Here is a 57,671-nt window from a genome sequence, read left to right as displayed (position 1 = left end):
TGCATTGAAGCGGTGCGCACAGGTGACGCGGATGTTGCAGTTTCATGCGGCAATACCGGCGCGCTTATGGCGATTTCCATGATCCGTCTGCGCAAAGTCGATGGGGTGAACCGCCCCGCGATTGCGTGTTTGTGGCCCTCACGGAACCCCTCCGGCTTTAACGTAATGCTGGATGTAGGTGCAGATATTCGCGCCGACGAACATGATCTTTTGCAATACGCCATGATGGGCGCGTCCTATGCCCGTAACGGTCTGGACCTTGAAACCCCGCGTGTGGGGCTTTTGAACGTCGGCACCGAAGAACATAAGGGCCGCGCCGAACTAAAAGTCGCCCATGAATTGCTGCGCCGTGCTGCGAAAAAGTCAAAACTTGATTACGTGGGTTTTGTGGAGGGCGGCGATATTCCGTCTGACAAAGTGGACGTGATTGTGACCGATGGTTTTACGGGCAATGTTGCGCTGAAAACCGGTGAAGGGACCGCCAGCCTGATCCGCGACTTTTTGGGCAAGGCCTTCCGGCACACGCCTCTTTCGCGCCTTGCAGCCCTTTTGGCCCTGCCCTCGCTGCGCCGATTGGCGCGCCGGATTGACCCGCGCCGCGTGAACGGTGGTGTGTTTTTGGGGCTTAACGGCACAGTTGTGAAATCCCACGGCTCGTCCGACGTCCTTGGCATGGCCAGCGCAATTCATCTTGCATCGCGCTTGTCACAATCGGATTTCAACCGCAAACTTGCCAAACGCATCGCCACTGCAAATGAGCTTGCGGCTGATCTGGATAAAGAAGAAAGCTGACGCATGACCCAAGACACTGTCCGTGCTGTTGTTCGAGGGGTTGGTCATTACCTGCCGACCCGCGTTGTTCCAAACTCTGAGTTCGAGAAAACGCTAGACACCACAGACGAGTGGATCAAAGCACGCTCCGGCATTGAGCGCCGTCATTTTGCCGCTGAGGGTGAGACGACCTCGCAAATGGCTGCTGCTGCTGCGCAGAATGCCCTTAAAATGGCAGGCCTTGAAGCAAGCGACATTGACGCGCTGATCGTCGCCACATCTACGCCTGACCTGACTTTCCCGTCTGCCGCCACCATGGTTCAGGCCGAACTGGGCATGAAAAGCGGCTTTGCGTTTGACATCCAAGCGGTCTGTGCGGGTTTTGTCTTTGCACTGGCCAATGCCAACGCGCTGGTGATTTCTGGGCAAGCGGAACGTGTATTGGTGATCGGCGCGGAAACATTCAGTCGCATTATGGATTGGACCGACCGTGGCACCTGTGTGCTGTTCGGCGACGGCGCAGGTGCGCTGATCATTGAGCGCAGCACAGGGGATGGCACCAAAGCCGACCGCGGTATTCTGGCCACGGACCTGAACAGCGACGGCAGCTACCGCGACATCCTTTACGTAGACGGCGGTGTTAATGCGCCCGACGCGGGCAAGCTGCGCATGGAAGGCAAGGAAGTCTTCCGCCACGCCGTTGAAAAACTGGCCGCCACCGCACACACCGCTATGGCGAAATGCGACGTAACCGCAGATGACGTCGCGTGGGTTGTGCCCCACCAAGCCAATTTACGCATCATCAAAGCCACCGCCACCAAGATGGGCCTCCCCATGGAGCGTGTTGTGGTAACAGTGCCTGATCACGGCAACACATCAGCCGCATCTATCCCGCTGGCGCTATCTGTGGGCGTTGAGCGCGGTCAGATCAAAGCGGGTGATTTGCTGGTCACAGAGGCCATTGGCGGTGGTTTGGCGTGGGGGTCAGTTGTATTGCGCTGGTAAAGCGCCTCAGCTGCCTGTTCTAAGCTGTTGTTATTGACTCACAAATTACCATGGGTCAAAGTCGCTCTCATAAGTCTGGGGGACGTATAAATGGTCGATAAAACACTTACGCGCATGGATCTATCTGAGGCTGTGTTCCGCGAGGTTGGTCTTTCACGTAACGAAAGCGCAGGCCTTGTCGAAACCGTACTCGATGAAATGTCCGACGCATTAGTGCGTGGCGAGCAAGTGAAAATCAGCTCGTTTGGTACATTTTCCGTCCGCGAAAAAGCCGCCCGTGAAGGCCGTAATCCCAAAACAGGCGAGGCTGCCGCTATTCCGCCCCGCCGTGTTTTGACGTTCCGCCCCTCGCATCTGATGAAAGCGCGTGTCGCAGACGGCAACAAATCCTAAGGGGTCGGCCCGATGGCCAAAACCAAAGACGCATTTCGCACAATCTCGGAAGTGGCTGAGTGGCTTGACGTGGCCCCTCACGTGCTGCGCTATTGGGAGAGTAAATTTGCGGCCGTAAAGCCCGTAAAGCGCGCAGGCGGACGCCGGTATTATCGCCCCGCAGATATGCGTGTGTTGGGCGGCGTACGTAAATTGCTGCATGATGACGGGATGACCATCAAGGGCGTTCAAAAGATGATGTCCGAGAGCGGCGCCAATACCATTTCCGAACACTCCCGCCCGCTCCCATTTGAGCAAGGCGAGGCGATTGCCGCCCCCCAAGCAAGCACATCTACACCCCCGCACGCACCAGACCCCACACCCGCTGAGGCACCCCAAGAAATAGAGCCCGCGGCAGAGCAACCGAATGATTTCCGCGTGGAAGACACCCCTGCTGGACTACAAGCGTCGTTCTTCCCCGATGAGCCAACCGATAATCAGGTTGGGCCTAATGACGCAGCGGACGCTCCGCCTCAGGCTGAACCAAAGCCAGCCCCCACGACCGAGGCGCCCGCTGCGATTGATGTGCCTGTTATCGACGAAACCCCTACCCCCGAGGCTGACATCGTCAGCTTTCCTGCGGCCGCTTCGCTTGATGCGCAAACACCAAACGAGCCTGCAAAAGCACAAATCACGCCAGTTCAGACGCCTGCGGATCCAACGGACACCGAGCTTGCGCAAGGACCAACAATTGGCGGGCTCATTGCCCAAACATCACCTAACGCTTTGCGTGGCAAAGCCCAATCCATACGCCCCCTTCATGACCGTCTCGCCGCCCTTGCCGCGAAAATGGATGCGGCCAAGTAGGTTCATGACCAGTCACATGCCCCTGACGAACCCGTGCCCGTGCTTTGCCAATATTCGTGCAAATGACGCTTGTGTCCGCCCCATTCTTGACGCTATAGACCCTGTGAGCGGGCTATGGCGCAGCCTGGTAGCGCGTCCGTCTGGGGGACGGAAGGTCGCAGGTTCGAGTCCTGCTAGCCCGACCAAAACAACCCACATTAAAACGCCTGTGCGATCCGTCGCGCGGGCGTTTTGTGTATAAGGATCAATACTATGGGCGTTCTAGCCAGCCAAAACATCGAACAGCTGATCAAAGACAAAGCGCTTATCGGATCGCCCGAGATTCTGCCCGCCCAACTGCAACCAGCCAGCCTTGATTTGCGTCTTGGTACTGTTGCCTACCGTGTTCGCGCCTCGTTTTTGGCCGGTGAAGGCAACACAGTTGCTGACCGGCTGGCCGAGTTTGAGATGCACCGCATTGATCTGACCGACGGTGCTGTTCTTGAAAAAGGCGCGGTATATGTGGTCCCCTTGATGGAGGCGCTTGATCTGCCCGCGGGCATCACCGCTGTGGCCAACGCCAAATCATCCACGGGCCGCCTTGATCTTCTGACGCGCACAATCACAGATGGCGGTGTTGAGTTCGACCGCATTGCGGCGGGCTACTCAGGACCGCTTTATGCAGAAATCTGTCCACGTTCCTTCAGCGTTTTGGTGCGCCCGGGACAGCGGCTTAACCAAATCCGTTTCCGCGATGCAATGCCCTCGGTCCTATCTGATATTGAGCTGAAACAGCTGCACGCAGAAGATCCCATTGTGGACGGCCCTGCCCATATCGACAACGGTCTGGGCTTTTCGGTTGATCTGAAACCAACTGCAACAGGTCTGGTTGGCTACCGTGCAAAACCTCATACGGGTGTCATTGATCTTGATAAAATCGCGCACTATCCGCCCGCCGATTATTGGGAGCCGATCTACACCACGGACGAACGGATTATCCTTGATCCCGGTGCTTTCTACATTCTGGTAAGCCGTGAGGCCGTCACCATTCCGCCTGATTGCGCTGCCGAAATGGCACCCTATCTGGCCATGGTCGGCGAATTCCGCGTACACTACGCAGGCTTTTTCGATCCCGGGTTTGGCCATGCAAACGCAGGTGGACAAGGCTCGCGCGGCGTTCTTGAAGTGCGCTGCCATGAGGCACCATTTGTGCTGGAACACGGTCAAGTTGTGGGGCGTTTGGTCTATGAACGCATGGCAGATGTCCCAGATCAGCTTTACGGCACTGGGATCGCCAGCAACTATCAGGGCCAAGGGTTGAAGCTGTCAAAGCACTTCAAAACGCCTTGAACTTGGCGCGGCACAGCACTTCTTTTGTTCAAAAATATCCAAGTCCCACAGGGTAAATCCGCAAACCGGCCCTAGTATTTCTCGCGGTCTTTGGATGTGGGCGGCGGCGCAGAACGGCCTGCCCCGCGCGGTGCGCTTTTGCCTTTGCTCAGCGCGTTCATACCCGCACTTATACCTTTGCCGATCACGCGCCGCATCACCATGCGCATTACCATGTTCACAATCTGGTTCATGCCATCACTCCAAACTCGTTACGTAAAATCGATATAGGAGCAATACGGCGAAATTTCGACCCTAATGACATGGACCTATTCCTCAAACAGCTCCGTTTGCTCTTCGTCGTCTTGGCTTTCGTCTTCGGCCTCACCGGGCCCCGGCATATCCGTGGGCGGTGGGCGATTGTCCAACAACCCAGCCGAACGAAGCTCTTTCAGGCCCGGCAAATCACGGGCGGTTTCCAAGCCGAAGTGGTCCAGAAACTCCTGCGTGACCACAAATGTTACAGGTCTGCCTGGCGTCATACGGCGGCGGCCAAAGCGGATCCAATCCATCTCAAGCAACTGATCCACCGTGCCGCGGCTTACGGCGACACCGCGAATTTCTTCAATCTCGGCGCGCGTAATTGGTTGATGATATGCAATGATCGCAAGGGTCTCGATAGCCGCGCGTGACAGTTTGCGGTGCTCAATGGTTTCGCGTTGCATCAAGAACCCAAGGTCTGGCGCCGTGCGCAGCGCCCATGCCTCGCCCACGCGCACAAGGTTCACGCCCCGCCCGTCGTAGCGTTTGCCCAAATGCACCAGTGCCGTTTGCGGCTCACATCCCATCGGCAGGCGCGAGGCGATATCTTTCAGGCTCAACGGCTCGGCAGTCGCAAATAAAATCGCCTCAACCATCCGTTCCTGTTCTGCCATTGGCGGGGCATCAAACAGGCTTTCGTCCTGCGTCTCAGTTGGCGCATCGACCTGATCTTTTTCAGGCTGGTCAGCGGCGTTCACATCATCCGTCATGGTCACGTTTCCTGATCTGAATGGCAGAGAAAATCTCGCCCTGTCGTATCTCAATCTTACCCGCTTTGGCCAACTCAAGGGTTGCTGCAAAATTGGCCGCCGTGGCAGAGCGGCGCTTTTTGGGATCCATTTCCCACCCTTCGGGCAGGTAACTTGTCAAATCCGTCCACTCGCCTGCGTACCCAATCAGCCCGCGCATCCGCTCCAGAGCTTGCTCAAGGGTCATAGTGGCTTCACGGTCCATCACAAAGGGGCGGAATTCATCTTTGGTGCGGGTGCGCGCGTAGCCCTGCATCAGGTCCATCAATGTGGCGGAATAAATCACTTTGCGCACGCGGGTGACATCTTCGGGAATGCCGCGCACAAAGAAATCACGGCCCTTTTGGTCGCGCGCCATCAGTTTTGCCGCAGCGTCCCGCATGGCGGCCAAACGCTCAAGCTGAAACGCCAAATGCGCGGCAAGCTCCTCGCCTGAAGGGCCCTCTTGCGCGGGATCAGGCGGAAGCAACAAGCGTGATTTCAAAAACGCCAACCACGCCGCCATCACAAGATAATCCGCCGCCAGTTCAAGACGCAGTTCCTTGGCTTTGTCGATGAACGCCAGATATTGGCGGGCCAGTTCCAGCACCGAAATTTTACGCAGGTCAACTTTTTGGGTGCGCGACAAGGTCAGCAACAAATCAAGCGGCCCTTCAAAGCCGTCCACATCAACAATAAGCGCCTCGGCCGCAACGCGGTCGGCCACGCGCTCGGCGTCAAATTCAAAATCGTTTTGGGCGGGGTTTTCGGCAGACACGCAAGAGGCCTTTTTGGTCGGGCACTGCCCTCAGGCAGCTTAGGACGTTAACAGTGCGTTAAATTCGGCCTCAAGGGCCGCGATGTCAACCTCATCAGGCGTGCGGCGGCTTTCAACGACATTTGTGGCGCGAAGCGCTGCTTTGTCGGTCATTAAACCGCTTGCCGCGGCTACATCTGTCATTTCGGCCAGATCACCGTTGCAATGCAAAACAACATCGCAGCCCGCATCAAGCGAGGCCCGCGCGCGCGCGGCCACCGTGCCACTAAGCGCCTGCATGCTGATATCATCGGTCATGAGCAGACCGCCAAACCCGATTTCATCGCGAATGATCTTTTGCATCACAGGACTGGTCGTGGCTGGTGCCTCGTCAAACGCCTCAAACACGATATGTGCGGTCATCGCCATGGGCAAATCCCCCACGGCGGCAAAAGCGGCGAAATCTTCGCGCCGCAGCACCTGTGCTGTTTCAGTTACCCGCGGCAGCGCCTTGTGGCTGTCGACAGTTGCGCGGCCGTGGCCCGGCATGTGCTTGGCCACAGGAACAACCCCACCGTCCGACAGCCCCGCAGCTGCCGCTTGGGCCAAGGCGACCACAGTTTGCAAGTTTTCGCCGTAGCAACGATTGCGCAAAAACGGATGGGTCTGGGCCGTTGCGATATCGACCATGGGCGCGCAATTGCTATCAAGGCCTGAGGCACGCAATTCAGCAGCAATGATGCGGTAGCGCAGATACATCGCGCGGGCTGCGTCTTTGCCATTTTCCGCAACTTGCGCAGATTGATCCAACGGGGGCAGCCACTGTCGCCACTGGGGCGCCGTTAACCGCTGAACGCGGCCACCTTCTTGATCAACAGTGATGATCGCGTCGCGCCCGACCGCCTCGCGCAGCTCCGCGGTTAGGCGTTGCAACTGCTGCGGCGTTTCAACATTGCGCGCAAATAGGATAAAGCCCCAAGGGTCCGCTTCACGAAAAAACCGCGCCTCAGCCTGAGTAAGCTCAGTGCCTGAGCAACCAAGGGTAAACGCGCCATGCGATATTAAGCCCTGTGACATCAAACAGCCCCCACACCGTGAAACGGCACAGGATTAACGGCCTTGCTATCAGCGCTTAACAATCGACAAACACCGCGCGTTTTCAGCTTCAAGTGCGGAACAAAAACGCTGTGCGTCTGCCAATTGATCAAACCCCAACGCGCGCAAGCGGTAGAAGGTTTTTCCGTTCTTCTCAGCCCGCTCAATGACGCGTTTTTTCGTGGCCAGATAGCCGTCAAAAGTTTTCGCCAAGCGGTTCCACTCGCCCCGCGCCACTTCTGCGCTGTCGAATGCGCCAAGTTGGACCAAAGGCGTGCCCAACGGCACAGACGCAGGGTCAACCTCAACACCTGTTGATGTGATATTTGCAGGGGCCGAGGCCTGAATGACGTTGCCGCGCATTACGCGGGCTTTTGGGCGCAAAGAGGTGCCAATGCCGCCCTTTACGACAGTCACTTTGGGCGCTGGTGCCACGGGTGTCAGGCTGGGTGTGTTTGCAGCGATTGAGGCAACCAGCTCATCCAGAGCGGCTTTGGTTGCTGGCGTATTTCGGGCCACCGCACTGACTTGCTGAACATTACTGAGGGACAAACTGCTGTCCGTCTCATTGTTCGCAGTCACATCGTTTGTTTCAGGCGCTGCCGTCACAGGCGCTTTTGCAGCAGCACCGTTGGACGTAGGCACGAAAACGCCCGCAACATCATCAGCCGTAATTTCTACAGGCGCAGGCGCAAGCATCAACTGGTCAGGGGCCGCAGGAGCCGATCCCAATGCAGCGATCTCATTCACGGCCAACCCTTGGTGTGCCGCAGGGGTGCCGCCGGGTTTTTCAGGCTGGATGCGCATCGGACCTTCGAGGGCTTTGACCACGGGAACACCGCTGACGTCGCGCGAAATCAGATTATAGCTCCAGACTGCGACGCCAATCACCAAGGCGATCGAAGTCAGCGCACCTGCCGCGTTTACGATCAAATGGGGTTTTGAGGAGGCGCTTCCCGCGCCAGAACCGGTCTCACCGTAGCCAGTTTCACCATAATAGTGCTGCTGCCCAGCATAAGCATCACGCCCACGCAAAGCCGGCCCAGCACCCACGGAATGGGATTGTTCAAACATGTTGCCTCACTGCCCGTCGCCCTTGTTTTATGGGTCATTCGGGTCTCTAAACTTGCCTCAAACCCCCTCACCCAAATGGGCAATTAGCGGACGGTGCGGCTTGTTAGATCAGCGCATCTCGGTCGCAGGAGTTACGCCTAGAATACCTAAACCGTGAGAAATAACAACACAAACAGCCCTAATCAGCGCAATTTTCGCCTGTGACACTGCAGCATCGTCTTGGATAAAGCGCAATGAGTGGTCATCATTGCCACGGTTGTAGAGGCTGTGCATCTCGCTGGCCAAGTCATACAGATAGAACGCGACGCGGTGCGGCTCATGGGTGCGCGCGGCCACTTCGACCAAACGGGGCCACTCTGCAAGCTTTTGAGCCATGGCGATTTCTGCCGCGTGATCCAACAGGCTCAGGTCCGCGCCAGCAAGGGTGGCGTCATCCACCGCGATGCCCGCCTCGGCGGCTTTGCGCATCACCTGATGCACCCGCGCGCTGGCGTATTGGACATACCAAACGGGGTTGTCTTTGGATTGCTCGGTCACTTTGTCGATGTCAAAATCAAGCGGCGCATCGTTTTTGCGCGTCAGCATCACAAAGCGCGTCACGTCCGGGCCGACCATTTCAACAACATCCGCAAGGGTCACGAAAGTCCCTGCCCGTTTGGACATTTTGAACGGCTCACCGTTTTTCATCAGCTTCACCAATTGGCACAGCTTGATATCAAGGGCGACTTGCGTGTCAGACAACGCTGAAACCGCCGCTTTCATCCGTTTGACGTAACCGCCGTGATCCGCGCCAAGCACGTCGATCAGGCCATCAAAGCCGCGGGTAATCTTGTCATAGTGATAAGCGATGTCAGGGGCGAAATAAGTCCATGCCCCATCAGATTTTTGCACCGGACGGTCCACATCATCACCGTAGTCGGTGGATTTGAACAAGGTCTGCTCGCGCGGTTCCCAATCTTCTGGCAGCTTGCCTTTGGGCGGCTCAAGGGTGCCTGTGTAGATCAACCCTTTGCTGCGCAGATCCTCAATCGCGTCTTCAATGCGACCCGTGCCATAAAGCGACTTTTCGCTAAAAAAGACATCCATGGAGACACCCAAAGCGGCCAGATCATCACGGATCATCGCCATCATCGCATCCGTTGCAAAAAGTCGTAGCTCAGCCAGCCAGACCTCTTCGGGCTGATCTACATAGGCGTCACCCACTTTGTCTTTGAGCGCGATGCCCACTTCAATCAGGTAATCACCGGGGTACGTGCCGTCCTCAAAGGCGACCTGCTGTCCATGCGCCTCAAGGTAGCGCAAATAGACCGAACGCGCCAAAACATCGACCTGCCCGCCCCCATCATTGATGTAGTATTCGCGGGTCACGTCATAGCCTGCGTACGCCAGAAGTGAGGCAAGCGCGTCACCAAAAACCGCCCCGCGGGTGTGGCCCACGTGAAGCGGGCCCGTTGGGTTTGCGCTGACGTATTCTACGTTGATCTTTTTGCCGCCGCCAAGATTGCTTTGACCAAACTGCGCATCAACAAGGGCGGACTTTACCACGCCCTGCCACAGAGATTTGGACAAACGCAGGTTCAAAAACCCGGGGCCCGCCACGTCGGCGGCCTCTATCCGTGGATCGTTCAGCAACGCTGCTGCAAGTGCATCAGCAATATCACGCGGCTTCATCTTAGACGGTTTGGCCAGCACCATGGCGGCATTCGTGGCCATATCACCGTGGCTTGCGTCACGGGGCGGCTCTACGGTGACATTGTCGAAACTCAGGCCCTCGGCCAGAACACCTGCCTGCACCATCCCCTCAAGTGACGTCACAACAAGGGCGCGAATATCAGCAAACAAATTCATAGGGCAGTTCCTTCGGGTATCTTCCGGTGTCTTCACTCGGGCGCGCCCACCAATGGCGAGCGGCGCAAATTAGGCGGCACGGCGCGTTAGCATTCCCTTACCACGCTGCACGCTAGGGTCAACAAATCGCGCGCTACGCCGCGTATACAGCTTTGTTAAAGTTCCAAATGCGCCTCGGCTTGGGCCAGGGCAAAACGGTCTGTCATACCCGCGATATAATCGGCCACCAATCTGGCGCGCTCCACATCTTGGGTCGCGGCGGCCACGTCCTCGGCCCACTCTTTGGGCAACAACTCGGGGCGGGCCATATAGAGCGGGAATAGCCCCTCAACCACGCGCGTCACACGTTTGCGCATTTCAACCACTTCGGGCGCGCGGTACATCTGTTTAAACAAAAACGCGCGGATAACTTTCAAATCCGCCCACAAACCGGCAGAAAACTGCACCACAGGGGCGCCGTTGCTGCGTACTTGATCGGCAGATGTTATCCCCTCCAACAACCCGCGTGAGGTTTTGATCACATCAGCGACCATCACGCCAAAAACGCGGCGCAGCGCCTCGTGACGACGCCGTTTAGGCGCAAGCCCCGGATAGGCAGCATCCACCTGAGCGTAAGCATCCCCCACAATCGGCAACGCACAAATATCGTCATCGGTGAAAAGCCCCGCGCGCAGACCATCGTGCAGATCATGATTGTTGTAGGCAATATCATCCGACAGGGCCGCAACCTGTGCTTCGGCGCTGGCGTGGGTGTGCAGCTCAAGATCGTGACGCGCGGTGTAATCCGACAGCGCAAATGGCCACGGCTGCGGCACGGGGCCGTTGTGCTTTGCAATCCCTTCAAGACACTCCCACGTCAGGTTTAGCCCGTCAAATTCAGCATAGTGCCGCTCAAGCGAGGTCACGATTTTAAGCGCCTGCGCGTTGTGATCGAACCCGCCGTAAGGTTGCATCAAAGCGTCCAGCGCGTCTTCGCCTGTGTGCCCAAACGGTGTGTGCCCCAGATCATGGGCCAGCGCGATCGCCTCGGTCAGATCAAGATCAAGGCCCAGTGCCCCCGCCATCGTGCGCGCCACCTGTGCCACCTCAATCGTGTGGGTCAGCCGCGTGCGATACGCATCTCCTTCGTGTTCTACAAAAACTTGGGTTTTGTGTTTGAGGCGGCGGAATGCGCTGGCGTGAATGATGCGGTCGCGGTCGCGCTGAAAAGGAGACCGGAAGTCGTATTCCTGTTCAAAGACCAACCTGCCGCGGCTATCGCCGGGGGTGGACGCGTAAAGTGCCGTCATGTGTCTGCCGTCTCTTGTGATGCCTGCCTGCGGTCTTATATGGTGAGGTGTCTGATGTCACAACAGGTGCCTTTGCCATGCTCACACTGCCCCCCACCGTCACGCCCCGCGCGTTTGAACGCCTTGCTGAAATTGGCGCTGCCGCAAACGGTAAAGTGCTGCGCATCGCGGTTGAGGGCGGCGGATGCTCTGGGTTTCAATACGAGATCGACCTCGACACCCCCAAAGACGATGATCTGGTGCTCAGCGGCGCGGGCGAAAGCGTGGTGCTTGATCCGGTATCTTTGCCGTTTTTGGCCGATGCGGTAATTGATTTCGAAGAAGAATTGATTGGCGCGCGGTTCGTCATCAACAACCCCAACGCGACCAGCTCATGCGGCTGTGGCACCAGCTTTTCAATGTAGCGATCAATCCGCGCTATATGGCCCGTCAGATGCGCAAAAAGCGCTTTCCGCCCGCCGTGGCCCGTGGCACAAGTGCCTCATGAAAATCGCAAGCTTCAACATCAACGGGATCAAAGCCCGACTGCCCGCCCTTCTTGATTGGCTATCCGAGGCACAGCCCGATGTGGCCGTGTTGCAAGAGATCAAATCCGTGGATGAGGCATTCCCCCGCGAGCCAATCGAAGACCTTGGCTACATCGTGGAAACCCACGGTCAAAAGTCGTTCAACGGCGTGGCGATCTTGTCAAAACTACCGCTTGAGGACATCCAACGCGGCCTACCCGGAGACGAGACCGACGAGCAAGCAAGGTGGATTGAAGCGACTGTTGTTGGCAAGCAGGCGATCCGTATCTGCGGGCTGTACCTGCCCAATGGCAATCCGGTGCCTGGGCCGAAATACGACTACAAACTTGCGTGGATGGACCGTCAGATTGCCCATGCAAAGAATATGTTACGCCAAGATATGCCGTTTTTGATGGCCGGTGATTACAACATTATCCCGCAACCCGAAGACTGCGCTAACCCTGCGGCGTGGGCGGATGATGCGCTTTACCGTCTTGAAAGCCGTACCAAATTTCGCGAACTGTGCGCCCTTGGCCTGACAGATGCGTTTCGTGCGCGCAACGCGGCCCCCGAACAATACACGTTTTGGGATTACCAAGCGGGCGCCTACAACCGCAATGACGGCATCCGGATTGACCACTTTTTGCTGTCGCCCCAAGCCGCTGACCTGCTGACAGATTGTCAGGTAGACGCCCATGTACGCGGCCGCGAAAAGCCCTCAGACCACGTGCCGATTTGGGTCGAGCTGGACATCTAGGCAAGTCATTATCTGGCAGAGCGGCTAAAATGCCGCTGTCACGTCATAGCCATAGAGCCAATTGAACTTTCGGGCGGCCGCAGATGGCGCAATGACGGAACCACCTCGTAAAACTGCATGAGCTACGGCCTGTAGCGCTTTGTTTTCTATGTGATAGTTTCGCGCATTAGCATTTGCCACCTCAATTGCGCGCATAACACGGGCACGGCGGGTGTCTTGGAACAATTGCAAACCGCACTGCACCCCTGCGCCAGATTGATCCACCGATAGAGATTGTGCCAACGCCGCCGGCAAACACCACGCATCTTCCAGCGCAAGGTTCGCGCCTTGGGCCAAAAACGGTAGCGTTGGATGGGCCGCGTCCCCGACCAGAACCGCAGATGCACCATTGACAGAACCATACCATTTCCGCGCAACAGGCCGCCGAAACAACCCCCAGATATGCACCTTCTCAACTTGCGACAGCCATTCTGGCACGGGGCCGCCGAAGTCTGCAAACGCCGCACGAAGCGCCTCTGGGTCATCAGGCGTGCTCCAACTATCTGCGGCCCACGTGCTGCGCTCTTGCACGGCCACGATATTGCGCCGCCCCCCTTTCAGCGGGTAGCTCACCAAATGCCTACCAGCGCCCATGAAAACCTGCGCCTCGGCGGGCTCATCAGGATGTGCATCAATGATCGCGCGCCACGCAACTTGCCCCGTGAAAAACGGCGCGGCATCACCGCCAAGAGCCGCCCGCAGACCCGAACGCGCGCCGTCAGCCGCAACTGTGAGTGCCCGCTCTGTGCGACGCGCACTGCCCGCCTCAATTCGTGCATTCAGATTAAGCTCAATCCCTAAGTCCGCCAAATCATGTGATAAAGCCGCGATCAGGTCCGCGCGATGGGCCATCAAAAACGTGCCATCGACGCCGGTCAAATCCATGCGCAGCACTTGTTTGCCGCGCTGGTTGCGCAAAACAACCCCGCGCCCCTCAAGGGATGTGTCGCGAAGTGCCACGCCAAGCCCAAGCGCATCAATCACGCGCATGCCGTTCGGGCTTAGCTGCAAACCCGCACCCACTTCGCGGATCTCGGGTGCTTGCTCAAACACGCGCACGTTTGCCCCGCACATCGCTGCGGCGCGCGCTGTGGCAAGCCCCGCTACGCCGCCGCCAACGACATCGATCTGCATGTGCTGAAGTTCACTTTTCATCACCCCGTCATAGCCTGCGCTTCGTGCAGGTGCAAAGCGGCAAAAGAAAAAGGCACCACCGAACTACCGGTGATGCCTTTTCATTATAAATTACCGATCAGGCGGCGCTTTGCCTTAATCGTCGCGGTGTACTTTTTCGCGACGCTCGTGACGCTCCTGCGCCTCAAGGCTCATGGTTGCGATCGGGCGCGCATCAAGGCGCTTAAGGCTGATCGGCTCACCAGTAACAGAGCAATACCCGAACTCATCCTCATCGATACGGCGCAAAGCAGCGTCAATTTTGGAGACCAATTTGCGCTGACGGTCACGTGTCCGCAGTTCAAGCGCGCGGTCTGTTTCCTCGGACGCACGGTCGGCTACATCGGGAATATTGCGCGTGCCATCTTGCAAACCTTCGATGGTGTCGCGTGTGTCAGATTGCAGATCGTGCTTCCACGCAAGCAACTTGCGGCGGAAATACTCAAGCTGACGGTCATTCATGAAAGGCTCGTCCTCGGCGGGACGATAGTCGTCTGGCAGAAAGGTCTCTGCTTTCATAGTAAAGCTTCCCTCAGTAATCATGCCGCGACCCTGATACATGTAAAGGCCAGCGGTTCACGTGCCCATCTAGCGCAAACGCCCCCGCCTGCCAAGGTCGAATTCGGGCAAAAACTGCATCACAGCCCTTGATAACAAGTTAATATCTGAATGTTTGCGCAACCTTTTTGTTGCCTGAATGGACTAAACTGATAAGTTATCCACAACGACGCGAAAATCGCGCGATACATGAGGCAGATATGAAATTTACAGGCACCGATGGCTATGTTGCCACGGACGACCTGACTGTTGCGGTAAATGCGGCGGTCACATTGCAGCGTCCCCTTTTGGTTAAAGGCGAACCAGGCACCGGTAAAACGGAGCTGGCCCTTCAAGTTGCGCGCGCGCTGAAAACACCGATCATCGAGTGGAACATCAAATCCACCACCCGTGCCCAACAAGGGCTTTACGAATACGATGCAGTTAGCCGCCTGCGCGATAGCCAGTTGGGTGATCCGAAAGTAAATGACGTCAGCAATTACATCCGCAAAGGCAAGCTTTGGGAGGCCTTTGACGCCCCCGAACGGGTGGTGCTGTTGATTGACGAAATCGACAAAGCAGACATCGAATTCCCCAATGATCTGCTGCAAGAACTCGATAAAATGGCGTTCCACGTCTATGAGACCGGCCAAACCGTTCAGGCCACGCACCGGCCCATCGTCATCATCACATCAAACAACGAAAAACAGCTGCCAGACGCGTTTTTGCGCCGCTGTTTTTTCCACTACATTAGCTTTCCAGACCCCGAGACGCTGAAACAGATCATTGCGGTGCACCATCCTACGATCAAAGGTGATTTGCTGAACGCGGCTCTTACGCAGTTCTATGAAATCCGCGAAACGGACGGGCTGAAGAAAAAGCCATCAACCTCGGAAGTGCTGGATTGGCTAAAACTGCTCTTAGCCGAAGATCTGACGGCACAGGACCTGAAACGCGACGGTGCCAATGCGCTGCCAAAAATTCACGGCGCGCTTTTGAAAAACGAACAAGACGTGCATTTGTTCGAACGGCTCGCGTTTATGGCTCGCAGCCAAACAGGGCGGCGGTAAGCATCGTGCGCGGCGCGGACCTTCATTTAACACGGCGCAGAGCGTCACACGCGGGCCCACCCCAAAAAGCCGACAGCTTTGTCCAAATGCCGCGTCATGATCGCGCGGGCACCCCAGAATTGCCTCAATCCAAGACCATTTCGCCCATCGTAGTTGTTATGTTGCGGGGCGTTACCTGAATGCGGTCAATTGTGTTTGCGGGCTTGTTTGCCCTTAGTTCTTGTGCCCCGACCAATACAAATTCAGTCACCAGCCGTGCGGCAGTCGATATGCCTGCGGTTAAGGTCTTTGCCACGCCGCGCCCGCGCCGCCCAGTTCGGTCAAACCGCGAGATTGCGCGTGATTTCATGGACCTGACGTTCCGGCTTGAAAGTGGCCGCACGGTGCCGGTTTTCACGCGGTTTGAGGGCCCTATTGAGGTACGCCTGTCCGGCGACGATCTGCCCGCCACCATCACCCGTGATCTTGAGACATTGCTGCGCCGCCTGCGTAATGAGGCTGGCATCCCGATCAGCCGCACTGACACAGACAACGCGCAGATCAACATCGAAATCATCCCTGCCCGCCAACTGAAAAGCCTTGTGCCGAATGCTGCGTGTTTTGTGGTGCCGGGCGTTGCGACGTGGGACGCCTATAAAAAGGCGCGCCGCAGTGACGCCCTTGATTGGACGCAACTACAGACCCGTTCGCGCATTGCGGTCTTTTTGCCATCAGGCACCAGTCCCCAAGAAATACGCGACTGTTTGCATGAAGAAGTGGCCCAAGGCCTTGGCCCGCTGAACGACCTTTACCGCCTTTCAGACAGCACTTTTAACGATGACAACTTTCATACGGTTTTGACCGGTTTTGACATGCTGATCCTGCGTGCGACCTACGCGCCCGAATTGCGCAGCGGCATGAGCCCCGCCCAAGTACGCGCAAGACTGCCCGCTATTCTGGCCCGCCTCAACCCGCGCGGGCAAGGCATTGGCAACCGCCAACGCACATCAACGCCGCGCACATGGAGCGACGCTGTCACCACGGCGCTGTCGCGGCGCAGCAGCGTGCCTGCGCGTATCAAGTCCATCAATGAGGCCATGCGCATTGCACAAGCAGAAGGCTGGACCGATGCCCGCAGTGCCTTGGGCCATTTCATCAAAGGCAGGCTGCACATGGGAAGCGACAATGCTCGTGCATTCAGCCACTTCCGCCAAGCGGATGCGATCTATGCCACCCTTCCTGATGCGGCACTACAACGCGCCCATGTTGGCGTCCACATGGCCGCGTTTTCGCTCACCCAAGGGGACGGCGAAGCTGCCGTGGCGTGGGTTGATCGTCACTTAAACGCCGCACAAACCTCTGAAAATGCGGCGCTTTTGGCGACGCTCATGATGCTAAAGGCTGAAGGTCTTAGCCAGCAGGGCCGCGCATCGGCAGCACAGCTTGTCAGGGTGGACAGTTTGGGGTGGGCGCGCTACGGGTTTGGCACAGAGAAAGAAGTGAGCGCGCGCCTCAAAGAGATCGCCTCGCTCTCTCCACAGATTTGGCGCAGCGGAGGATAATTCCCGATGATCTCATTCCCCCTTCTTATGCTTTTGGCATTCATCGTTGGCGGCATATTTGGCGCGATCATTGCCAAACTGCGCGGCGGTGCGCGCAAAGACATGGTGCACTACTTTTTCGTGTGGGGCGTCATTGCATTTATCATCATGACTGTGGGCGGAACGCTCGCCGCGCGCTGATGTTTCTGCCGTTTTTCGAAAACCTAAGACGCCACGGGGTCCCTGCGACCCTGCGCGAGTTTTTGGCGTTTCTAGACGGTATGGCAGCGGGTCTTGCCACATATGACGCAGACGGGTTTTACTATCTGGCGCGGCTTACCTTGGTCAAAGACGAACGGCATCTGGACAAGTTCGACCGTGCCTTTGCCGCCAGCTTTTCCGGCCTTGATGAGATCAGTGCCCAAGACGTCCTAAACGCAGTTGATATCCCTGACGAATGGCTGCGCAAGATGGCCGAAAAGCACCTTAGCCCCGAAGAGCGCGCAGAGATTGATGCGCTTGGCGGATTTGAGGCGTTGATGGACACACTGAAAAAGCGCCTTGAAGAACAAAAAGGCCGCCACCAAGGGGGCAGCAAGTGGATCGGCACTGCGGGCACCTCGCCTTTTGGTGCGCATGGCTACAACCCCGAAGGTGTGCGCATCGGGCAAAACGAAAGCCGCCACCAACGTGCAGTCAAAGTTTGGGATAAGCGCACGTTTCGCAACCTCGACGACAGTGTCGAATTGGGCACCCGCAACATCAAAGTCGCCCTCAAACGGCTAAGACGGTGGGCGCGTGATGGCGCCAGTGAAGAGTTTGATCTGGACGGTACCGTCAACGCCACGGCCACCGCAGGCTACCTTGATGTCAAAACCCGCCCCGAACGGCGCAATGCCGTAAAAGTATTGCTGTTCTTTGATGTTGGTGGATCAATGGACGCCCATATCAAAGTGGTCGAAGAGCTGTTCAGTGCCGCAAAATCCGAATTCAAACAGCTTGAACATTTTTACTTCCACAACTGTCTTTACGAAAGCGTGTGGCGCGACAACGCGCGTCGGTGGGACGATAAAATTCCAACGGCTGAAATACTGCGCACATATGGCCCCGACTACAAATGCATCTTCGTCGGCGATGCCAGCATGTCCCCCTATGAAATCGCCTATATCGGCGGCGCGAACGAATATTGGAACGATGAGGCCGGTCACACATGGCTCAACCGCGCGCGCGCGCAATGGGCCGATCACCTCTGGATCAACCCTGTGCCCGAGGCCTACTGGGATTATACCCAATCCATCGGAATGATCCGCGAGATATTCGAAAACCAAATGGTGCCAATGACCCCCGAGGGGCTAACACGCGGTATGAAGCTGCTTGGCTAAGCTGTCACAGGCTTTTTTCGTCACAATCAACGCGCCTTAACGCCATTTCCCACACAAAACTGTGATGTGCAGCCCTGCACGGATCACAAGGCCGTGGCGCAGGTTGACAGGGCGCATTTTGCAGCCCATATGCTGATGCAGGTTCACACGTAAGACCACCCCGCCTGTCACCTGACAGTGCCGGAGTTGGCCCAACAAATGTACAACGAGGACCTCACGATGACACGTTCACAGACCCTTCTTAATGGTCACTCATTCAAAAACGCAGCCCTTGCACTGGTGCTTGGATTGGGCGCATCCCTTGGCGCGACAACCGTCGTCAGCGCAGATCAGCTTGCGCGTTCCGCAGGTGTTGAGCCAGGCGTCTATCCAAAAGCTGTTTTGATGCAAATCGTGCAAGCCAAAGCCGATAACAACACAGCGCAGCTGACGCATATTTTGCGTGAAGCAAACGCCAAGAAAGCCGACCCTGCCCAAGCATTTGTGCTGACAGTCTCGGCCCGTGAAGCAAAAGTAGGTGAGCACCTGTTTGATCAACGGCGGTTCTAACGTCCCCCCGGACGGCGCGTGCGGTTAAAGCTGCTGCGCCGTCGCAAAAAGTATCGCCGTTACCGCGCCCTTGTTGAAAGGCCAGCCTTTGGGTTCGCCATCTTCAGCGAGGGCGCTTTTTATTGACGCACAGAAGTTTGCACCAAACACTGGCAAGCCCGCCCACACTGCCCCATATAAAGAGCATGTTGAAATTTGCACCCATCCTTTTGGCGCTTGCCTATGGCTATGTCATGGTGCGCTTTTCTGCGTGGCGCACGGCCCGCGAGCTTGATCGTAACAGCACCGAGCTTGCTGATCCCATTTTGACAACCCACACAGCGGCAATGGCCAAGGCGCTCGATATCCCGCGCATCCGCGTGCACATCTACGAGATTGAGCCAGTCAATGGGTTGGCCGCACCTGACGGGCGTATTTTCATCACACGCGGATTTTATCAAAAATTTCAGGCCGGTGAGGTCACAGGCGCCGAAATGGCATCGGTCATCGCACATGAATTGGGACACGTCGCGTTGGGTCACTCGCGCCGCCGAATGATTGACTTTTCGGGCCAAAATGCGCTGCGCACAGCATTGGCCATGGTTTTGGGGCGCTTTATTCCGGGTGTCGGCCCGTGGATTGCGGGGATGCTGACATCGCTGATCGCAGCACGGCTTTCACGCACCGATGAATATGAGGCGGACGCATATGCCTCAGCGTTGTTGCATAAATCCGGCATCGGGGTTGAACCGCAAAAGACGCTTTTCACCAAGCTTGAAAAACTAACGGGTGCGCGCGGCGGCAGCCCTGCGTGGTTGCTCAGCCACCCTAAAACCGAAGAACGGATCAAGGCGATTGAGGCCAATGTCGCCAAATGGGATGCGGTGCAAAAGTAACACCTAATAAGGCGGAAGCCCCCTTAAGACTGAAGCGCTTTGCCCAATCGCGGAAGACGCGCTTTTTTCAACAGCCCCCGCGTGGTCCATGTACTGCCTGACAGCTTGTCTGCTTGGGCGCGCACCCCTTCAACGACGTCGGCCATGACCTCAGTGTTGGCATGCCAAAGCCCCAACAAGAATTGATCAGGATCTGCGCGCGAAACGCCTTCTTCGGCCAGAATATTGCGCGGGAAATCTTTTGCGTTGTTGGTAATGATCACATCAGACGAGCCTGCGATAGCCGCTGCCAACACATGAATATCGTTCTGGTCAGGCAGCCAAAGCCGTGCCAAATCACCGTCTTTGGGCCGTATCTGGGCGCGTGCGAAATGCGCATTCAGCATCACCGCCTCAGACCGCGCAGCGACCTCGTCACTTGCCCCATGGCGCGCCGCAGCGCGGGCCCATTCTTCCAACAGCCGTTCAGACCACTGCGGCTCAAACAGCCCCGCGCGGGCGGCACCAATGACCACCTCGCGCATCACGGTTGGATAAAGAACGCAGGCGTCGATTAGCGCTTTCACGGCAGCAACCGATAAAACAGCGCCTTCAAGTATCCACTTTCCGAAAGCTGTGGCATCAACGGATGATCTGGTCCTGCAAACCCTGTGTGAATGTGCTGGGCACGGCGTCCTGCCCGCCCGATACCTCGCGCCGATGAGCGCGCAAATTTATGCACATCCGCTGCGTGCGAGCATGAGCACAGCACAAGATATCCGCCCTCGGCCACAAGTGGTGCCGCCAGTTTTGCCACCCGCTCATAGGCGCGCAACCCACGATCGAGCGATTTTTTCGACGGCGCAAACGCGGGCGGATCACAGACCACCACGTCGAACTTCGCGCCTTCTTCGTTTAGCGCCTCAAGAACGGCAAATGCATCCCCTTTGCGCGTTCTGAGCTTGTCGCCCATACCCATTGCATCCGCCCCGCCTTGGGCCAGGTCAAGCGCGGGCTGTGCACCGTCAACGCACGTGGCGCTTTGCGCACCCGCCGCCAACGCCGCAAGCCCAAAACCGCCAACATGGGAAAATACGTCCAACACCCGTGCGCCTTTCGACAGCCGCGCCGCTACCGCGTGGTTTGGGCGTTGGTCAAAGAACAGACCAGTTTTTTGACCGCCCATAACGTCCGCCAGATAAATGGCGCCGTTCATCGGCACTTCCAATGGCGCGTCCGGCGCAGTGCCTGCAAGGACCTCGGACACATCATCAAGCCCTTCCAGCCCGCGCGCACGGCCCGAGGCGTTTTTGATCACGCAGTTCACGCCCGTCACCGACTGCAGTGCGGCTGACAGCTGCGAAATCCGCGCATCGGCCCAAGCGGCGTTAGGTTGCACCACTGCAATATCGCCAAACCGGTCAATGATAACACCGGGCAGCCCATCGGCCTCTGCGTGGATCAGCCTGTAGAATGGCGCATCGAACATCCGCTCGCGGTGCTCGAACGCCGTCTGCAGGCGCGCCTCAAACCACGCCTGATCAATCGTGGCAGTTACATCGCGATCAAGCATGCGCGCGATGATCTGGCTGTCTGGTGTGACCCCCACAAGGCCCAATGGCTTGCGGTCTGCGTCTTCCAAAATGGCCAAGCTGCCCGCGCCTAAGGCTTTGGTGCGCCGATCCGTCACCAAATCCTCTGCATAGACCCACGGCGCGCCAAACCTGATGGCACGGGCGTCGGATTTTGGTTTCAGTCGAACTACGGGAAGATCGCTGGGTGAAGCGGGCACATCTGTGGTGGTTTGTGTCATGATGCCTCCCTTAAAGCACACGATTGAATTGGCCAAGCATCATAGCAAACTGCGGCAAACTGTGTCCCACATACTGAAACTGCTGGACTTGTTAGCGCAAACATCGCTAGAACGCGGGTGAATAATAGACGTCTAAGCCGATGGAGCCTGCCACATGTCGCTAAACCCAACCCTCAAAGCCGTGACAGACCGCATCATTGCCCGATCAGAAAAGCGGCGCGGGACATATCTTGAGCGTATGCGCAAAGCCGCAGACATTGGCCCCAAACGCGGCCACCTGAGCTGCGGCAACCAAGCCCACGCCTATGCGGCGATGGGCGACGCAAAGGACCGCCTACTTGATGAGCAGTCCCCCAACATTGGCATCATTACCGCCTACAATGACATGCTTTCGGCCCACCAGCCGTTCAAAGAATTTCCTGATCTGATCAAAGCGGCCGCAGCCACCCACGGCGGCACTGCCCAAGTTGCGGGGGGCGTTCCGGCCATGTGTGATGGCGTAACCCAAGGCCAAGTGGGCATGGAGTTGTCGCTGTTTTCGCGCGATGTGATCGCATTAGCCGCAGGCGTTGGTCTGTCACACAACACTTATGACGCGGCGATGTATTTGGGTGTGTGTGATAAAATCGTGCCGGGTCTTATTATTGCTGCCGGTACATTCGGCTATATCCCGTCAGTCTTTGTGCCAGCAGGCCCGATGACCAGTGGCTTGCCCAACGACGAAAAAGCCCGTGTGCGCCAACAGTTCGCAACCGGCGACATTGACCGCAGCCAGTTGATGGCCGCCGAAATGGCAAGCTACCACGGCCCGGGCACCTGTACGTTTTATGGAACGGCGAATTCCAACCAAATGTTGATGGAATTCATGGGGCTGCACCTGCCTGGCGCATCTTTCGTGAACCCCAACACCTCACTTCGCGCAGCCCTTACCGAACATGCTACGAAAACGGCCCTGGGCATCACAGGACTGGGCGATAATTACACCCCCGCCTGCGATGTGCTCTCAGAAAAGGCGTTTGTGAATGGCATCGTCGGGCTGATGGCGACGGGGGGCTCAACAAACCTTGTGCTGCACCTGCCTGCAATGGCACGCGCGGCAGGCGTTGAACTTACGCTTGAGGACTTTGCGGATATCTCGGCGTTGGTGCCATTGATGGCAAAAGTATACCCCAACGGCCTCGCAGACGTGAACCATTTCCACGCAGCAGGTGGGCTCGGCTACATGATCGGTGAGTTGTTGAACGCTGGCCTGCTGCACGACGATGTAGATACAATCGTCGGCAAAGGATTGTCACACTACACACAAGAGCCTGTTTTGCAGGACGGCAAACTTGAGTACCGCGAAGGCTCTGCAAAAAGTGAGAATGAGAAGATTCTCCGCCCTGTCTCAAATCCATTCCAGCCTGAAGGCGGCGTAAAGCAGCTGCGCGGAAACCTTGGGCACGGCATGATGAAAGTCAGCGCCGTCGCACCCGAACGTCAGATTGTCGAAGCCCCCATCCGTGTTTTCGAAGATCAGCATGACGTAAAAACGGCCTTCCAAAAGGGCGAGTTCACATCAGACACCATTGTCGTAGTGCGCTTCCAAGGCCCTGCGGCAAACGGCATGCCCGAGTTGCACTCGCTCACCCCGACGTTGGCAGTGTTGCAAGACCGTGGCCTTAAAGTGGCGCTTGTTACAGATGGCCGGATGTCCGGCGCATCAGGCAAAGTTCCATCAGCGATCCACGTAGCGCCCGAAGCGCTTCACGGCGGTCTTTTGTCGAAACTGCAAGACGGCGATATCGTTCGGGTCGATGCGCAAAACGGCACTTTGGATGTGCTGACCGAAGGCGTTGACGCACGAGCCGCAGCCACACCAAACCTTGAAGGCAACACATTCGGCGTTGGCCGCGAGATGTTTGAGGTATTTCGCGCCAACGTTGGCCCTGCCAGCTCTGGCGCCGGTGTTGTTGTGTAAACGCGGGATTTGGATATTTATGAACAAAAGAAGATCAGCCCCCGAGACAATACGCATGCGCGCAAAAGTCCCGTGGGGCCTTCTCTTGTTACAGCCATCGGCGTCCCCGCCTGTACTGCCGCTCCCGAATACAAAGCTTAAGTTAATTTACTGTTTCAATTCTTTTGTTTAGAAATATCCCCGCCGGAGGCATCCACGTCACTTTCCGGCACCTAATACCCCGAAGAGGATACCATCATGATGAGCCCACTCGACGCCAGCCACCACACCCGCGCAATTTGTGAACTGGCACCGGTTGTGCCCGTGCTCGTCATCCACGACGCCGCAATCGCGCGTCCTTTGGCCGAAGCACTTGTGGCCGGCGGATTGCCCGCCCTTGAAGTGACGTTGCGAACCCCCGCAGCCCTCGATGCGATCCGCGAGATGGCCAAAGTTGAAGGCGGCACCGTTGGCGCCGGAACCCTTTTGACGCCCACAGACGTAGAAGCCGCAAAAGAAGCCGGCGCGCAGTTCGGTGTCTCACCTGGTGCCACGCCAAAATTGCTTGAGGCCTGCGCAATCTCAGCGCTGCCGCTGTTGCCCGGTGCATCCACCGCGTCCGAGGCCATGGCGCTGCTCGAAATTGGCTATTCGGTGCAGAAATTCTTCCCGGCCGAGGCAAATGGCGGCGCTCCCGCACTCAAAGCAATTGGCGCGCCTTTGCCACAGGTCTCATTTTGCCCAACGGGTGGTGTCACACCCGAAAACGCACCTACATACCTTGGGCTGTCCAACACGCTTTGCGTTGGCGGAAGCTGGGTCTGCCCTGCCAATCTGATCGCCGCAAAGGACTGGGCCGCGATTGAAGAGCTGGCGCGCGAAGCCGCAGCACTTAAGCGGTAATCACTTAGCTGTTTATTCAGCTACACGCGCGGCACGCCCGCCGCGCCGTCCTGTGGCGGGGGCCGTTTCAAGGCCTTCGCGCAGCGTCTGTGTCATCGGATGATCCCCGTTTGATTGCCCGTAGTGGTCAATAAGCGGCTTGATATAATCTTGCATCGCAACACCCGCGGGCAGCCCAAGCGCCCAGTCCAGAAAGATCGAGCGGCACTCAGGCGCGCTGATCCCGTCGATTTTATAGCTTTCTTGGATCAATCCGCGTGGGTCCAAAAACTTGAAGTCAATCATTGCCGCCTGCCCCATCTTTTGCGCCCCCAAGGGGCATAATCCGTTCAATACATGCACGCGCCGTTTGCCGCGCCTCAGCCACTTTTGCCAGCGCCTCGTCCTCGGAGCCAGCAGCCAAAATACCATTTAGAACGCCAACCGCGCCCGTCCCGACTTTTGCTGCATCAAACGGCCCAAGGCTCAACTCAGCCTGCATCGCTTTCACGGCCCATAGGGTCTTATAAGCTGCGGTGATGGCGCGCGCGTCCGCGTCATTCAGCCATCCGTTTGCGACTGTTGTCGCCAATTGCGTCGACGTATCGCGAGGTACCTCATCAAGCCCCGCTTTCAGCGCACTGGCTTGGGCGAACAGCTCAATATCTTGCACGCCGCCCGCACCGTTTTTGACGTCCCACGGATCACTCGCAGGTTTCGCGCCGGCCAAACGCACCCGCATATCGCTTGTATCACTCAGCACGTCTTTTTGCGTGTGCCGCAAAATATCATCGCGCAAAGCGTTCCAGTCCTCTGCCAGCGCCCCATCACCAAGTGCTTGCGCGCGCGTCAGGGCAAGATGCTCCCACGTCCATGCTTCTTCTTTCTGATAGCTCGCATAAGACGCCCAACCACTGGCCACAGGCCCTTGCCGCCCCGAAGGACGCAGGCGCATATCAACTTCATACAGCCGCCCTTCCGGCAATTGCGCCGTCAACGCCGTGATCAACGCTTGGGTAAGGCGGGCAAAATATGTTCGCGTCTGCAACGGCCTTGGACCATCAGACATCGCATCAGCGTCCGCATCATAAATCAAAATCAAATCCAGATCCGAGCCCGCGTTTAACTGACCTGCGGCCAGAGACCCCATCGCAATTGGAACCGCTCCGCGCCCCATCGGCGCGCCATGCTTTGACGCAAACTCAGCCGTGACCCGCGGCCAGAGGGCGCCAACCAACGCCTTGGCAAGGGACGCGTATTGCGCACCTGCAATTTGCGCATCAATCACACCGCGCAGATGATGCACGCCGATCCGGAAGTGCCATTCTTTCTTAATCCGTCGCGCCGTATCCAGCACCGCCTCATAATCCCCACAGGCCGCTAGAGCATCGGAAATTAAGTCACTTAGCTGCGCATCACTTGGGAACGGCGCAAAGAAATCACCCGCAATGACCGCGTCCAGCACGTTGGAATTACGACCAAGATACGCCGCAAGCGCAGGTGACGTCGCGCAAATCTCAAGAAGCAAATCCACCAGCGGGGCGTTGGCCTCAAAAAGAGAAAATACCTGCACACCTGCCGGCAAGCCGCGCAAGAACCCATCGAAATGCGCAAGCGCTTCTTCGGGGCGTGCGGCTTGAGCCAATTTAGCCACGATAGACGGGCGCAGGCGGTTGAAAATTTCCGTGGCGCGGGCAGATCGCATTGCGGGGTAGCTGGGCCAACGGGCAATTATTTCTTGGCCAAAATCGTTCGGAACTGTAGCTGTGTCGCTTCTGTTCTCTGTCATGTTGAGACTGGCGATAGCACCATCTTCGGCAGGCGCTTCTGGCGCAAAGAACGCCTCTGTACGGCTGTGAACGCTCTCAAATAGGTCCTGCAATCGTTGCTTTAGCGGTGCCACGTCCTCGCCCATCATGGCGGCAAGCCGGCAGAAGCCTTCTTCATCGCGGGGCAACACGTGGGTTTGCGCATCAGCAATCATTTGCAAGCGGTGCTCAACATCACGAAGGCCGCGGTATTTTACTTTAAGATCGCCTGCCAACTCATTGCTAATCCAACCTTTTGCGGAAATAGCGTCTAGCCCTGCACAGGTACCACGCACACGCAAATCAGGATCGCGCCCGCCTGCAATCAACTGCTGCGTTTGGGTGAAAAACTCAATCTCGCGAATACCGCCACGGCCCAGTTTCACGTTATGCTCGGGCAATGAAATAGCCCCTGCCAGCCCTTTATGTGCCCAAATCTTGAGGCGCATGTCATGGGCGTCTTGGATCGCTGCAAAATCCAGATGCTTGCGCCAGACGAAAGGTCGAAGACGCTCAAGATAAGCCTCTCCGGCTTTATGATCGCCTGCGCACACCCGCGCCTTGATATGGGCCGCTCGCTCCCATGTGCGCCCCTCAGCCTCGTAATAAAGCTCTGCTGCGGACATCGACATGCACACGGGCGTCACCGCCGCATCAGGGCGCAACCGCAGGTCTGTTCGAAAGACATAACCATCGCGGGTTTGGGCGCTGATCGTTTTGGTCACTGCACGGATAATCTGCACAAATGCGTGGCGCACATCGGCCACATCATCGCGGGCATAGCGGCTGTCATCAAAGAGGCAAATCAGATCAATGTCGCTTGAGTAATTCAATTCAAACGCGCCCATCTTACCCATGGCGAGCACAACCAAGCCACCGTTTGTGGCCAGATCATCCTCGGTCAACCATGGCAGATGCCCCCTTTTGAAACGGGCTGCAAACTCTGCATCAAGGGCCGTTTGAAGTGCTGCGTCCGCAAGGTGGGTCAACGCCGTTGTGACACTTTCCAGCGGCCAGACACCGGCCAGATCCGCAAGTGCCGTAAGTAAGGCAATCCGTCCTTTTGACCGGCGCAAAGACGGGCTTAGCTCACTCAATGGTATGTTTGAGGCATAGCCCGCCACTGCCGCCAATTCGGCGCGCAGGGCCGCTTCAGGGTCTGCAAAAGCGCCCTGTAGCCACTCATTATGCTTACTGATCAGCCCGCTAAGGTACGGGCTACATCCTGCGGCACCGGCAACCACATCCGCCAACTGGCCATCGAACAAAACAGCGCGTTCGGCCCCGCGATCAGGGTCAAAGGCGCGTGGCATGCGGGTGATGGCATCTGTAAACTTCATATAAAACAACGTGATACGCGCGCCGTGATTGGTCAAGGACAACAATTGGTCAAAAAGAGCGGATGCCCTTGATCGAAAGGCCCCAAACAATCACATAAATGCCCATAACAAGTGAAACCACACGGATATCCGCCTATGTACATCGCCCTTCCCGATCCCGTCGATCAAGCAGAGTTCTACGCCGATGTACCGCTGAAACGCTTACTGGCGTGGGGGATTGATACGCTGATCATCGCGGCCATATCGATCGCGCTTTGTCTGCTTACGCTTGGGGTCGGCTTTTTCATCTTCTTTGCAGTCTTCTTTTCCGTCAGCTTCATCTACCGCGTTGTCACGTTGACGCGCCGCTCAGCCACGGTGGGCATGGGGGTGGTGGCAATTGAATTTCGCACCGCCAAGGGCACCAAGTTTGATGCGGGAACCGCGTTTTTACACACATTGGGATATGTCATCTCATTTGCAGTGCCGGTGTTACAGTTGATCTCGATCATCTTGATGTTGATCAGCGAAAAGCGCCAAGGAGCGACTGACCATCTGCTGGGGACCGTGGCCATTAACCACGCTGCACATTCGCGTTAACGCACCACGCAGACAGGGGTTGGCGAGACTGTTTTCGCTTGCTAGGGTTTGCGTATTCAAGAATTGGATTATTAATGCGCCACACCCTGCCAATTGCACCACAGTTTTATGTGACCGCACCGCAGCCCTGCCCTTATCTTGAGGGTCGGATGGAGCGTAAACTGTTTACCGCATTGCAGGGTGAAAGCGCAGAAAAGCTGAATGACGGGCTGTCCAAGCAAGGCTTTCGCCGCTCACAAAATGTGCTTTACCGGCCGTCGTGTGCTGATTGTACCGCGTGTTTGTCCGCCCGCATCAAAGTGGCTGATTTCAAGCCGAGCAAAAGCCAGAAACGCGTGATGAGCCGCAACAAAGATATGCGCCGCCGCGTGACAAGCCCTTGGGCCACCGAAGAGCAATTTTCCCTGTTTCGCGCGTATCTGGATACGCGACATGCAGATGGCGGCATGGCTGATATGGACATATTCGAGTTCGCCGCCATGGTCGAAGAAACACCCGTGCGCAGCCGCGTGATTGAATACACCCGCGACGAGGTTTTGACCGCTGTTTGCCTGACCGATCTGCTCGATGACGGGCTGAGCATGGTCTATTCGTTTTTTGCGCCTGATGCGGCGCCAAGCTCGCCCGGGATGCACATCATCCTTGATCATATCGAGATCGCGCGGGAAACAGGCCTGCCATATGTTTACCTTGGGTATTGGGTGCCTGGATCGCCCAAAATGGATTACAAGGCGAAATTCTCGGGCCTTGAGGTCTACCGTGGTGGCGCGTGGGAAACCATGAACAACGTGGCCGATTTTGAGCAAGAGACGCACCCGCTGTCCATTGATCCTATTGCCGAACAAGTCGCAAATATCTCGCTGCCTGATACGCTGTCTTCAAAAGTATAGTTTGCGGTATGAAGGCGGCTGACTAAGGCTGCCTGATCGCCCCCCATCCTCTCAACCAAAAGAAAACGGCCCCACAGTTTCCTGCAGGGCCGTTGTCTTTTTCAGGTCTGATTTAATCAGTTACCAATCAGGTTCGGCACAATTGTCACCACGCTTGGGAACGCCGCCAACAGCGCCAGCCCTGCCACTTGGATCAACACGAAGGGCAATACACCTTGGTAGATGTGGCCAGTGGTGACTTCCTTCGGGGCCACGCCGCGCAGATAAAACAGCGCAAAGCCAAACGGGGGTGTCAGGAACGAGGTCTGCAAGTTCACAGCGATCATGATTGTTACCCATTTCGGATCCATCGTACCGCCGTAGATGACCGGCCCCACAATCGGGATGACGATGTAGATGATCTCTAGGAAATCCAGAACAAAGCCCAAAATGAACAACACCAACATAACCAACAAGAACACCGTCCATTCGTTGTCGAACGAGCGCAAGAACTGTTGGATATAGTGCTCGCCGCCAAATGAAATCACCACAAGGTTAAGCAGCTGTGAGCCGATCAAAATGGTGAACACCATCGAGGTGACTTTGGCGGTTTCGCGCACCACGGGGCTAAGGACCCCGCCCGTAAACAGCACCCAACAGGCAAACAGGATACCGAACATCGCGAATAGATACGCAGCCTTAGCCACGATGAACGCCAAAACGGTTTCGACACTGGTGTCGCCTGTGCCCAAGCGCAGATCAAAGTTCACGCCCACAAGGATCAACACGATGATCGCAAAAGTGGTCATCAAGATCATCTTGCCCGAACGCCCCTCATCCGCGAGGCGGCGATACGCGGCCAGCATGATCGCCCCACCCGCACCAAGTGCCGCAGCAGGTGTCGGGTTGGTGATGCCGCCCAAGATTGAGCCAAGCACCGCAATGATCAACACCAACGGCGGGAAGACAACGCGCAGCAACTCATTTTTAGCCAGCATCTTCATCGCTCCCGCACATCCCCAAAGGGCAAGGCCCAGAGGCAATGCGATCAGCAACAGCCGCGCACCGGCGGATGTGGTGGGCCCCAAAAGAGCGACGTCAACAAAAAGCACACCCAATGCGCCAAGTGTTCCTGCGATCAGCGGCAAGCGTCCTGCTGATGGTGCAACACCGCGTGCAGTGGTCAGAACCAGACCCAGCAACATCATTGAAACAGCCAAACCTGTGCCGATTGGCGCAGCAGCTTCGATCTTTTCAAGGATCAGCGTCTCACGCTCTTCCGATGTCAGCTGACGGCTTTCTTGCACTCCGCCCGCATCGTCGATGGCTTGCTGTTGTGCGACCGCTTCGTCCCATTCGGCTTGACCGTGCAGATCAATCATGGCCGCGGCACATTCAGGGCCAACAGACGTACGAAGGTCTGCGGTAGTGCCCGCGTCGGTGTAGCTGTCAACGATTGTGGACTGGCTGCCGACAAGGCCGATGTTCACGAACAAGATCAAACCACCGATCAACATGATCGGCGCACCCAAGAACCATGTCAGCCCGTCAGAGCGGGTGATCGGCTCACTGTTGCTGCTGCCCATCTGGACCGCTGGCGCTTTGGACGGGTTGAAAAGCGCGTAGACAAACGCATAGCCCGCATAGAGCATCGCCAGCAAAATACCTGGCAACAGCGCCGCTTGGAACAACGTGCCCACGGATACAACCGCAGGCTCACCCAGATATGTCAGCGCATCAGAACATCCCACCAATTGGGCACGCTCTTCTTGGGCTGCCGAATACAAGTCCCCCGCCAATGTCCCAAGCAACACAATCACGATGGACGGCGGAATGATCTGACCCAATGTGCCAGAGGCGGCAATCACACCTGTTGAAAGCTGCGGCGAATATCCGTTCTTGAGCATTGTGGGCAAAGACAAAAGCCCCATGGTCACAACGGTTGCCCCCACAATACCTGTGGACGCCGCAAGGAAAGCACCAACCACAACCACGGACACCGCCAAACCACCGGGCAGCGGGCCAAAAACCCGTGCCATGGTTTTCAGCAAATCATCCGCAATTTTAGACCGCTCAAGGGTGATGCCCATCAGAACAAACATCAAAACAGCCAACAGTGTTTCAATGGATTGGCCCGCCAAAACGCGTTCGTTGATGCGGTTCACAATGAACGACACATTACGATCAAGGGCGACTTCCCACCCTTGCAAGAACACAGGCTCACCGATGCGCGGCAACTCAGGGTAGCGGAAAATCGAGACCGCCTCAGGGCGTATCCCTTCGGCCAAAAGGGCCGCGTATTGCGCGCTGTCTTTGTCGATTGCTTGGTGAATAAGCAGGCCGTTGCTATCGAGTGCCGCGATGATCCCGAATGAGATCACGGCCGAGCCACCGATTGCAAAAGCCACGGGAAAGCCTGACAAAATGCCCGCAAAGAGCGTCAGGAATACGATGATCAGGCCGACTTCTACGCCATCAAGTCCGAATAACATGTCTCTAGATCTTTCTTAACTTAATGGATGTTCGCGGCGAGCTCTGCGTCAGCATCGCCAAGTTTATCACGGTCAAGGTTTTTGCCTTCGGCCTCGGGGCCTTCGCGCAACTCAAGGTAGCTGCGGTAAAAGAAGGTAATCGCCTGCAAGAAGACCATCGCCGTGAAGACGATCAGCAAAATCTTGAACATGAAATATGCGTTGAACCCGTTGGGCGAGAAACCGATGGTCTCAACATTCCAGCGCAGCGCGCGAGCTTTGTTTACCAAACGGTCAAGGCTGTCGGAGGCGGATGGGTTCGGCACCACAAGGTGACGCCACAGGAAATACCAACCATACATCCACGTCAGCACCGCCGCTGGCATCATAAAGATGATGCTGCCCACCATATCAATGATGCGCTTGGTGCGGAAGGAAACGGCTGAGTAGACCAAATCAACACGCACGTGGCCGCCCTGCACAAATGTATAGGTCGCACACAGGCACACCACGATGGCGTTGTAGAATTTCAACTCTTCGGACCACCAGCTGATGTCAAAGGCAAAGCTTTTGCCAAACCCGAATGACAACTCAGAAGCTGCAAAAATACGCTGCATAAATACAATGACGATCTGTTGCAGCACCATCAAAAGGCCGGCCCATGCAAAGAAACGGCCCACGGCGTTGGCGAACCCTTCAAATACCCGCACGCAGCCCCACATGAATGGGCGGTACAGCAAGCCCGCGATGGTCACACAGATGAACAGGGTGAAGATCGCGAAGAACAACTCAACAGAGCCGCCATAATAGATGAACCGCATCAGGGATTGTTTGTCCTCGGTGGTGTTGTCCCACGTCAGCCAGTCAAGCCAGCTTGAAGTGTTCAACAGCGCGTAGCCGATGTTGTAAAACGCCAAAGCGATGTTTTGAAAAAACCAGATGATCCCGTCGAGCATGATATTCCCCTAAGCCTTCAAGTCGTGGAGCGGCGGCTCGTAATAATTTCGGCGCAGTTATGATGTGCCACGCAACCCCAATGCCCATCGGCCATGGTTGCGGATGCAGTCAGATCATAATGCGGTAAAAGTTGGAGCGGCCAACGCATGCTGGCCGACCCAAAGATGCGAACGCTTGGGAGAGGACGCGCGCGCCCTCCCCCCTGCAATCGAGCGATTAGCCCAGAACGCGGTCGCGCTGTGTGCGGTATGCACTTTCAGACTGCTTGATCCAGCCAGATGACGCTTTGAGCGACGCCTGGTAATCATCGTGGACCTTTTTGTAGAGGTCATCACCGAGGTTTTCGGCGTGGACTTCTTCACTTGCTTTACCGAATGCATCCCAAACGTCATCTGGGAATTCGAGAACTTTAACACCGCCGGATTGCAGACGCTGAAGCGCTGAACCGTTGTTGTTAAGGAACTGTGCAAGGTTCCACTGGTGTGTTTCAGCAGATGCGATTTCGATGATCTTCTGGTGCGCTGGTGACAGGCTGTCGAATACGTCGCGGTTTGTTGCAACTGACAGACCTGCGCCTGGCTCGTGGAAGCCCGCAGCGTAGTAGAATTTTGTGATCTCCTGGAAACCGGCTTTTTCGTCTGCCCATGGGCCGATCCACTCGGTGCCGTCAAGCGCGCCAGATGCCAAAGCTTGGTACACTTCTGCGCCTGGAAGGTTCTGAACAGATGCGCCCAGTTTACCCAGTGCTTTACCGCCAAGGCCTGGCATACGGAATTTCAGACCGTTGAAATCAGCAGCTGAGGTGATTTCTTTACGGAACCAACCACCTGCTTGTGCGCCTGTGTTGCCGCCCAAGAATGATTTCAGGCCAAAGATTTCGCCCAACTCGTCGTGCAGAGCCGCGCCGTTGCCGTGGTAAAGCAGCGCCTTGCAGCGATGGTCTACGGCCAAGACGGCTATTTCTTTGTGTTTGATTACGACGGCACAAATCTTGTGGCGCCGCGTCAGACTGTTCTGATCAACAAAGACTGGAGCGGACTGACCGATCCCGAAGACGTGCCCGTTACCGACAAGCTGATTGATATTGCGCGCACGGGTGGTGGGTATCATTCGTTTTTATGGACCAAGCCAAGCACCGGCACCAAAGAACCCGCGATCAGCTATGTGCTGGGTCTGCAAGATTGGCAGTGGGCCATCGGCACCGCCATTTTTGTCGATGACATCCAAAGCACGGTGGCCGCAGCGCGCGCAGATGTAGAGAACCGCATCGATCGGACGTTCCAGTATATTGTGTTCATCACGCTTGGTGCGCTTTTGGCGGTTTTTGCCTCTGGCATGGTGCTAAACATCCGAGAGCGGCGCTTGGCCGATACCAAGCTAAAGGCACTGACGGAACGAATTTTTGATACCCAAGAAGAAGAACGTGGCCGCGTCGCCCGTGAGTTGCATGACGGCATCAGCCAGATCTTGGTAGGCGTACGCTATTCACTTGAGCTTGCGCGCAGACGTTTCAACAAAGGCGATGCCGCCGCCGGTGACAGCCTTGGTGCAGGGATCGACGGGCTGAACACCGCCATTGGTGAGGTCCGCCGTATCAGCCGTGACTTGCGGCCGGGCATCTTGGACGACTTGGGGCTTGGCCCTGCCCTGCAATCGCTGACCGATGACTTTGAGGCGCGCACGGGCATCGAATGCACGTTTGAAACTGTCGTCTTTCGCAACCGTCTTGATCCCGACAGCAAGATTGCGCTTTACCGCATTGCCCAAGAAGCTCTGACCAACATTGAGCGGCACGCCGATGCCTCGAAAATGGTGATGAGCCTGGCCGGTCACCGCCAAGGGGCGACGTTGATGGTAAAGGACAACGGTATTGGCCTGAAATCAGGACGCGGTCGCAACAGCTTGGGGCTTGGTCTGCGCAATATGGCCGAGCGGATCGAGCAACTTGACGGCACGCTGAACATCGCGTCCACCGCCTCTGGCACCACCATCGAGGCGACTGTGCCGCTTACCCACCTTCTCAGTCCCGAAGCACCAGCGAAGATTACCCAATGACCCAAACACCGCCGCTCACCCGCGTTATGATTGTCGATGATCACCCGATGGTTGCCCAAGGGGTGCAATCGATCCTTGAGACGTATGACGATCTTGAAGTGGTCGCGACGCTATCATCCGGACAAGAGGCCATCGCGCAAGTAGGCACGTTGCAGCCGGACGTGGTGTTGATGGACCTGAACATGCCCAACATGGGCGGGCTTTCCGCGACCGAGATTATCCTTGAGCAACACCCCGACACCCACATCCTGATCCTGTCGATGCACGACACGCCCGAATATATTTCAACGGCGCTGAGTTATGGCGCGCATGGCTATTTACTGAAGGATGTCCCCACCGAAGAAATCAAAACTGCCATCGATGTGGTGTTGTCTGGTGGACGGTATTTGTGCACAGGCGCGAAAGGCTCGCTTGAACCGGCGGTTGCGGGCAGGCGCGAAATCCTGACCGAGCGCGAGCAGACCATTTTGCTGCAACTTGCCAGTGGGAAATCCAACAAAGACGTCGCAGCCGTGTTGGATATTTCTGTGCGCACAGTTGAGACCCACCGCAAGAATATCAAACGTAAACTGGGTATTTCATCTACCGCAGGGCTGACCCGCTACGCGCTTGAGCACGGGGTTCTGCAGGGCACAGGGGCTAATTTGTAGGCCAGCATCCAATAAAATGCCAAAAAAATACCCCCATACTTTCCGATAGTTTCAAAATTCATCACTCAAATCGCTATTTAATTATCCAAAACAGCCAAAAAACTGCTGTGCGGCTGTTGACGCCCCTGAATGCCCGCCATAATGTCCGTGGCAATTGTGAAGAAAGGGCGGGCTATGAAAGACGTCGTCGTGATTTGCCGAAAGATGCGCATGGGATCGTAAGATCATCCAGTTTTGAAACCATGCGCCCCCGACACAATCGGGGGTTTTTTTATGTCACCTTTTCTTTTCTGAACCTGAAACGAGCTAGCTATTGATTTGACGCGAAACCAGCCGCGCAAACGTTGAAAACCGGAGAGACCAAGATGCCCGCACCCATGACAGGCGCCCAAATTGTTATCCAAGCCCTTAAAGAACAAGGCGTCGACACGATTTTCGGCTACCCCGGTGGCGCGGTGCTGCCGATCTATGACGAGATTTTTCAGCAAAGCGACATTAACCACATTTTGGTCCGCCACGAGCAAGGTGCGACCCACGCCGCAGAAGGCTATGCCCGCGCGACAGGCAAACCCGGTGTTGTTTTGGTTACCTCGGGCCCCGGTGCCACAAACGCGGTGACAGGCCTTACGGATGCGCTTTTGGACAGCATCCCAATGATCGTTTTGTCCGGTCAGGTGCCCACATTCATGATCGGGTCTGACGCATTTCAGGAGGCCGACACCGTTGGCATCACGCGCCCGTGCACCAAACACAACTGGCTTGTGAAAGACACCGATGAGCTTGCTGGCACAATCCACGAGGCGTTCCACGTTGCGACATCAGGCCGTCCGGGCCCTGTGCTTGTGGACATTCCCAAAGACGTCCAATTCGCCAAGGGCAAGTATCAGTCTGCCGCGCCCACCAAGTCGCACTACCAGCCCCAAGTGAAAGGCGACATGGCCACCATTGAGGAATTGGCCGACGCGATGGCCAAGGCCAAGCGCCCGATCATCTATTCGGGTGGCGGCGTCATCAACTCTGGCCCCGCGGCGTCACAGCTTTTGCGCGAGTTGGTGGCGGCAACAAACTTCCCCATCACCTCAACCCTAATGGGACTGGGCTGCTACCCTGCGTCCGGTGACAACTGGCTGGGCATGTTGGGCATGCACGGGCTTTATGAAGCCAACATGGCGATGCATGATTGCGATTTGATGATCAACATCGGCGCACGTTTTGATGATCGGATCACGGGCCGCCTCGATGCGTTCTCGCCCGGCTCGAAAAAGGCGCACATTGATATCGACGCCTCATCGATCAACAAAGTCATCCATGTGGATATGCCGATCCTTGGTGATGTGGCTCATGTGCTTGAGGACCTGCTGAACGTTTGGAAATCAAAAGGTCGCCAGACAAACAAAGAAGCGCTCACCAAGTGGTGGAGCCAGATTGAAGACTGGCGCGCCGTGCGCTGTCTGTCGTTCAAGCAAGAAGGCAAAGTCATCAAGCCGCAATACGCTCTTGAGCGCCTTGAAGCTCTGACCCAGAAATACGACCGCTACATTACAACCGAAGTCGGCCAGCACCAGATGTGGGCGGCGCAGTACCTGGGGTTTGAAGACCCAAACCGTTGGATGACGTCCGGTGGTTTGGGCACAATGGGCTACGGCACCCCTGCCTCAATCGGTGTGCAAGCCGCGCACCGTGATGCGCTGGTCATCAACGTGGCGGGTGAAGCCTCGTGGATGATGAACATGCAAGAAATGGGCACAGCGGTGCAATTCAACTTGCCCGTAAAGCAATTCATTCTGAACAACGAACGGCTCGGAATGGTCCGCCAGTGGCAAGAATTGCTGCACGGCGAGCGTTATTCACAAAGCTGGTCAGAAGCCCTGCCCGACTTTGTAAAGCTGGCCGAAGCTTTCGGTGCCAAGGGCATTTTGTGTGAAGATGCTGCGGACTTGGATGATGCCATCATGGAAATGATCACCTACGACGGTCCGGTCATTTTTGATTGCCTTGTTGAAAAGCACGAAAACTGTTTCCCCATGATCCCATCGGGCAAGGCACATAACGAGATGCTTTTGGGCGACGCCAGCACCAAAGGTGCGATCGATGCAAAAGGCAGCGTGCTGGTCTAACATCCGCACTACCCTTCGCTCTTATTGGCCTGATGCACCCCAACAAAACGGGCGCGTCAGGCCCACACAAAACATACATGAACTGAGACACCCAATGGCTGCACTAAAACTCAAGAAAGGCGCATCAAGCCACAGCGCCTACAACCTTCGCCCAACCTTCTCTGACGTAGAAGAACGCCACACCCTTGCGGTATTGGTCGCCAACGAAGCGGGCGTTCTGGCCCGCGTCATCGGACTTTTCTCAGGGCGCGGCTACAACATCGAAAGCCTGACAGTTGCGGAAGTGGATCACGAAAAGCAGCTGTCGCGCATCACGATCGTAACAACCGGAACCCCGCAGATGATTGAACAAATCAAAGCGCAAGTGGGCCGGATTGTGGCTGTGTACGACGTGCACGATCTTACCGTCGAGGGCCCCGCCGTTGAACGTGAGCTGGCCCTGTTCAAAGTTACGGGTACCGGCGACAAGCGCATCGAAGCACTGCGTCTGGCCGAGATTTTCCGCGCCAACGTGGTGGACAGCACCCTTGATAGTTTCGTTTTTGAAATCACCGGTGACGTCGGGAAAATCGATGCATTTGCCGATCTGATGCGCCCCATCGGCCTGATAGAAATGGCCCGCACGGGCGTGGCAGCCCTTTCTCGCGGCCCAGAGTAAGCAATAATTTCCAATAAGTTACAGATTAAAGCTAAAGCTCCTCGCACTGAACAAGCGCGAGGAGCTTTTTAGTTTCAGCACAAGTTCTTTTGTTGAAAAATATCCCGGGGTGTGGGGCAGCGCCCCACCGGATGAATGCCTGCAAAAACAGTGTTTCCTTCTGTTTACCCAAACCAACACACCGAACAAAAATGGGGCGCCCATAGGCGCCCCAGTTTGTTCAATCAGGCTCGTATAATTTACCGCTCTTACGTTGTTTTATGCCTGCGGCCTGATCGTCATGGGCGGCCCTCGCCTGCTCGCGCAGGGGGCCGCCGCATCTCTTTAGCTACAGCCGGATGTGCCGCCGCAGGTGTTGCACTTCATGCAGGTGCCGTTGCGCACCAGCGTGTAGTTTCCGCACTCACCGCAGGCCTCACCCTCGTAGCCTTGCATCTTCGCTTTGGCACGAGCGTCCATCTGTACACCGCCACCTGTAACAGCGGCTTCGGCTACGGCAACGCCGGTTGTGCCATCAGCCACCACAGGGGCCACTGGCGCCACTGACGCTGTCTCGGTCATGCCCATTTGGCCGCCCTGCAACACAGTCAACTCTTGGGGCAAACGCTTGCGCAGATAGCCTGTTGAGCTGATCGTCTTGAGCGCTTCAAGGGTGCGCGTCGCAGCGGTGTCAGACACTTCTTTGACGTTGCTCACGCCCTCTTGCTCACCGCGGCCGATATCATCGAATGTGGCGCCTTCAGGCTTCACATGGGCAAGATCGGTGCGGTCAAGATAGGAAACAGCTAATTCGCGGAAGATGTAGTCCAGCACAGATGTAGCGTTCTTGATGCTGTCGTTGCCTTGGACCATGCCAGCGGGCTCAAACTTGGTGAAGGTGAACGCATCCACGAACTCCTCGAGCGGCACACCGTATTGCAGACCAACAGACACCGCGATGGCGAAGTTGTTCATCATGGCGCGGAAGCCCGCCCCCTCTTTGTGCATATCGATGAAGATTTCACCAAGGTTGCCATCTGCATACTCTCCGGTGCGCAGGTACACTTTGTGCCCGCCCACGTTAGCTTTTTGGGTATAGCCCTTGCGGCGCTGTGGCATCTTTTCGCGGTGTGATTTGATGACCTCTTTGACCACAACCTTCTCGATGATTTTTTCGGCGATGACTTGTGCTTTCTCCATGGTGGAGCCGTTCTCAAGCACATCAGCCGCCTCATCATCATCCTCGACCAAGGCCGCAGCAAGCGGCTGGCTGAGTTTTGAGCCGTCACGGTAGAGCGCATTCGCTTTCACACCCAAAGACCAAGACAGCTCATAGGCTTTCTGACAATCCTCGATCGTTGCGTCGTTTGGCATGTTGATCGTCTTGCTGATCGCGCCAGAGATGAACGACTGCGCTGCGGCCATCATGGTGATGTGGCTGTCGACGCTCAGGAAACGCTCGCCTTTCTTGCCGCACGGGTTGGCACAATCGAAGATCGCATAGTGCTCTTTCTTCAAGTGTGGCGCACCCTCAAGGGTCATCGTGCCGCAAACGTGGTCGTTGGCTGCGTTGATGTCCGCTTTGGTGAAACCCAAGTGTGTCAACAGATCAAACGTTGGATCAGCCAGCTTATCCTGCGGAATGCCCAGAACATTGGTGCAGAATTCTGCGCCCAAGGTCCACTGGTTGAACACAAAGCGGATGTCGAACGTTGATGCCAACGCAGCTTCCACTTTCTCAAGCTCGGCCTGGCCAAAACCATGACCAATCAGGGCGGTGTGGTTGATGCCCGGCGCATTGCCCATTGAGGCGTGCCCAACGGCGTAGCTGACGATCTCTTCGATCTGCGCGCTGCCGTAGCCAAGCTTTTCAAGGGCTGCTGGAACAGAGCGGTTGATGATCTTGAAATAACCACCCCCCGCAAGCTTCTTGAATTTCACCAGTGCAAAGTCTGGCTCAATACCTGTGGTGTCACAGTCCATGACCAAGCCGATTGTGCCTGTCGGCGCAACAACTGTGGCTTGGGCATTGCGGTAACCGTGGGCTTCGCCAAGGCTCAGCGCTTCGTCCCATGCGGATTGCGCCAGTTCGATCAGGCTTTTGTCTGGGCAAGACGCGTGGTCCAGCGCGACTGGCTTGATTTCAAGGTTCTCATAGCCGTCTGTCTTGCCGTAGGCTGCTGTGCGGTGGTTACGGATGACGCGCAGCATATGGTCTGCGTTCTTTTTGTACCCTGGGAACGGGCCCAACTCACCGGCCATTTCGGCAGATGTTGCATAGCTGACGCCGGTCATGATTGCAGTCAGCGCACCGCAAAGCGCGCGGCCTTCATCGCTGTCGTAAGAGTAGCCCATGTTCATCAGCAAACCACCGATGTTTGCATAGCCCAAACCAAGTGTGCGGAAGTCATATGAGCGTTGCGCGATCTCTTTGGATGGGAACTGCGCCATCATCACAGACACCTCAAGGGTGACTGTCCACAGACGGCACGCGTGCATGTAGTCTTCAGACTGGAACACACCGTCTTTGAGGAACGTCAGCAGGTTCATGGATGCAAGGTTACAGGCCGTGTCATCAAGGAACATGTACTCTGAACACGGGTTGGAGCCGCGAATTTCACCGTCTTCTGGGCATGTGTGCCACGCGTTGACTGTGTCGTGGTACTGGATGCCCGGGTCGGCACAGGCCCAAGCTGCGTGGCCTACTTTTTCCCACAAATCGCGCGCTTGGACGGTCTTGAACACTTTGCCGTCTGTGCGATTGATCAAATCCCATGTGCCATCTGCTTCAACGGCCTTCAGGAATGCATCAGTCACCCGGATTGAGTTGTTCGAGTTCTGACCGGAGACAGAGTTATAGGCTTCTGAATCCCAATCCGTGTCATATGTTGGGAACTCAATTGAGGTGTGGCCTTGCTTTGCGTAATCTAGAACGCGCTTGATGTACGTCTCGGGGATCGCAACTTTCTTGGCTGACTTTACCGCTTCTTTCAGCTGTGGGTTAACCTTTGGATCATAGGCATCCTCTTGCGCACCGTCCCACGCTTTGATCGCCGCAAAAATCGCGTTGAGCTTTTGCTCGTGCATCTTTGAGCCAGCAACGATGGACGCTACTTTTTGCTCTTCAAGCACCTTCCACTCGATGAATTCTTCAATATCGGGGTGGTCCGCATCCACGATAACCATTTTGGCCGCGCGCCGTGTTGTGCCACCAGATTTGATCGCACCAGCTGCACGGTCACCAATTTTCAAAAAGCCCATCAGGCCAGATGATTTACCACCGCCAGAGAGCCCCTCACCCGAGGCACGCAGGCTTGAGAAGTTTGTGCCTGTGCCAGAGCCGTATTTGAACAAACGCGCTTCACGCACCCAAAGGTCCATGATGCCGCCTTCGTTTACCAGATCATCCGCAACAGATTGAATAAAGCACGCGTGTGGCTGTGGGTGCTCATAACTGCTGGTGGATTTGGTTAGCTTGCCGGTCTTGTGGTCTACATAGTGGTGGCCTTGGGCAGGTCCGTCGATACCGTAGGCCCAGTGCAGGCCCGTGTTAAACCACTGCGGGCTGTTCGGCGCGGCGCGCTGTGTCGCCAGCATGTAGCGCATCTCGTCGAAATACGCACGGGCGTCAGCTTCAGTGGTGAAATACCCACCTTTCCAACCCCAGTATGTCCACGCACCCGCCAGACGATCAAAAACTTGCTTCGCTGATGTCTCGCCGCCGAAGGTCGCACCTTTTGCTGGTTTGGACTTCCAAAGGAACTCAGGGACATCCTTCTCGGCCACTTTTTCAATTTTGGACGGCACGCCCGCTTTGCGGAAATACTTCTGCGCAATCACGTCGCTGGCAACTTGGCTCCAGCTGGAGGGTACTTCCAGATCTTCGAGTTGAAACACAATCGTGCCATCGGGGTTCCGGATTTCCGAAACTGTTTTGATAAAGTCCAGTTCGGCGTATGCGTCTTTGCCGGCGGCGGTAAATGTGCGGTCAATTTTCATATCTCGGAGCCCTGTCCCTGTAAAATGTTTAACTGCAAAACACGCAGCGGCGCGTCTTGGCTGATGCTGATAGGGACAAATCTTCTGCTCAGCGCCTCGGTTATCCGTAGCTCTGACGGAGTGCGTCTTGGCAAGTGGCGCCGCGCACATCCTATATTTGTTGTGGTCTTTTGAACCTGTCCCCACCAACCTGCGCGCCACTATATGTAGTGGCCACCATGTCAGCCTGCACAACCTGACGTAGTTCCACCTAGGTGGTCAACGGTTTTTTATTAATCAAAGTCTCAAAATGGTATTGACGGTAAGGGGCCTAGTATGGGCCAGACACAATCATGTGATTCATGTGCGCGAAGGCTGTGGATAACTGTGATTTCGCCCGCAACATGAACAACCGAATTTTTCCTTTTATTCCCGCAGTTTTATCGCGGCTCTTTAAGAAATCAGCAGACTTTATCCAGACGCTTTTCCACAGGATGGCAGAATTTACGGCCAGCGTACTTGGGTTAATGGATCGCTAAAATTATTTTCCTGAAGAGGAAAATTAGCCAAGCCGATCAGTATCAAAAGTATCAATTATTCCGCAGATGATAGCAAATGTGGAAAGGCGCACAGCCTTTGCCACTAAATGTAGCACACATTCAATAAACCACTCCGAATCTAGCACCACTACGATTTGCAGGGAATAACGCAAAAGACAGCCGCCCTTCTCAACACATGACTAAATGTGTGACAGCACTACAGACTACCCTTGGGGCACTGGCTCAATAAATAATGTTGTGAAGTGGTCGGGACGGCAAGATTCGAACTTGCGACCTACGGTACCCAAAACCGTCGCGCTACCAGGCTGCGCTACGCCCCGACTGATGCTGCGTTTAATCCGCCTTTGCGCAAATGAAAAGCCCCTAACAGGGCCAAGATGCAACTTCTTTGTCAAAAATCTCATGCCGCATCTCAGAACCCGCGTTGATCCCGTAAATCTCGGACAATCCGCCGTTAATTTCGAGCACATACATGATGTTATCGCCCCCGGGGATCGGTGTCAGATCACCAGGAATCGCGTTTGAATGCACTTTGCGCACTACCCCGTCTTCACTGGCAAAGATCATATCGAGGGGGATCAACGTATTCTTCATCCAGAACGCAACGGTTTGTGGACGCTCGTACACGAATAGCATCCCTGTCCCACGCGGCATGGTTTCGCGAAACATCAACCCTTGGGCACGCTCAGCGGGGTCAGCGACGACTTCGACGTCAAAAACCGCCTTGCCCCATGTGCCGCGCAATTCGATCTGACTGTCGGAACACGCGGCCTGTGCGCCAAACGGCAGCACAACAAAAAAGCACGCAGCGGCCATCGCTACGTGCTTTTTGAAAATCGTTCTAAAGATGGAATTACTGACGCTCGACAGCGAAATCCCATGTGCAGACTTGCGCTGCCATTTTGCCGCGCTCACCGTCGATGACACGGATGCCAACGGCTTCGCCGCTTTGCAGATCTGCCAGACCAGAACGGCGCAGTACTTCAACATGCACAAAGATGTCTTCGTCAAAGCCAAACACATTCGCAAAACCGAAACCTTTGGTTTTGTCGAACCACTTAACGCGGGACGGCTCAAGCTCGATCTTTTGTAGCTCTTCGGGGCTGACGTGAACAAACTCGCCCAGTGTGCTGGTGCCGTCGTCTTCTGGTGGTGTGATCTCAAGGACCTCAACCGCCTGCACGCCGCGATCTGTGTGTTGAATTGCGATCTCAATTTCTGTGCCCTCCGCGATGGAGCCTTGGCCGAAATTACGCAAAACATTTGCGTGTAACAAAATGTCGGGACCACCGTCGTCAGCCACAACAAATCCAAAACCCTTAACCGGGTCAAACCATTTAACGACGCCAAATACGATTTCTTCTTCTTCGACGTCTACTTTCTCAATATTCTGCTGTTCTTGCATTTTGCACATAACCATCCCGCTTTGGGGACGCTCCATCTGTAATTACACTACTGATTACTGTGCTGCAGGTTACGGGCCGTCGGTGCAATTTATCTGCGGAGTACCGACGGCCTCTTTAGGAACGCTGTGCTATCTTTGGTTTAAGTACGTAAAAGTCTAAGGATTCAAACGCACTACATCCCATGGCTCATCCGGTGCTGCACGGGTCCAGCGGAACCGGTTGTGCAAGCGAAACTCCCCATCGGCCCAGAACTCAATCTCGATCGGCGTAATCCGGTAGCCGCCCCAAAAAGGTGGCCGCGTCGGATTTGCGCCCATCTTGGCCGTCACTTTTGCCACTTCTGCCATAAGGCTTGCCCGTGATGCCAATGGTTTGGATTGATCCGAGGCCCACGCGCCAAGGCGGCTTTTGAGCGAGCGGGAGTTGTAATATTCATCCGCTTGCGGCCCATCTTCTTTGGTCACATGACCGCGCACACGAATTTGGCGGCGCAAAGACTTCCAGTGCATTACAAACGCAGCCTTTTCGGCCCCATCAATTTCCTGCGCCTTTTTCGAGGTATAATTGGTGTAGAAAACAAATGCCGCGTCCTCGACATCTTTTAGCAACACCATGCGCGCATTCGGCATCCCGTCTGCATCCACTGTCGAAAGTGCTATGGCGTTAGGATCATTGATCTCGCTTTGCTCGGCCTCGGCCATCCATAATTTTGCCAGCTCGAACGGGTCATCGCCCGCGAAAATTCCACTGCGTCCGGTCATAGTAAGAATACGTCCTCAAAAAGGTGGTTAATGTCTGTTGTCTGCATCACGCTTGCGCCGTTTTGTGCATTTGGGCCCCTGCCGTTGCCCGTTGAACCGGCAATTGCCCAAGATAACACAGCACGGAGCCTTGCCGCTCGCTTAGGGCTGACGTAAACCTCACACAGAGGCGGTCAAGCGCCAGCACTACCCAAGGGGAAAACAATGTCAAACCAACTCATGGCCGGCAAACGCGGTCTCATCATGGGCCTGGCCAACGATAAATCTATTGCGTGGGGCATTGCAAAAGCCTGCGCCGATGCGGGCGCCGAGCTTGCTTTCTCATATCAAGGTGACGCCCTGCTTAAACGCGTGGGCCCTCTTGCAGCACAGCTTGGCTCTGACATGGTAATCCCGTGCGATGTGGGCGATGAAGCCTCAATTGACGCGCTTTTTGCCGAGATTGAAAAAGCGTGGGGCAAGATTGACTTCGTCGTACATGCTATTGGTTTTTCTGACAAAAATGAATTGCGCGGCCGGTACGTTGATACGACACGCGGCAACTTTGCAATGTCCATGGATATCTCCGTTTACTCATTCACAGCCGTCGTGCAGCGCGCCGAAAAGATCATGAACCCCGGAGGCTCGTGCCTGACGCTGACGTATTATGGTGCAGAAAAAGTGATGCCCCATTACAACGTCATGGGGGTTGCCAAAGCGGCCCTTGAAGCGTCCGTGAAATACTTGGCCGAAGACCTCGGCAAAGACGGCATCCGCGTCAACGCCATCTCTGCGGGTCCAATCAAAACGCTTGCGGCCTCTGGAATCGGTGATTTCCGCTACATCATGAAGTGGAACGAGTATAACTCGCCCCTGCGCCGCAATGTGACCACCGAAGACGTGGGGAAATCCGCGCTGTACTTGCTGTCTGATCTGGGCAGTGGCGTCACAGGCGAGAACCTGCACGTCGACGCAGGGTATCACGTGGTCGGCATGAAAGCCGTCGACGCCCCCGATATGTCCAAAGAATAACGGCGCGCTCATGATTGCGGCCTTTATGACGGCGTATTTTCTGCATCTTGTCGCGGCGGCCTCACCGGGCCCTGCTATTTTGATGGCGGCCCGTGTCGGGCTGCGCGACGGGATGCAGACATCTGTCTTTTTGGCTGCTGGCATCGCTGTTGGGGCTTTGTTTTGGGCCGTTGCGGCCCTTTTTGGTCTGGCAGTTTTGTTTCGCGCAGCGCCGGGCCTGATGTGGGGCTTCAAACTTGCAGGGGGTCTGTTTCTGATGTGGCTCGCGCTACAAATGTGGCGCGACGCAGATGCGGACGTTGAGACCCCCGAAAATATCAAAACACCCACCCCGTTTGCTGCCTTTTGGTGCGGGGTTGCGACACAGCTGGCCAATCCCAAACCAGCCGTTTTCTTTGGTGCGATTTTCGTGGGCACCATTCCAACAGACGCCTCGCCGCTTTGGGTGCTGGCCCTGCTTGGCGCTATTTTGATCAACGAGTTTGCCTGCTGCACGATTGTGGCGCGGTTGTTTTCTATTGAGCACATTCGCCGCGGATACCTCCGCCTCAAATACATTATTGACCGCGGTTTTGGGGGCATCCTTGCCCTGTTGGGCCTTAAGGTCGCCTTCACTTAATTCCGCCGAAAGGACCACCACATGACTGATCGTTTGCCGCACGAAAAAGGGTTTCACATCTCATGGGACCAAATCCACCGTGACAGCCGCGCATTGGCGTGGCGTCTTGATGGCAAAGGGCCGGACGATGGAAACTGGCGCGCGATCGTGGCAATCACCCGTGGCGGCATGGCCCCGGCAATGATCGTTGCGCGCGAGTTGGACGTGCGGACCGTTGATACGATCAGCGTGAAATCCTACTCGCACCAAGACCAATCCGAGGCTTCTGTGCTCAAACGTCCAGACGCTGATATGATGGGCGATGGCACGGGCATTTTGATTATCGATGATCTGGTCGACAGCGGCAAAACCCTTGAACTGGTTCGTGAAATGTACCCCAACGCGCATTTCGCAACTGTTTACGCCAAACCAAAAGGCGAGCCGCAAGTCGATACGTTCATCACAGGTGTTTCTCAAGATACGTGGATCTTTTTCCCGTGGGATATGGCCCTACAATATGTGGAGCCCTACCGCGGCGTCTAATCCAAAACTGCCCTTCTTTCAGGAGCTTAGCTGATGTCACAGTCTCGAACACAAACCACTTTTGCGCCCCCCGTTATGGAGGCCCGCCGTTGGCTTGAGACTGCTGATTTCAGCGAACAGCCCCTGATCAACGTTTCACAAGCTGCCCCCGTGAACCCGCCACCCGCCGAAATGCGTGCGGCGATGGCGGCCATGATGGAAGAAGATGACACGCATCTTTATGGGGCGGTGTTGGGCAACGATGCGCTGCGCACCGAACTTGCCAGCCAATGGGCGCGCCACTTTGAGGGCACAGTGTCACCGGCGCAGGTTGCCATCACATCGGGGTGCAATCAGGCGTTCTCAGCAACGATTTCGGCAATTTGCGCCGAAGGGGATGAAGTTCTGCTGCCAACCCCTTGGTATTTCAATCATAAAATGTGGCTTGATATGGCAGGCGTCACGACGGTGCCGCTTGATACAGGCGCTCATTTGACGCCGGATGTCGCAACGGCCAAAGCCCTGATCGGGCCGCGCACAAAGGCCATCGTGCTGGTAACCCCCAATAATCCTGCGGGCACCGAGTATAGCAGTGAAACTGTGCGTGCATTCTATGATCTGGCCAAAGCGCACGGGCTGAAACTGCTCATTGACGAGACCTACCGCGACTTTGACAGCCGCGACGGCGCGCCCCATACCCTTGTCGGGCTACCTGATTGGGATGAGACCCTTGTCCAGCTTTACAGCTTTTCCAAAGCCTACCGGCTGACCGGTCACCGCGTGGGTGCCATGATGGCGTCACCTGCGTTTTTGGCCGAAGCGGAAAAATTCCTCGACACAGTTGCTATTTGTCCCAACCAGCTTGGTCAAAAAGCAGCCCTTTGGGGCCTTCAAAACCTTAGCGACTGGCTTGCAGGCGAGCGGCAGGAAATCCTGAACCGCAGCGCAGCAATTGGGCAAAACATGCCCGCGCTTGAGGCCAAAGGTTGGTCCCTGTTGGGCAACGGCGCGTATTTTGCCTATCTGCGGCACCCCTATGCAATGCCCTCTGATGAGTTGGCCAAGTGGCTGGTCCATAACGCCCAAATCCTTGCCCTGCCCGGCACCATGTTCCGGCCTAGTGACGACCCCGCAGGCGCGCAAGAAATGCGCATCGCTTTTGCCAATATTGACGCAAGCGGCATTGCGGCCCTTTTTGCACGGCTCAGCGCCCTTGAAGGTCTGCCCCTTCGCGCATAGACATCTTTTGAACATCACTGCGGCGGGCGTGTACCAGCCCTGCCACCCTAAACATTGAGGCGCGCGCGTTATGGCCGAGAAGAAAAAAGCATCGAAATTTCTGGGCACTGCCCTACTCGGTTTGTTGGGGGTTTCGCTGATTGGCTTTGGCACCGGCGGCTTTGGCACGAACATCTCAAGCATCGGCAAAGTCGGTGATACGACGATTGACGCAAACGATTATGCCCGCGCGCTGGATCAAGAATTACGCAGCCTCGGCGCACAATTCGGCCAGAACATCACCTTCGCTCAGGCACAGCAATTCGGCATCGACCGATCCGTATTGCAACGCGTTATCGCACAGACCGCTCTTGATAATGAGACCATGCGCCTTGGCCTGTCTGTGGGCGATGCGGAGGTGGCCGAGCAAGTGCGCGCAGTGCAGACGTTCCGCGGCCTCGACGGCCAATTTGACCGCGAAGCCTATGCCTTTACCCTTGAGCGCGCTGGCCTGAGCGAGGCCGAGTTTGAAGCCGACATTCGCAGCGAAGCTGCACGCAACCTGCTGCAAGCCGCCATCACCACGGACACCGCGCCCTCTGATGCCTATGTGGATTTGATGTTCTCCTACCTTGCGGAGCGCCGTAATATCACGTGGGGAACTGTGGCAGAGACCGATCTTGAGACGCCTCTGGCCGTGCCCACGCCGGCCGAGCTTCAGACGGTCTATGAGGCCAACCCCGCCACCTTCACAACCCCAGAGGCAAAGCGGCTAACTTATGTGTGGCTCACACCCGCCATGCTGGCCGATACGATCGAGATCGATGACGCCACCCTGCGCGAACTTTATGAAGAGCGCATCGATCAATACATCCAGCCCGAGCGCCGCTTGGTTGAGCGACTGGTATTTGAAGATCAAGACACCGCCGAAGCCGCCGCTGCGCAGCTTGCCGTTGATCCAAGTGGCTTTGAAACACTGGTGCTTGATCGCGGCCTTACCCTTGAGGATATTGATCTGGGTCCTGTCGCCCAAGCTGATTTGAACGGTGCGGCAGAAGCCGTTTTTGCCCTTGATGATACGGGCGTCACCGCAGTGGTCGAGACCGATCTTGGTCCGGCAATCTTCCGTGTGAACGCTATTTTGACCGCTCAAGAAACACCCTTTGTTGAGGCCCGTGACGATCTTGCCAGTGACATTCTGGCCAACCGTGCAGCGCGCCAAATTCAGGACCAAGCCCGTGGCTTTGACGAGGAATTGGCTTCTGGCGCTACGCTTGAGGATCTGGCCGCTGAAAGCGATCTGACCCTGGGGACGATTGACTGGACACCGGACGCAGAGCAAGACATCGCCGCCTACGACGGGTTCCGTCAGGCCGCACGTATTGTTGGCGCCGAAGACTTCCCGGAGATTGCTGAGCTTGAAGACGGTGGTATCTTTGCGCTGCGCCTTGACGAGGTCATTCCGCCCACGTTGCAACCGCTAAGCGATGTTCAACAACAAGCGACCCTTGCGTGGCAAGAAGCACAGCGCACCGCGGCCCGTGCAGCCAAAGCAGACGCCGCAGCAGATAGCCTGCGCGCGGGAACTGCCCTGCCTGATCTTGGTCTTGATGAAGTGATTGAACAGGACCTGACCCGCAGCGACACCATCCCCGGCGCGGCACCTGAACTGGTGCAGACCGCTTTCGAAATGGCCATCGGTGATGTGCGCACGATTGAAGGCGAAAGTGCCACTTATATCGTGCGTCTTGATGCGGTGAATGGCCCCGATGCGGACAACCCCGAAATCACGGCCCTGCGCGACGCAGTTGAGACAGCAGCACGCCAAGATATCAGCCAAGACGTGCTGGATGCGTTTACGGCTGCCGTGCAAGCAGATGCCCGCGTGCAGCTGGACCAAGGTGCAATCAACGCGATCCACGCAGGCTTCAACTAAAGCGGGCCCAAAAACACCAGTGGCTGCGCACCTGCGCGGCCCCACCCCCATTTAACACCGTGCGCTTTAGATATGCGCAAAGGACACCATCATGACCCTGACCCCAAGCTATGATGATTTTGCGGCACAGTTTGAGGCCGGCAAAAACCAACTGGTCTACACGCGCCTTGCGGCTGATCTTGATACGCCCGTGTCATTGATGCTGAAACTTGGGGGGGCGCAAACCAATAGCTTTATGTTGGAATCCGTCACTGGCGGTGAAGTGCGCGGACGATATTCGATCATTGGGATGAAGCCTGATCTGATCTGGCGCTGCACAGACCAAAAGGCTGCCATCAACCGCGAGGCACGCTTTGATGACGACGCTTTTATGGCAGAAGTTGATGATCCGCTGACATCTTTGCGCGCGCTGATTGCCGCCTCAAAGATTGATCTGCCTGATGACTTGCCTGCGGCTTGTGCGGGGCTTTTTGGGTATCTTGGCTATGACATGATCCGGCTGGTTGAGAACCTGCCAAACATCAACCCCGACCCGTTGAACGTACCCGATGCGATCATGCTACGCCCGTCTGTTGTGGCGGTGCTCGACGGAGTGAAAGGCGAAGTCATCCTGGTCTCCCCTGCGTGGGTCTCAAGCGGTCTGTCCGCCCGCGCGGCTTACGCCCAAGCAGCTGAACGTGTCCAAGATGCGCTGCGCGATCTGGACCGCGCCTTACCCGCAGACACACGTCAAATGCGCGACCAACCTGCACCGGCAAATGCTGTGTCGAACTTTGCCAAAGACGATTACAAGGCCGCCGTGGAAACCGCCAAGGATTACATCCGTGCGGGCGACATCTTCCAATGCGTGCCTTCACAGCGTTGGACCCAAGACTTCAAAGAGCCGCCCTTTGCGCTTTATCGCAGTTTGCGCCGCACCAACCCATCGCCGTTTATGTTCTTTTTCAACCACGGTGATTTTCAAATTGTCGGCGCCTCGCCCGAGATTCTGGTGCGCGTTTTTGACGATGAAGTTACCATCCGCCCCATTGCGGGCACCCGTCCACGCGGTGCAACACCTGCCGAAGATCAGGCAAACGAAGATGATCTTTTGGCGGACCAAAAAGAATTGGCAGAGCACCTGATGCTGCTCGATCTGGGCCGCAACGACGTGGGTCGCGTGAGCCAAATTGGAACTGTGCGCCCCACCGAAGAATTCATCGTCGAGCGCTATTCCCACGTCATGCACATCGTGTCGAACGTTGTGGGCAAACTTGCCCCTGAACATGACGCGCTATCGGCGTTTTTTGCAGGTATGCCAGCGGGGACTGTATCCGGCGCGCCCAAAGTACGGGCGATGGAAATCATCGACGAGTTAGAGCCCGAAAAGCGCGGCATCTACGGCGGCGGTTTGGGGTATTTCTCGGCGGGCGGCGATATGGACATGTGTATCGCCCTGCGCACAGCCGTCATCAAAGATCAAAAACTATACATCCAAGCGGGGGGCGGTGTGGTCTACGACTCTGACCCCGAATTTGAATATCAAGAGACCGTTCACAAATCGAACGCCATCCGCAAAGCGGCCGCCGATGCAGCACGGTTCGGTTCAGGCAACAGCTAAGGGCGTCACTCAGCGCCGCTGTCTTTATCGGGCTTGCAGCACCACGGAGACAGGCACCAGTGAGACACGCGAAGCGCGTTGTCCCTGCCCCCATTGCAAAATCGCCTCAACAGTTTCGGGGCGCGCGCGGGCAACCAAAACAATCGCACCTTCTTGGGCTGCTTTGAACGCCGCCTGATCAAGGAAACGGCGGATCACCGCACCGTCTTGCCCGTCAGGATCAAGATCGCGGAAGACCTGTGCCGTGGGGACATCCTTTTGCGCAGCAACACGACCAAAACTGTTTAGACCCGTTTGATAGGTCATCACGCCCCAGCCTTTGTCCACCGCAATATCTGTCACTTGGTCGCGCAAATCCTCAGCGCGCTGCAAGACACCGTCGCTTGTCTCAAAAATGCCAACGGCTTTGGGGACAGCTTGTGACACCGCTTCAAAGGCCACTTCCAAATCTGCGGGCGTGGCCGTGGGCAAAACATCAACCAACGACAGCACTTCAAGGTCCGCGCTGCGGTAGAGAGCGGCGCGTGCAGTTGCCGTGGGCGCCGTTGCTTTCACCCCGAACGACACGGGGAACGGAAAGCTGTTGATCCCCGCCAAATCAAGCGTTGAGGTGCCATCGTCCAGCAAAACCAGCGCCATCAAGGGTTTGGTGGGATCAACGTCAGCAGGGGCTGCAAAATCAACAATCGCGCGGCCCGTTGGGGTGACTTGAGGCAAGGCGCTGGCTGCAACATCATCCTCAGGGGCGGTGTCTTGCTCGGAAGAGCGGTTCACTTTCACACCTTCGGCCAGATCACCGATTGTGCCACCAGAGCTTTCAAAGCCCACCTCAGGTTTGTCGCTGGGCGGATCAACGATTTCAGGTGCTTCAGTTACCTCGGGCGCAGGTGCTTCATCAGTTTCGGGTGCCTCAACCGGAGCTTCATCCGCTGGCGCGGCACTGCTTTGAGTATCAACCGCAATCAGCGCGGAACCATCCTCGTCACTTGGCGCAGTCGGTGCAGCCGCTTGCGGCGCGGGCAGAACGGGTGCCTCAACCTGTACTTCAACACCAAGGGGCGCTACTGCAGCGGGGCCTTCGACGCCACCACTTTGCCCCCCGATCACAGGGCGCGCTGCGGTCTGCGTGTCTGCATCCGGTGCCGCCACTTGGGCCTCGGGGACATTCACCGTTGGGGCTGCATCGCTTGGCGTATCAAGAACGGGCGGCAGCACAGTTGGGGCCACATCACCCACAACTGGCGCAGAGGCCACAGGTGCGGGCGCGTCAGTTGGCACTGCAGTCGGAGGCGTTGTGGCAACCGGAAACGCAAGATGCGCACCAAGCAAGCCCGCTGCGCCAATCGCCGTGCCCCAAAAGGTTCCTGCCAATAATCCGCGTGCCACGTCTCAAGATCCTCTAATTTCTTGCCCAAACCGGCGCATTCCGCCCTCGCCCGTCTTGACCTCAGTCTTATTCCCTGACCATCTATAACCCCACAGCCATGCGCCGCGTAACCCCTTTTCGGTGCTCAACCTTTTGCCCCACGGAGGCGCAGCGATGCTGCTCTTGATCGATAACTACGACAGCTTCACGTACAACCTTGTCCATTATGTGGGCGGTCTTGGGGTGGATGTGAAGGTCGTGCGCAATGATGCGATCACTGTTGATGAGGCAATGAGAATGGGCGCGGAAGGGATTTTACTCTCGCCCGGGCCGTGTGATCCGGCCCAAGCAGGCATTTGTCTTGCGCTGACAGAGGCCGCCGCCGCCGCGCAATTGCCGCTTTTGGGTGTCTGTCTTGGACACCAAACCATTGGCGAGGCGTTTGGCGGCAAAGTTGTGCGCCACTCAGAGATTGTGCACGGCAAAATGGGCACGATCCAACACGAAAACAAAGGTCTCTTTGCAGGACTGCCCCAGAATTTTCTGGCGACGCGCTATCACTCGCTTGTGGTTGATGCACCAAGCCTGCCCGATGCGCTTGAGGTGACTGCTTCCCTTGAGGACGGCACGATCATGGGGCTACAACACCGCCAATTGCCAATCCACGGGGTGCAGTTTCATCCGGAATCAATCCGATCTGAACACGGTATGGCGTTGCTTAAAAACTTCACTGACCTGCTGCCAAGCAGTGCCAAAACACTCACCGCCGAGGAAGCACACCCATGAGCGACCAGATGAAACCCCTGATTTTCGGGGCCTCCGAAGGCCCGCTAAGCCGGACGCAGGCGGAAGCGGCGTTTGAGTTGTTGTTTGAGGGACAGGCCACAGACGCGCAAATCGGCGGGCTGTTGATGGCCATGCGCGCCCGCGGCGAAGCTGTTTCGGAATACGCCGCCGGTGCGGCGGTCATGCGCGCCAAATGTAACGCGGTCAAAGCCCCTGCCGGCGCGATGGATATCGTGGGCACCGGTGGTGATGGCATGGGCACGCTCAACATTTCAACGGCCACGGCGTTTGTTGTTGCAGGCGCAGGGGTGCCTGTGGCCAAACACGGCAATCGCAACTTATCATCACTGTCCGGTGCGGCGGATGCACTTGGGCAAATGGGCATCAACGTCCTGGTCGGAGCGGATGTGGTGGAACGGGCCATCGCGCAAATTGGCATCGGCTTTATGATGGCACCAATGCATCATCCTGCGATTAAACACGTCATGCCCGCGCGTCAGCAACTTGGGTGCAAAACGATCTTCAACATCTTGGGCCCGCTGACAAACCCCGCAGGTGTTACGCGGCAACTGACCGGTGCGTTCGCCCCCGATTTGATCATGCCGATGGCCGAAACACTGCTACAGCTTGGTAGTGAAAAAGCGTGGCTTGTGCATGGCTCGGACGGGACAGATGAGTTGACCATCTGTGGCACCACGGCTGTGGCTGCCCTAGAGAACGGCAAGATCACATCTCGCGAAGTGCACCCCGAAGACGCAGGCCTGCCCGTGCACCGCTTTGCTGAAATTTTGGGCGGCACACCGGAAGAAAACGGCGCTGCGTTCCGCGCGCTTCTTGATGGACAGCCGTCAGCGTACCGCGATGCGGTGTTGTTGAACTCTGCCGCGGCGCTGATTGTTGCGGAGAAAACTGACAGTCTGAAAACTGGCGTTGAAATGGCCCGCGAAAGCATCGATAGCGGTGCTGCAAAATCAAAACTTACCGAGCTTGCAAAGCTCACGTCGGAGGCCGCATGAGCACGACCATTCTGGATAAAATCAAAGCCTACAAACTTGAAGAAGTGGCCGCGCGCAAAGCCGAAACCACCCTTGAAGCCGTAACAGCGCTGGCCAAAGACGCGCCTGCGCCGCGTGACTTTGCAGGTGACGTGATTGCTGCCACCAAAACCGGTTATGGGCTGATCGCCGAGATCAAAAAGGCCTCCCCCTCAAAAGGGTTGATCCGCGAAGACTTCAACCCGCCCGCCTTGGCCCAAGCCTATGAAGCCGGCGGCGCGACCTGTCTTTCTGTGCTGACCGACGGGCCAAGCTTTCAGGGCGCTGACGCATTCCTGACCGCGGCACGCGGTGCGGCCACTCTGCCCGCATTGCGCAAGGACTTCATGTATGATCCGTTCCAAGTTGTGGAGGCGCGCGCGCTTCACGCGGACTGTATCTTGATCATCCTTGCCTCCGTATCAGACGACCAAGCGGCCGAGCTTGAGGCCGCCGCGACCGAATGGGGCATGTCGGTTTTGCTTGAGGTCCATGACGCCGAAGAGCTTGAGCGCGCTTGCTTGCTGAAATCCCCGCTGATGGGCATCAACAACCGCAACCTCAAAACGTTTGAGACCACTCTTGATACAACGCGCACCCTGTCAAAAATGGTGCCAGCGGACCGCACAATCGTGTGTGAAAGTGGCCTGAACACCCCCGCCGAGTTGGCCGATATGGCAAGCTATGGCGCGCGTGCGTTCTTGATTGGTGAGAGCCTGATGCGCCAGTCAGATGTGGCCGCTGCCACCAACGCGCTGATTGGCAATCCCGCTCCACCAGTGTCGTCATGACCCAAGCGAAGCTCACGCATTTTGACACCGAAGGCCGCGCGCAGATGGTCGATGTGTCGGACAAAGCTGAAACATCGCGCATCGCCGTGGCCGAGGGCTACATTAAGATGTCACCCCAAACCCTTGAAATTGTGAACGAAGGACGGGCCAAAAAAGGCGATGTGATTTCTGTCGCACGTCTTGCGGGCATCATGGGCGCAAAACAAACCGCTGCTCTGATACCACTGTGTCACCCGCTCCCTATCACCAAAGTTGCTGTCGATTTGGTAGCTGATGCGTCCCTACCCGGCTTGCGCATCACCGCTGAGGTCAAAACCAAAGGGCAAACCGGCGTTGAAATGGAAGCGCTGACCGCCGTCAGCGTCGCAGGGCTTACCGCTTACGATATGCTCAAGGCCGTTCAAAAAGACATGGAAATTGGCGCGGTCCGCGTCACGCTGAAAGACGGCGGCAAGTCAGGCAGGTTTACCGCGCCGTGATAACCGTTGCCCAAGCACTTGAGGCGGTGCTTTCCCTTGGCACGCCGCTTGATACCGAAGTGGTCCCACTACGCCACGCATCGGGCCGCGTCCTGCGCGAAGCAGTCACGGCCGAGCGCGCTCAGCCGCCCTTTTCCAGCTCCGCCATGGACGGTTACGCCATTCAGGACGCCGACCATGTTGCGGGCAACACCTTGCGCGTTATCGGCGAAGCCGCGGCAGGACACCGATTTGAAGGCGTCGTTCAGCAAGGTCAGGCAGTACGTATTTTCACCGGCGCGCCGTTACCCCACGGCGCAACGCGCGTCGTTATTCAGGAAGATGTAACTGGGCGCGACAGCAGCATCACGCTTGGGGCGTCTCTTGAGGCGGCAACACATATCCGCCCCGCCGGTGGTGATTTCAAACAGGGCCACGTTGTTAAAGCTCCCAAACGGCTAACACCCGCTGACATCGCCCTTTTGGCCTCAATGAATATCGCCGAGGTAACTCTGAGCCGCAGACCCGCAGTGGCATTGTTGGCCACGGGTGACGAGCTGGTCATGCCCGGTGAAGCGCCGAACGATGAACAAATCATCGCGTCGAACACCTTTGGCCTTGCAGCGATGTTGGAAGCCGCGGGCGCAACCGCCCGAATGTTGCCAATCGCGCGCGATAATGAGGCATCTTTGCGCCAGTCGTTCGATCTGGCGCGCGGTGCCGATCTGATCGTGACTGTGGGTGGCGCCTCTGTTGGGGATCATGATTTGGTGGGCGCTGTGGCCGCTGACATGGGACTTGAACGCGCGTTTTACAAAGTCGCCATGCGTCCGGGTAAACCACTTATGGCTGGTAAGATAAACGGCATCGCGATGCTGGGCCTGCCTGGAAACCCCGTGTCAGCCATGGTTTGCGGTGAGATATTTCTTAAGCCATTAGTTGATCAGATGCTGGGCCTGCCTGCTACTGCGCGCGAAACAATCACGGCGCCAACCAACAAAATCATTCCGGCAAATGGTCCGCGTGAACACTATATGCGTGGGCGTTACCGTGACGGCACCGTTAAAGTATTTGATCGCCAAGACAGCAGTTTACTCAAAGTTCTTCACGTCGCGAATTGCCTGATAAAACGCGCGCCACACGCACCCGAGATCGCCGTTGGTGCGCCCGTTGAGATCATCTTGATCTAAAGATTGACACAAAACAGGAACATCGATAGAACATCTGTAAACAAAACGCTTACAGGGGTGCATTATGCTGACTAAAAAACAGTTGGATTTACTTGAGTTCATTCAAGCACGTGTTCAAAAAGACGGCGTCCCCCCCAGTTTTGATGAGATGAAAGAAGCGCTGGATTTGCGGTCAAAGTCGGGCATTCACCGCTTGATCACCGCCCTTGAAGAGCGCGGCTTTATCCGCCGCTTGGCCCACAAAGCCCGTGCGTTGGAAATTGTGAAACTGCCCGAAAGCATGGGCGGCGCCCCTACTGCCGGCTTCACACCCAAAGTTATTGATGGTGACCGACCTGATCAGACGCCACCACGGGCGCAATCTGTGCAAATTCAAGCAGTTGAACTACCTGTAATGGGTAAAATTGCCGCCGGTGTACCGATTGAAGCGATCCAACATGCCTCGCACAACGTGGCTGTGCCCGGAACAATGCTGTCGGGAAACGGTCATCACTATGCGCTTGAAGTTAAAGGCGAT

53 protein-coding genes, 2 tRNA genes and 1 pseudogene (1 of these 56 running past the window's edge) are annotated in these 57,671 nt (G+C 56.5%); 34 read left to right on the top strand and 22 right to left on the bottom strand.

Annotated features, from left to right (window positions below; all coding sequences use genetic code 11):
- From plsX to NIG5292_RS00465, 6 genes are all read left to right on the top strand, one after another.
- A protein-coding gene (plsX, locus tag NIG5292_RS00490; RefSeq protein ID WP_048597383.1) for a phosphate acyltransferase PlsX crosses the window boundary here: on the top strand, positions 1-792 show its 3' portion. Its footprint begins 303 nt before the window's first position; the window shows 792 of its 1,095 coding nt (coding positions 304-1,095); its start codon lies beyond the left edge, outside the window; its stop codon occupies positions 790-792.
- 3 nt (positions 793-795) lie between these two features.
- Entirely contained in the window at positions 796-1,776 is a 981-nt protein-coding gene (locus NIG5292_RS00485; RefSeq protein WP_048597382.1) for a beta-ketoacyl-ACP synthase III, read from the top strand.
- Between the two features lie 90 nt (positions 1,777-1,866).
- On the top strand, positions 1,867-2,169 hold the full coding sequence (ihfA, locus tag NIG5292_RS00480; RefSeq protein WP_048597381.1) for an integration host factor subunit alpha: 303 nt from the start codon (positions 1,867-1,869) through the stop codon (positions 2,167-2,169).
- 12 nt (positions 2,170-2,181) lie between these two features.
- Positions 2,182-3,015 carry a MerR family transcriptional regulator gene (locus tag NIG5292_RS14530; RefSeq protein ID WP_082136579.1) on the top strand — a complete coding sequence of 278 codons (834 nt, stop codon included), beginning with the start codon at positions 2,182-2,184 and terminating at the stop codon, positions 3,013-3,015.
- 108 nt (positions 3,016-3,123) lie between these two features.
- A tRNA-Pro gene (locus NIG5292_RS00470) sits at positions 3,124-3,200 on the top strand.
- A 67-nt stretch (positions 3,201-3,267) separates the two neighbouring features.
- Complete coding sequence (locus NIG5292_RS00465; protein WP_048597380.1) at positions 3,268-4,344, top strand: 2'-deoxycytidine 5'-triphosphate deaminase; 1,077 nt, start codon at positions 3,268-3,270, stop codon at positions 4,342-4,344.
- A 71-nt stretch (positions 4,345-4,415) separates the two neighbouring features.
- Here NIG5292_RS00465 and NIG5292_RS15010 read toward each other — a convergent pair whose 3' ends face one another.
- The 7 genes from NIG5292_RS15010 to NIG5292_RS00435 form a co-directional block, all read right to left on the bottom strand.
- Positions 4,416-4,577 (bottom strand): hypothetical protein, encoded by a 162-nt coding sequence (locus NIG5292_RS15010; protein WP_177193415.1) that lies wholly within the window; start codon positions 4,575-4,577, stop codon positions 4,416-4,418.
- A 75-nt stretch (positions 4,578-4,652) separates the two neighbouring features.
- Positions 4,653-5,354: an SMC-Scp complex subunit ScpB gene (gene scpB, locus NIG5292_RS00460; protein ID WP_048597379.1), complete on the bottom strand. Its 702-nt coding sequence runs from the start codon at positions 5,352-5,354 to the stop codon at positions 4,653-4,655.
- The gene (locus NIG5292_RS00455) at positions 5,344-6,150 is read right to left on the bottom strand and encodes a segregation and condensation protein A (protein ID WP_048597378.1); all 807 of its coding nucleotides are present in this window, start codon (positions 6,148-6,150) and stop codon (positions 5,344-5,346) included. Before NIG5292_RS00455 ends, scpB begins: the two co-directional genes overlap by 11 nt.
- 39 nt (positions 6,151-6,189) lie before the next feature.
- A complete protein-coding gene (nagZ, locus tag NIG5292_RS00450; RefSeq protein ID WP_048597377.1) occupies positions 6,190-7,206 on the bottom strand; it encodes a beta-N-acetylhexosaminidase in 1,017 nt (338 codons plus the stop codon).
- A 48-nt stretch (positions 7,207-7,254) separates the two neighbouring features.
- A complete protein-coding gene (locus NIG5292_RS00445) occupies positions 7,255-8,298 on the bottom strand; it encodes an SPOR domain-containing protein (RefSeq protein ID WP_048597376.1) in 1,044 nt (347 codons plus the stop codon).
- A gap of 108 nt (positions 8,299-8,406) precedes the next feature.
- Positions 8,407-10,146, bottom strand: coding sequence for an arginine--tRNA ligase (gene argS, locus NIG5292_RS00440; protein ID WP_048597375.1), 1,740 nt, complete (start codon positions 10,144-10,146; stop codon positions 8,407-8,409).
- A gap of 155 nt (positions 10,147-10,301) precedes the next feature.
- The gene (locus NIG5292_RS00435; RefSeq protein ID WP_048597374.1) at positions 10,302-11,435 is read right to left on the bottom strand and encodes a deoxyguanosinetriphosphate triphosphohydrolase; all 1,134 of its coding nucleotides are present in this window, start codon (positions 11,433-11,435) and stop codon (positions 10,302-10,304) included.
- A gap of 77 nt (positions 11,436-11,512) precedes the next feature.
- Here NIG5292_RS00435 and NIG5292_RS00430 point away from each other — a divergent pair, with 77 nt between their 5' ends.
- Positions 11,513-11,839, top strand: coding sequence for a HesB/IscA family protein (locus tag NIG5292_RS00430; protein WP_048597707.1), 327 nt, complete (start codon positions 11,513-11,515; stop codon positions 11,837-11,839).
- Between the two features lie 79 nt (positions 11,840-11,918).
- The gene (gene xth, locus NIG5292_RS00425) at positions 11,919-12,698 is read left to right on the top strand and encodes an exodeoxyribonuclease III (protein WP_048597706.1); all 780 of its coding nucleotides are present in this window, start codon (positions 11,919-11,921) and stop codon (positions 12,696-12,698) included.
- Positions 12,699-12,722: 24 nt separating this feature from the next.
- Here the strand turns inward: xth and NIG5292_RS00420 are convergent, their stop codons facing one another.
- Both NIG5292_RS00420 and dksA read right to left on the bottom strand, forming a co-directional pair.
- Positions 12,723-13,892, bottom strand: coding sequence for an FAD-dependent monooxygenase (locus NIG5292_RS00420; RefSeq protein WP_048597373.1), 1,170 nt, complete (start codon positions 13,890-13,892; stop codon positions 12,723-12,725).
- Positions 13,893-14,006: 114 nt separating this feature from the next.
- Positions 14,007-14,429 (bottom strand): RNA polymerase-binding protein DksA, encoded by a 423-nt coding sequence (gene dksA / locus NIG5292_RS00415; RefSeq protein ID WP_048597372.1) that lies wholly within the window; start codon positions 14,427-14,429, stop codon positions 14,007-14,009.
- Between the two features lie 239 nt (positions 14,430-14,668).
- Here dksA and NIG5292_RS00410 point away from each other — a divergent pair, with 239 nt between their 5' ends.
- From NIG5292_RS00410 to NIG5292_RS00390, 6 genes are all read left to right on the top strand, one after another.
- Entirely contained in the window at positions 14,669-15,517 is an 849-nt protein-coding gene (locus NIG5292_RS00410; RefSeq protein WP_048597371.1) for an AAA family ATPase, read from the top strand.
- Between the two features lie 179 nt (positions 15,518-15,696).
- Positions 15,697-17,058, top strand: coding sequence for a DUF2927 domain-containing protein (locus NIG5292_RS00405; RefSeq protein ID WP_048597370.1), 1,362 nt, complete (start codon positions 15,697-15,699; stop codon positions 17,056-17,058).
- 6 nt (positions 17,059-17,064) lie between these two features.
- On the top strand, positions 17,065-17,238 hold the full coding sequence (locus tag NIG5292_RS14900) for a hypothetical protein (RefSeq protein WP_158441636.1): 174 nt from the start codon (positions 17,065-17,067) through the stop codon (positions 17,236-17,238).
- Positions 17,238-18,419: a vWA domain-containing protein gene (locus NIG5292_RS00400; protein ID WP_048597369.1), complete on the top strand. Its 1,182-nt coding sequence runs from the start codon at positions 17,238-17,240 to the stop codon at positions 18,417-18,419. Before NIG5292_RS14900 ends, NIG5292_RS00400 begins: the two co-directional genes overlap by 1 nt.
- Before the next feature lie 219 nt (positions 18,420-18,638).
- Positions 18,639-18,968: a hypothetical protein gene (locus tag NIG5292_RS00395; RefSeq protein ID WP_048597368.1), complete on the top strand. Its 330-nt coding sequence runs from the start codon at positions 18,639-18,641 to the stop codon at positions 18,966-18,968.
- 185 nt (positions 18,969-19,153) lie between these two features.
- A complete protein-coding gene (locus tag NIG5292_RS00390) occupies positions 19,154-19,843 on the top strand; it encodes a M48 family metallopeptidase (RefSeq protein ID WP_048597367.1) in 690 nt (229 codons plus the stop codon).
- Positions 19,844-19,866: 23 nt separating this feature from the next.
- Here NIG5292_RS00390 and NIG5292_RS00385 read toward each other — a convergent pair whose 3' ends face one another.
- Both NIG5292_RS00385 and NIG5292_RS00380 read right to left on the bottom strand, forming a co-directional pair.
- Positions 19,867-20,409 carry an RSP_2648 family PIN domain-containing protein gene (locus NIG5292_RS00385; protein WP_048597366.1) on the bottom strand — a complete coding sequence of 181 codons (543 nt, stop codon included), beginning with the start codon at positions 20,407-20,409 and terminating at the stop codon, positions 19,867-19,869.
- The gene (locus NIG5292_RS00380; protein ID WP_048597365.1) at positions 20,406-21,635 is read right to left on the bottom strand and encodes an RSP_2647 family RNA methyltransferase; all 1,230 of its coding nucleotides are present in this window, start codon (positions 21,633-21,635) and stop codon (positions 20,406-20,408) included. Before NIG5292_RS00380 ends, NIG5292_RS00385 begins: the two co-directional genes overlap by 4 nt.
- 154 nt (positions 21,636-21,789) lie before the next feature.
- Between NIG5292_RS00380 and edd the strand changes: the two genes are divergently transcribed.
- On the top strand, positions 21,790-23,595 hold the full coding sequence (gene edd / locus NIG5292_RS00375; protein WP_048597364.1) for a phosphogluconate dehydratase: 1,806 nt from the start codon (positions 21,790-21,792) through the stop codon (positions 23,593-23,595).
- Positions 23,596-23,835: 240 nt separating this feature from the next.
- On the top strand, positions 23,836-24,477 hold the full coding sequence (eda, locus tag NIG5292_RS00370; protein ID WP_177193417.1) for a bifunctional 4-hydroxy-2-oxoglutarate aldolase/2-dehydro-3-deoxy-phosphogluconate aldolase: 642 nt from the start codon (positions 23,836-23,838) through the stop codon (positions 24,475-24,477).
- Positions 24,478-24,489: 12 nt separating this feature from the next.
- Here eda and NIG5292_RS00365 read toward each other — a convergent pair whose 3' ends face one another.
- Together NIG5292_RS00365 and NIG5292_RS00360 are read right to left on the bottom strand one after the other, a co-directional pair.
- A complete protein-coding gene (locus tag NIG5292_RS00365) occupies positions 24,490-24,762 on the bottom strand; it encodes a hypothetical protein (RefSeq protein WP_048597705.1) in 273 nt (90 codons plus the stop codon).
- Positions 24,755-27,604, bottom strand: a complete 2,850-nt coding sequence (locus tag NIG5292_RS00360; RefSeq protein ID WP_048597704.1) for a bifunctional [glutamine synthetase] adenylyltransferase/[glutamine synthetase]-adenylyl-L-tyrosine phosphorylase — start codon at positions 27,602-27,604, stop codon at positions 24,755-24,757. Before NIG5292_RS00360 ends, NIG5292_RS00365 begins: the two co-directional genes overlap by 8 nt.
- Before the next feature lie 135 nt (positions 27,605-27,739).
- Here NIG5292_RS00360 and NIG5292_RS00355 point away from each other — a divergent pair, with 135 nt between their 5' ends.
- A complete protein-coding gene (locus NIG5292_RS00355; RefSeq protein ID WP_048597362.1) occupies positions 27,740-28,183 on the top strand; it encodes an RDD family protein in 444 nt (147 codons plus the stop codon).
- Positions 28,184-28,257: 74 nt separating this feature from the next.
- Positions 28,258-29,073, top strand: coding sequence for an arginyltransferase (locus NIG5292_RS00350; protein ID WP_048597361.1), 816 nt, complete (start codon positions 28,258-28,260; stop codon positions 29,071-29,073).
- 116 nt (positions 29,074-29,189) lie between these two features.
- Here the strand turns inward: NIG5292_RS00350 and NIG5292_RS00345 are convergent, their stop codons facing one another.
- From NIG5292_RS00345 to NIG5292_RS00335, 3 genes and pseudogenes are all read right to left on the bottom strand, one after another.
- A complete protein-coding gene (locus NIG5292_RS00345) occupies positions 29,190-31,544 on the bottom strand; it encodes a TRAP transporter large permease (protein ID WP_048597360.1) in 2,355 nt (784 codons plus the stop codon).
- A 20-nt stretch (positions 31,545-31,564) separates the two neighbouring features.
- A complete protein-coding gene (locus tag NIG5292_RS00340; protein WP_048597359.1) occupies positions 31,565-32,479 on the bottom strand; it encodes a TRAP transporter small permease subunit in 915 nt (304 codons plus the stop codon).
- Between the two features lie 217 nt (positions 32,480-32,696).
- A pseudogene (locus NIG5292_RS00335) lies at positions 32,697-33,386 on the bottom strand (TRAP transporter substrate-binding protein); the annotation flags it as partial.
- 6 nt (positions 33,387-33,392) lie between these two features.
- Between NIG5292_RS00335 and NIG5292_RS00330 the strand changes: the two are divergent.
- The 4 genes from NIG5292_RS00330 to ilvN all read left to right on the top strand — a co-directional run bounded on the left by NIG5292_RS00330 (position 33,393) and on the right by ilvN (position 37,960).
- Complete coding sequence (locus NIG5292_RS00330) at positions 33,393-34,535, top strand: cache domain-containing protein (protein WP_233488127.1); 1,143 nt, start codon at positions 33,393-33,395, stop codon at positions 34,533-34,535.
- Positions 34,532-35,185, top strand: a complete 654-nt coding sequence (locus tag NIG5292_RS00325) for a response regulator transcription factor (protein ID WP_048597358.1) — start codon at positions 34,532-34,534, stop codon at positions 35,183-35,185. Before NIG5292_RS00330 ends, NIG5292_RS00325 begins: the two co-directional genes overlap by 4 nt.
- A gap of 365 nt (positions 35,186-35,550) precedes the next feature.
- Entirely contained in the window at positions 35,551-37,302 is a 1,752-nt protein-coding gene (locus NIG5292_RS00320; protein WP_048597357.1) for an acetolactate synthase 3 large subunit, read from the top strand.
- Between the two features lie 94 nt (positions 37,303-37,396).
- Entirely contained in the window at positions 37,397-37,960 is a 564-nt protein-coding gene (gene ilvN, locus NIG5292_RS00315) for an acetolactate synthase small subunit (RefSeq protein WP_048597356.1), read from the top strand.
- Between the two features lie 324 nt (positions 37,961-38,284).
- Here ilvN and NIG5292_RS00310 read toward each other — a convergent pair whose 3' ends face one another.
- The 5 genes from NIG5292_RS00310 to pdxH all read right to left on the bottom strand — a co-directional run bounded on the left by NIG5292_RS00310 (position 38,285) and on the right by pdxH (position 44,644).
- On the bottom strand, positions 38,285-41,938 hold the full coding sequence (locus tag NIG5292_RS00310; RefSeq protein WP_048597355.1) for a vitamin B12-dependent ribonucleotide reductase: 3,654 nt from the start codon (positions 41,936-41,938) through the stop codon (positions 38,285-38,287).
- A gap of 782 nt (positions 41,939-42,720) precedes the next feature.
- Positions 42,721-42,797 (bottom strand) — tRNA-Pro (locus NIG5292_RS00305).
- A gap of 43 nt (positions 42,798-42,840) precedes the next feature.
- Positions 42,841-43,293, bottom strand: a complete 453-nt coding sequence (locus NIG5292_RS00300; protein WP_048597354.1) for a DUF192 domain-containing protein — start codon at positions 43,291-43,293, stop codon at positions 42,841-42,843.
- Positions 43,294-43,330: 37 nt separating this feature from the next.
- A complete protein-coding gene (locus NIG5292_RS00295; RefSeq protein ID WP_048597701.1) occupies positions 43,331-43,882 on the bottom strand; it encodes a cold-shock protein in 552 nt (183 codons plus the stop codon).
- A 156-nt stretch (positions 43,883-44,038) separates the two neighbouring features.
- Entirely contained in the window at positions 44,039-44,644 is a 606-nt protein-coding gene (gene pdxH, locus NIG5292_RS00290) for a pyridoxamine 5'-phosphate oxidase (RefSeq protein WP_048597353.1), read from the bottom strand.
- A 204-nt stretch (positions 44,645-44,848) separates the two neighbouring features.
- Between pdxH and fabI the strand changes: the two genes are divergently transcribed.
- The 6 genes from fabI to trpE all read left to right on the top strand — a co-directional run bounded on the left by fabI (position 44,849) and on the right by trpE (position 51,529).
- A complete protein-coding gene (fabI, locus tag NIG5292_RS00285; protein WP_048597352.1) occupies positions 44,849-45,655 on the top strand; it encodes an enoyl-ACP reductase FabI in 807 nt (268 codons plus the stop codon).
- A 10-nt stretch (positions 45,656-45,665) separates the two neighbouring features.
- Positions 45,666-46,274 carry a LysE family translocator gene (locus NIG5292_RS00280; RefSeq protein ID WP_048597351.1) on the top strand — a complete coding sequence of 203 codons (609 nt, stop codon included), beginning with the start codon at positions 45,666-45,668 and terminating at the stop codon, positions 46,272-46,274.
- Between the two features lie 21 nt (positions 46,275-46,295).
- Positions 46,296-46,796: a xanthine phosphoribosyltransferase gene (gene gpt, locus NIG5292_RS00275; protein WP_048597350.1), complete on the top strand. Its 501-nt coding sequence runs from the start codon at positions 46,296-46,298 to the stop codon at positions 46,794-46,796.
- 33 nt (positions 46,797-46,829) lie between these two features.
- On the top strand, positions 46,830-48,014 hold the full coding sequence (locus tag NIG5292_RS00270) for an aminotransferase (protein ID WP_048597349.1): 1,185 nt from the start codon (positions 46,830-46,832) through the stop codon (positions 48,012-48,014).
- Positions 48,015-48,084: 70 nt separating this feature from the next.
- The gene (locus NIG5292_RS00265) at positions 48,085-49,929 is read left to right on the top strand and encodes a peptidylprolyl isomerase (RefSeq protein ID WP_048597348.1); all 1,845 of its coding nucleotides are present in this window, start codon (positions 48,085-48,087) and stop codon (positions 49,927-49,929) included.
- Between the two features lie 91 nt (positions 49,930-50,020).
- Positions 50,021-51,529 (top strand): anthranilate synthase component I, encoded by a 1,509-nt coding sequence (trpE, locus tag NIG5292_RS00260; RefSeq protein ID WP_048597347.1) that lies wholly within the window; start codon positions 50,021-50,023, stop codon positions 51,527-51,529.
- Positions 51,530-51,553: 24 nt separating this feature from the next.
- Here trpE and NIG5292_RS00255 read toward each other — a convergent pair whose 3' ends face one another.
- On the bottom strand, positions 51,554-52,915 hold the full coding sequence (locus tag NIG5292_RS00255; RefSeq protein WP_048597346.1) for a divergent polysaccharide deacetylase family protein: 1,362 nt from the start codon (positions 52,913-52,915) through the stop codon (positions 51,554-51,556).
- A gap of 154 nt (positions 52,916-53,069) precedes the next feature.
- Here NIG5292_RS00255 and NIG5292_RS00250 point away from each other — a divergent pair, with 154 nt between their 5' ends.
- The 6 genes from NIG5292_RS00250 to NIG5292_RS00225 form a co-directional block, all read left to right on the top strand.
- Complete coding sequence (locus NIG5292_RS00250) at positions 53,070-53,681, top strand: anthranilate synthase component II (protein ID WP_048597345.1); 612 nt, start codon at positions 53,070-53,072, stop codon at positions 53,679-53,681.
- Positions 53,678-54,697 carry an anthranilate phosphoribosyltransferase gene (gene trpD, locus NIG5292_RS00245; RefSeq protein WP_048597344.1) on the top strand — a complete coding sequence of 340 codons (1,020 nt, stop codon included), beginning with the start codon at positions 53,678-53,680 and terminating at the stop codon, positions 54,695-54,697. Before NIG5292_RS00250 ends, trpD begins: the two co-directional genes overlap by 4 nt.
- A complete protein-coding gene (trpC, locus tag NIG5292_RS00240; protein ID WP_048597343.1) occupies positions 54,694-55,506 on the top strand; it encodes an indole-3-glycerol phosphate synthase TrpC in 813 nt (270 codons plus the stop codon). The genes trpD and trpC overlap by 4 nt, the downstream gene beginning before the upstream one ends.
- Positions 55,503-55,985 (top strand): cyclic pyranopterin monophosphate synthase MoaC, encoded by a 483-nt coding sequence (gene moaC, locus NIG5292_RS00235; RefSeq protein WP_048597342.1) that lies wholly within the window; start codon positions 55,503-55,505, stop codon positions 55,983-55,985. The genes trpC and moaC overlap by 4 nt, the downstream gene beginning before the upstream one ends.
- Positions 55,982-57,154, top strand: coding sequence for a molybdopterin molybdotransferase MoeA (locus NIG5292_RS00230; protein WP_048597341.1), 1,173 nt, complete (start codon positions 55,982-55,984; stop codon positions 57,152-57,154). Before moaC ends, NIG5292_RS00230 begins: the two co-directional genes overlap by 4 nt.
- A gap of 64 nt (positions 57,155-57,218) precedes the next feature.
- Positions 57,219-57,671, top strand: a 453-nt coding sequence (locus NIG5292_RS00225; RefSeq protein WP_048597340.1) for a LexA family protein, incomplete at its 3' end; no start/stop codon positions are given.

The organism is Nereida ignava (assembly GCF_001049735.1).
In the GTDB taxonomy this organism is placed as follows: domain Bacteria; phylum Pseudomonadota; class Alphaproteobacteria; order Rhodobacterales; family Rhodobacteraceae; genus Nereida; species Nereida ignava.
This window is presented reverse-complemented; position numbering and strand designations above follow the sequence as displayed.

Bases quoted from the DNA above. Each gene is read 5' to 3' on its own strand.
- NIG5292_RS00485 (WP_048597382.1), top strand. From the start codon at position 796: ATGACCCAAGACACTGTCCGTGCTGTTGTTCGAGGGGTTGGTCATTAC.
- ihfA (WP_048597381.1), top strand. From the start codon at position 1,867: ATGGTCGATAAAACACTTACGCGCATGGATCTATCTGAGGCTGTGTTC.
- NIG5292_RS14530 (WP_082136579.1), top strand. From the start codon at position 2,182: ATGGCCAAAACCAAAGACGCATTTCGCACAATCTCGGAAGTGGCTGAG.
- NIG5292_RS00465 (WP_048597380.1), top strand. From the start codon at position 3,268: ATGGGCGTTCTAGCCAGCCAAAACATCGAACAGCTGATCAAAGACAAA.
- NIG5292_RS15010 (WP_177193415.1), bottom strand. From the start codon at position 4,577: ATGAACCAGATTGTGAACATGGTAATGCGCATGGTGATGCGGCGCGTG.
- scpB (WP_048597379.1), bottom strand. From the start codon at position 5,354: ATGACGGATGATGTGAACGCCGCTGACCAGCCTGAAAAAGATCAGGTC.
- nagZ (WP_048597377.1), bottom strand. From the start codon at position 7,206: ATGTCACAGGGCTTAATATCGCATGGCGCGTTTACCCTTGGTTGCTCA.
- NIG5292_RS00445 (WP_048597376.1), bottom strand. From the start codon at position 8,298: ATGTTTGAACAATCCCATTCCGTGGGTGCTGGGCCGGCTTTGCGTGGG.
- argS (WP_048597375.1), bottom strand. From the start codon at position 10,146: ATGAATTTGTTTGCTGATATTCGCGCCCTTGTTGTGACGTCACTTGAG.
- NIG5292_RS00435 (WP_048597374.1), bottom strand. From the start codon at position 11,435: ATGACGGCACTTTACGCGTCCACCCCCGGCGATAGCCGCGGCAGGTTG.
- NIG5292_RS00430 (WP_048597707.1), top strand. From the start codon at position 11,513: ATGCTCACACTGCCCCCCACCGTCACGCCCCGCGCGTTTGAACGCCTT.
- xth (WP_048597706.1), top strand. From the start codon at position 11,919: ATGAAAATCGCAAGCTTCAACATCAACGGGATCAAAGCCCGACTGCCC.
- NIG5292_RS00420 (WP_048597373.1), bottom strand. From the start codon at position 13,892: ATGAAAAGTGAACTTCAGCACATGCAGATCGATGTCGTTGGCGGCGGC.
- dksA (WP_048597372.1), bottom strand. From the start codon at position 14,429: ATGAAAGCAGAGACCTTTCTGCCAGACGACTATCGTCCCGCCGAGGAC.
- NIG5292_RS00410 (WP_048597371.1), top strand. From the start codon at position 14,669: ATGAAATTTACAGGCACCGATGGCTATGTTGCCACGGACGACCTGACT.
- NIG5292_RS00405 (WP_048597370.1), top strand. From the start codon at position 15,697: ATGCGGTCAATTGTGTTTGCGGGCTTGTTTGCCCTTAGTTCTTGTGCC.
- NIG5292_RS14900 (WP_158441636.1), top strand. From the start codon at position 17,065: ATGATCTCATTCCCCCTTCTTATGCTTTTGGCATTCATCGTTGGCGGC.
- NIG5292_RS00400 (WP_048597369.1), top strand. From the start codon at position 17,238: ATGTTTCTGCCGTTTTTCGAAAACCTAAGACGCCACGGGGTCCCTGCG.
- NIG5292_RS00395 (WP_048597368.1), top strand. From the start codon at position 18,639: ATGACACGTTCACAGACCCTTCTTAATGGTCACTCATTCAAAAACGCA.
- NIG5292_RS00390 (WP_048597367.1), top strand. From the start codon at position 19,154: ATGTTGAAATTTGCACCCATCCTTTTGGCGCTTGCCTATGGCTATGTC.
- NIG5292_RS00380 (WP_048597365.1), bottom strand. From the start codon at position 21,635: ATGACACAAACCACCACAGATGTGCCCGCTTCACCCAGCGATCTTCCC.
- edd (WP_048597364.1), top strand. From the start codon at position 21,790: ATGTCGCTAAACCCAACCCTCAAAGCCGTGACAGACCGCATCATTGCC.
- eda (WP_177193417.1), top strand. From the start codon at position 23,836: ATGAGCCCACTCGACGCCAGCCACCACACCCGCGCAATTTGTGAACTG.
- NIG5292_RS00365 (WP_048597705.1), bottom strand. From the start codon at position 24,762: ATGATTGACTTCAAGTTTTTGGACCCACGCGGATTGATCCAAGAAAGC.
- NIG5292_RS00360 (WP_048597704.1), bottom strand. From the start codon at position 27,604: ATGAAGTTTACAGATGCCATCACCCGCATGCCACGCGCCTTTGACCCT.
- NIG5292_RS00355 (WP_048597362.1), top strand. From the start codon at position 27,740: ATGTACATCGCCCTTCCCGATCCCGTCGATCAAGCAGAGTTCTACGCC.
- NIG5292_RS00350 (WP_048597361.1), top strand. From the start codon at position 28,258: ATGCGCCACACCCTGCCAATTGCACCACAGTTTTATGTGACCGCACCG.
- NIG5292_RS00345 (WP_048597360.1), bottom strand. From the start codon at position 31,544: ATGTTATTCGGACTTGATGGCGTAGAAGTCGGCCTGATCATCGTATTC.
- NIG5292_RS00340 (WP_048597359.1), bottom strand. From the start codon at position 32,479: ATGCTCGACGGGATCATCTGGTTTTTTCAAAACATCGCTTTGGCGTTT.
- NIG5292_RS00325 (WP_048597358.1), top strand. From the start codon at position 34,532: ATGACCCAAACACCGCCGCTCACCCGCGTTATGATTGTCGATGATCAC.
- NIG5292_RS00320 (WP_048597357.1), top strand. From the start codon at position 35,551: ATGCCCGCACCCATGACAGGCGCCCAAATTGTTATCCAAGCCCTTAAA.
- ilvN (WP_048597356.1), top strand. From the start codon at position 37,397: ATGGCTGCACTAAAACTCAAGAAAGGCGCATCAAGCCACAGCGCCTAC.
- NIG5292_RS00310 (WP_048597355.1), bottom strand. From the start codon at position 41,938: ATGAAAATTGACCGCACATTTACCGCCGCCGGCAAAGACGCATACGCC.
- NIG5292_RS00300 (WP_048597354.1), bottom strand. From the start codon at position 43,293: ATGGCCGCTGCGTGCTTTTTTGTTGTGCTGCCGTTTGGCGCACAGGCC.
- NIG5292_RS00295 (WP_048597701.1), bottom strand. From the start codon at position 43,882: ATGCAAGAACAGCAGAATATTGAGAAAGTAGACGTCGAAGAAGAAGAA.
- pdxH (WP_048597353.1), bottom strand. From the start codon at position 44,644: ATGACCGGACGCAGTGGAATTTTCGCGGGCGATGACCCGTTCGAGCTG.
- fabI (WP_048597352.1), top strand. From the start codon at position 44,849: ATGTCAAACCAACTCATGGCCGGCAAACGCGGTCTCATCATGGGCCTG.
- NIG5292_RS00280 (WP_048597351.1), top strand. From the start codon at position 45,666: ATGATTGCGGCCTTTATGACGGCGTATTTTCTGCATCTTGTCGCGGCG.
- gpt (WP_048597350.1), top strand. From the start codon at position 46,296: ATGACTGATCGTTTGCCGCACGAAAAAGGGTTTCACATCTCATGGGAC.
- NIG5292_RS00270 (WP_048597349.1), top strand. From the start codon at position 46,830: ATGTCACAGTCTCGAACACAAACCACTTTTGCGCCCCCCGTTATGGAG.
- NIG5292_RS00265 (WP_048597348.1), top strand. From the start codon at position 48,085: ATGGCCGAGAAGAAAAAAGCATCGAAATTTCTGGGCACTGCCCTACTC.
- trpE (WP_048597347.1), top strand. From the start codon at position 50,021: ATGACCCTGACCCCAAGCTATGATGATTTTGCGGCACAGTTTGAGGCC.
- NIG5292_RS00250 (WP_048597345.1), top strand. From the start codon at position 53,070: ATGCTGCTCTTGATCGATAACTACGACAGCTTCACGTACAACCTTGTC.
- trpD (WP_048597344.1), top strand. From the start codon at position 53,678: ATGAGCGACCAGATGAAACCCCTGATTTTCGGGGCCTCCGAAGGCCCG.
- trpC (WP_048597343.1), top strand. From the start codon at position 54,694: ATGAGCACGACCATTCTGGATAAAATCAAAGCCTACAAACTTGAAGAA.
- moaC (WP_048597342.1), top strand. From the start codon at position 55,503: ATGACCCAAGCGAAGCTCACGCATTTTGACACCGAAGGCCGCGCGCAG.